Genomic DNA, 56546 nt, shown 5'->3' on the forward strand with positions numbered 1-56546 from the left:
CGTGTCGCGTGCATCGACATCAGAATGATCGCCATGCGAGCCTGCTGAGAAAAGTCATTGGAACTTCTGCCGCCTTGCAACTCATCGAGTGGCCTCTGCCGGGCGAGCGGAAGCCTTGTTTTGAATGACCATATTCAGGCGCATTGCATCCGCGTCGCTCCGAGGTTCCAACTGAGCCGCTACGAGACCGCCTGCTTCTGGTTGCCGATCTTCCAAAGCCGACGTTTGAGCGCAATAGGTTTCACCCCCCACAATCAATCGGTCGAGCAAGCTTGAGATGTCCTAGAATAGCGAACCACTCCTCCGCGAGACACCCGCTCGCAAATCGAGAACGAAAGCCAGTGATCCAATTCCGAGATTGGATTTGCCAAGACATCAGTGTTGTAGTTAATCGCAGCTAGGCTCGCGGACAGATTTTTTGTCGAGATTCGCGACACGTGAAAAGAATGTGCCGGAGAATTGCTCCTGCGGTACGTATCGGGCAATCCCTGAGGGACTTCGCCTGCGAAGGAGTGTCCGCGAGCCATCATGACCGTCAGCCCATTCAAGCGCATTGACCATCTCAAGCTTGCATCAAGCCTTTCAGATTTGGCACTCCTGCTCGGCTTCCAACCGAAGCCTTTCGCATGGGTGGTCTACAAGCAGCCCAGCAAATATACTTCGTTCACCGTTCCAAAGAAGCGTGGCGGACATCGGCTTATAAAAGCCCCCGAACCAAAGCTCAAAAATGTTCAGAAGCGTCTATGTGAACTTCTTCAAGACTGCATTGCCGACATAAATAACCAACGGGGTCAAACGGAAAAGTTATCACACGGATTTCGACGTAAGCATTCAATTATGTCAAATGCATATCAGCACCGAGGACGGCGATATGTTCTCAACATTGACCTGAAGGATTTTTTTGACACGATCAATTTCGGACGAGTTCGCGGGTTTTTTATGACCAATAAGCATTTTGCGCTGCACGAGCGTACGGCGACGGCAATTGCGCAGATCGCTTGTCACGACAACAGCCTTCCCCAGGGCGCTCCCACGTCTCCGGTGGTTTCTAATCTGATTGCCCATATTTTAGATGTTCGGCTAGCCAAACTGTCCCGACGATATGGAGTTCACTACACGCGCTACGCTGATGACCTCACCTTCTCCACCAATCGGCGTGCATTTCCCGAGCAGATCGCAAAGTGCGACGCCACTGGAACTTGGGTTGTCGGCGAAGCACTCGAGGGCGCGATTGAGCGCGCCGGTTTTCTTCTCAACCCTTCAAAGACAAGGATGCAATTTCGACAATCTCGACAGGACGTCACCGGGCTCGTGGTGAATGATAAAATCAATGTCCGCACAGAGTATTATCGTGATGCGCGTGCAAAGTGCCATTCCCTATTTCGAACTGGAAAATTTTTCACCAAATCCCAAGTTAGAAAAGATGATGGTTCCATCGAAACTAAAGATATACCTGGAGAAATCGAACAGCTTTTCGGTCAGATGAGCTTCATCGACAGCGTCAAGAGGTATCAGAAAATCTTTGACCCGGACTACCAATTATCCGGCCAGGAAAAGGTATATCGAAATCTTCTGTTCTACCGACATTGCTATGCCTCAACCCTTCCGACAATTTTTTGCGAAGGAAAGACTGATAATGTTTACCTCCGGTGCGCAATTTTGGCACTCGCTGCTGACTTTGACAGATTAGCGGAAGTGAAGGACGGGACAGTCGATTTCAAGGTCAAGCTTTTTAACTACAATGAACATAGCAAGCGACTCATCGGCGTCGCTGGAGGTTCAGGACAGTTACACAGCTTCATCACGGATTATCGCAAGAACATGAAGCCGTTCAGCGCACCAGTTACCCGCCAGCCGGTCATTCTCTTGGTCGATAACGATAGCGGCGCAGATGGGATTTTTAAGTGCGTAAAATCGATTACGAAAAACGCCTGCGACGGCAAGGAAAACTTCTATTTTGTGACCGATAACTTGTACGTTGTGCCGACCCCCCTAACAATGGATGGTAACCAGACAATGATTGAGGACTTCCTACCTTTAAAATGGCGAGACGAAAAACTTGGAGGAAAGGTCCTAAATCTCGGAAAAAATCTCAATACAGAGCGAGAATACGGAAAGTCGCTTTTTGCCGAGCATGTAATAAAGAAAAATCGCAAGGATGTAGATTTCGATGGATTCAGGCCAATATTGGATCGCATCGTGATGGTGATGGACGATTTTGCTAACCGAAATTCGCCGACGCTCACTTAGCTTGAAAACTGAACAGGTAAATAGAAGGCAAAACTATCCCCACCGACTGACGTTTGTTACTTCCTGAGCCATGTCTACCCCAGCCTCGCGCATAAATCCGCACAGGCTTTGATATTTTTCCCAAAACTTGGGCGAGGCAACATTCTTTGGGCGAAATGCCAAACCGAGCTCGCTCACCTTCTCGTTATTTTCCTCTCTGAAAAACAACGGATTTATCAGCCGGAGGACATTGATCGCGCTGCCCCTTGTCTTTTCGACATTTCGGGTATGTGTGTTGATCGCAAAGCGAAGAGAACCAATGAGAATGTCGCACAAGCTCGTGAAGTGAGCTTGACCGATCGTTGAATAGTGAAATCCTACAATATTCTCCAGACGCATCTGCTTGGAGTACGGCATCCCCTTCACGCCAACGGCAAATTTTTCTCGCAGAAGATCATCTACCTCGTTTCCGGGATTATTGACACGGTCGATAAGCACCAATCCGGGGCCGCCTATATGCTTCAACACCCAGTTGAAGTGGGTACAAACAGTGTTGATGCCGAATAGCCTCGCTTGATCTGGATCTTTAGCGAGGTCATGCAAAACCAAATAAGCGAGCAATTTGGCGCCGCGCTTTATTGCGGCTTCGATAATCGCCTGCTTCACCGCGATATAGTCGTGGTGATCACAGGGAGGCGCAGGCGGCAGAAACTTCACCCGCTCAGTGGCGGTAATGCCCGCCGATTGCCGGATGATTCTGATGTCTTCCGATAGCGCTTTGGCATTTTCGGCGGGAACGACCACACCGCCGTACACGACAAAATCGCCCGATCGCTGCTCCATGTTGCTTTCATCGCAGTACAGAAGCTTCACAAGACCATCTCATCAAGGTGTGAAAATACGCGCGTTTGGTCTGTACCGGCACGCGCTGCAACCGACGGGCGCCGCCAATTTTTGCAGAGATATTATCCTCGTCGACCGGAATGTCGATGGAACTTTCAACTCGTCGCCGCATGAATTCATTGGTGGGCCCTAGAAAGAGGCCATTCGCTCGTGGGAGCAGGCGTCGGGAATCGGATGCTGAGATGCGTCGCCAGTAACTTGGCTTTTGTAGAACAAATTTACATGTCAATTCTATTTCGGTAGCTGTCTGAGCTTGAGAGGGCGTCGGGGCGCCCGACCGACGGGGGAAGTTTTGAATTCATGACGCCGTTCTCATTCGAACTGATCGCGGGGGGGTCGGGAACTTTTGACGTCATCTTCATCCACGGCCTTTCGGGCGATCCCAAAGAAACGTGGACCTCGCCTGTCGCAGTGGACCCATCGAACGCCTATTGGCCAGCCTGGGTGAGTCATGACATATCCGCTGCGAACGTTTATGCACTGGGCTATCCGGCTGATGCTTTCGCGAGCTGGCTCGTCGAGAGCATGTCGCTCTACGAACGTGCAAAAGCGGTGCTTGAACATCTAGCCGGCTTGGGACTTGGAAGCAGACCCATCGCGATAGTGGCGCACAGCCTTGGCGGGTTGCTAGCGAAGCAGATTTTACGCACCGGGCTAGAGGCTGATGACGAGGATTGGTTCGGTGTCGCTTCCTCCATCAAGCTCATACTTTTTCTTTCGACACCGCACTCCGGCTCAAGCGTTGCATCCGCTCTCACCTTCGTCATGCCGAAACTGGCATCAAAATACTCCGTGGCACTTCAGGCCGGCAGCGCGCTGCTTGACGAACTGAACGCCTCCTACAAATCCGCTGCCCAGAAGCAGCAGATCCAGACCGTCGCCTACTATGAGACATTCAAGACGAAAGCCGTTTTGGTCGTTTCCAAGGAAAGTGCCAATCCAGGCGTTTCTGGAGTGAATCCAATTCCGATCGACGCCGACCATTCATCGATCTGCAAGCCAGTAAATCGTGAATCACCGATCTACATCAGCGTCCTGCGCAAACTTAGGAAGTTCGCAGAATCCTGCCCGGCGGCCGCCTCAACGCCCTCGATCGGGAATGACAAACCATTTGTCTTCGACTCTGCGGACTACTTGGAGAAAACGAAAGACCGGCGGGATCTCTTGGCTAAGTTAGAGGCGGCTAATAGGGAACATGAATACCGCTTCGCCAACGAAGCCCAGAATAAATTTGCTCAGTCATACATGCGGCTCGGCCTTCATGCCGCGGCTAAGGAAGCCAATGACAGTCTTCTCAATGATATCCAGCAGCGGTTTGAAACGCACATTTATCTTCCGCTGATTTGCAAAGGCGCGTCGGACGCCGAAATACAGGGCGCGTTGCAGATCACCTTGATCGATCCGATCGTTGAAAAGTATGCCGCATCACACAAGGTTCAGGCCCGGACCGTCATTGAAGGCATGTATTTCCTCACCGAACAGTGCCATATTCGATGGGATCCCGCATGAGCCTTCGCCTTTGGTATCCGCAACTAGACGTCTATGACACCATTCGGCGCATGCTCGGGCTGCTCGTCGCTTGGCCCGACGAAGCAATGACGCCTGAACGACTTTACATCTCAGATTTCTATTTGGCGAACCCGGCTTTGCTGCACAAGACGCACATGCTTAGCGATGTGCGTCGCGATTTCCGCGAGCTGTCGTTGCCCAAGCCCGAGAAGGCGTTTCTTAGCTATCCCTCGCCGCAGATGCTTTTTGCCAAGATGGAACCAGTTCAAAAGGAAGCATTGAGAACGTTGGTAGGCAAGGGTTTCGTCGCGCTCGATTCGCTCCGGCTTGGTAAAGTCGAAGGTGGAGAAAAACTCTCCGAAGTGGCAGCTTCGCTCGTGCTGACCACAGCGGAGCGCCGCCTAATCAGATTTCTCTCGACGAGCTTTTCGCAGATTGGAGCTGGTGTGCCGGGAGAGCTACGCTTGGCAACCGGCCTACGGCGGCCAGGGGCGTGAAAATGAGCCTCCTTGCGCTTCGCCGCCTTGTCGTCTTCTCTCACGGGAAGGCTGTGTACGATGAGGAATTTCACCTCGGCGTCAATATTATTAGCGGTGAAAACGGGTCTGGAAAATCGACGATCGCGGACTTTATTTTCTATGTTCTGGGTGGAGAGTTCGACGAGTGGAAGGAAAAGGCCAAACTTTGTGACGAGGTTCGTGCGGAAATCTCCACACCCTCCGGTCCACTAACGCTTCGGCGTCGCATCGATGGCCGACAAGAACCGATCATAGTTTTTTTCGGGCCGATGGAGGACGCTCTCGCCAGCCCGATTGAAGGTTGGGAACGATATCCAATTCGCCGCCAGACGGAGAAGCAGCTGGGATTCTCTCAAATGATATTCCGCGCCTGCGGAATACCTGAGGCGCCCACCGGCGAAGGCGCTAATGTCACTGTACACCAAATACTGCGCCTCCTTTACGCGGATCAGCGCACGCCCGCGCCGCGGCTGTTTCGCTTTGAACGTTTCGACACTCGCGACATTCGAGCCGCGGTGGGCGACCTTTTGCTCGGGGCCAACACCTATGAACTCTATGAAGCACAGCTAGAATTCCGGAGCGCTAACAAAACGCTGGCTGACCGCCAGCAACGATTGCGATCACTCTTGGAGGCGATCCCCGCCGAATATGGATCAATGAACGTTCGCGAGTTGGCGGAACGGATGACCGCATTGGAGAGGGAATCTGCTGCGCTGATTCAGGAAATCGACGCACTTGACGACGCGGAGCCGGCCGCTGACGATAAGGAGTTTGAAGAAAATCGCGGCGCTGCCTTCAAAGAAATACGACGGGAGCGAACGAGGCTGCGGCAGATTGAGGAGCTGATCGAGCGCCTCGAACTCGAGATTTCAGATCTCGATACATTCGTCGATTATCTCGAAGAAGCTGCTGCCAAGGCGAACGCAGCTTCGTCGCTCGCAGATGCGCTCGGCACAATCGACTTCGCCTATTGTCCGGCCTGTTTAGCGCCAATTGACGTTGGCGAGCCCGCAGCATGCGTATTATGCGCGAAGCCGGTCGATCCTGAACGAGAGTCCGCGCGGTATCTAGAAATTAAACTGGACCTTAGCCTTCAACTGCGCGAATCTCGCCAGATCCTGGAGGCCAAAGAGACCGAGCTTCAAAAGTCTACGCAAGAACTGAAGGCGATACGTCAAGACTTGCGGAAGCGCTCCCTCGAGTTCCAGTCTGCATACGAACTCTCGGCCTCGCCGCGCGAGGCAAAGCTTGCCGTGCTTAATAATCGCATCGGCCAGATTGGCCAACAGATTAGCTATCTCGGTTCCGTTCGAGAGTTGGCCGAGAAGGTGGCGGCCCTAATCGCCGAACGGGATTCAGCGCAGAGCGAGGTGGACCGGTTCACTGCGCTGATCAACCGCTTGCAACACGCCACCTCGGGTCGCGTTCTAGACGCTATGCGCCTAGTTAGCGGCACTGCGAAAGCTCTGCTAATGCAGGATTTGAAGCGTCAGGAAGAGTTCGAGAATCCCGGGCAAGTGACAATAGATTTTGCGGACGATGCGATACTTGTAGATGGCAAAATGAACTTCGCAGAGAGCAGCAATGTTGTTTTGAAGAACGCCGCTCTTCTGGCGTTGCTCGGCGCGGCAGCTCAGGATGAGAAGTTTTATCATCCTCGGTTCGTGCTAATGGACAATGTCGAAGACAAAGGAATGGAGCAAATCCGAAGCCACAATTTTCAGGAGATAATCGTCAATCTCTCGCGAAGCGTGGCAACTCCACATCAGATCATTTTCACGACGTCCATGCTTAACCCCGAACTGGATCTCGACCAATTCACGATCGGCCGTCATTATACGAAGGAGTTCCGAACGTTAGATTTTGGCGCGCTCCCGACCAAAGACATCGATACTGCCACCTAGCGACATTCACTAATTGAGGAAATCAACGTCCGCTTTCAGATGCGGCACGGTGATGCCCAGAATGACGGTGTTCAGGCGCTGAGCCGCCGGTCGCCGGAATTGCAATCAGCCCACAAAAAAAGGCGGCCGGAAAGGCCGCCAAGTTTTTGTGATGAAGGAGCCCCTTCATCGGGTCGCGGGTGGCACATACTTCAACGCAAGGAAGAGGCCATAGAAATTGCCGCACCGGCTCGCCGATTCTCTCCCGCTGATGCCACTGGGCAACACTTTGTTTCGTGTGCAACTAATCCAGGCGAGATGCCGATGCTCCGATTAGGATGCGGCCAATACTCGGGTCAGGCGTATATTTTGAATGACCAACGCGATCGAAGCACTTCGAAAGAGAATGCAAGCCGCTGTCGATACGCTCGACTTCGAAGAGGCGCGCCGCTGCCGAGACCAGATCAATCTTTTGCGCGGCGGCGCGGCCCCCGACGAGGCAGAGCAAGCGGACCTGTCCGGCATCGAGCGGCAGCAGCCTGGCGCGATGGGACTCGGCACGCGCCAGCAACGCATGACACCGCCTCCGGGATGGAAGCCGCCACCGAAACCCGACCCTATGACCAAAGGACGATCGTCGCGTGGTGCAGGCAAGCGTGGACAATGAAGCACAAGAGGCTGTTCTTGCGCTTCTGGCCGCGCGGGCGCCCGATGGATCAGTATGTCCGAGCGAGGTCGCTCGGGCGATAACCCGCGGGCCAAACTGGCGCAGCGCCATGCCCACCGTCCATGCGACAGTCGACGGCATGCTCGCCGAGAACTTGGTGCAGCTTAGCTGGAAGGGTGAGCCCCTTGCCCGACGCAATGGACCGTATCGCATCGGTACGGCGATCAAAAACTAAGTTCGCCGACTTAACCTGTGTTTATTGCAACAAACCAGCAGAACCTTATTGTCGTCGTTCTAATGCTTCCGTGCGACCCCGGGAGCAAAAGGGGCATCTTTCGGTTGGAGACCCCTCCACGCCGAAAGAAGAGAGGGCTCTGCCACGGCAGGGCCCTTTGCTTTTGGAGCCTCAGCCAGCGTCGCGCGCCGTTGCTTCCAGGAGCGCAATCCGTTCGCGGCACACCAGTTCGACGATGTCCGCCAGATTGGCGACCCGCTCACCCAGCCAGGCCAGTTCCTCGGTCGTGATGCTGTAGTGCTTCGAGTATCGCGCCTTGATGTACGCTTCCTTCAGCTTCTCAAATCGAGACCGGTCAGACTTCGTCTCGCGAGGCCAGGCTTCGATCAAACGATCATCCACTCGTTCAGCCTGCGTGCGCAGGAACGCGAGGTTGTGTACATGAGGCGAATAGAATTTGGTGACGAGTAAGACGCAGTTGTAATAGCTCTCGACCGCCTGATGCAGGAGGAAAGCCGCCTTCTTGGTCCAGCCACGCTGGCGCGCGAACTGCGAAGTCTCGTAAAACTCAACGCCGCTAGATTGCCACTCCTCCAAATATTCCCGCGCCATATCCAGCGCCGCATGCGGCGTCTTCGGCTGCGGCTCGGCTAATTCGTCATCGACGGCCTGGTAGATCGCGATCCCGTCGCGCGCGACGTCCATGAAGAAATAGCGGCCCTGCGACAGCCCGGAGTTCACCTCATCGAGACTGTGCACAATGAAGTTCACCGGCGTCCGCAGCGTCTTCGTCACCGACAGTTCGCGAATGAGCCGGTCGTCGAGCTTCGACCAATAGTCGGCGCGATCGGTCAGCCGCTTGTCGTTGACGATGATCAGCAGGTCATAGTCGGACTGATAGCCCTTGGCGGTGTGCGGCTCGTCGACCCACCCTCCCCGCGCATAGCTGCCGTAGAGAATGATTTTCGAGATGCGCCCCTTCTTCTTCCAGCCCTGCGTTGCGAGCGCCAGTGCATCCTCGAATTCCTCGAAGATAATCTCGACGACGCGCTCGAGTTCGCGCTGCTTGTGCGGGGGAAGATGGTCGATACCGCTTTTCATCGTCGTCACCCTATCAAGGCGGGGGCTCCCGCGCACCAGCTATTGCAGCCAGTGCGAGGATACACCGCCTGTTTTTCGAACGCCGTCAGTCGGCGGGGTTCCAGAGCAGCGCATAAGCGTCGGGATTGTCCTGCCCCGCCGCGCGGGCAAGGTTTGCATAGAGGCGCCGCTGCCCGAACTCGGGGGCTTCGAGCGCGAGCGACACGTAGCGCCGCTCGGACACTGCTGCGAGGCGCACCCATCCCGCGCCGATCTCGACGTCGTCCGAATAGACGCGGTAGTCGGGCTGCACGTCGCTCCCCTTGCCGCGATTGATGCGAATTTCGATCGGCACCCGGATCGAGAGGGTGCGAAGTTCGCCGACAAAGCCCTTCTCGATCGTGCCGCTGACGAAGCCGATGGCTCCCATGATGTGTCTCCTGCCCTTGCCCGCGAGCCCGTCCCGCGGCGCAGAAAGGCAGCCGGGGCGCCGCCAGGCGCCGGCGCACCCAGAGGGCCGCAACGGCAGTGGAGGACGGGCGAAGCCCGTTGCGCCGGGGCCGCGCCCCGGCAGACGCCTCAAGCGCGGGTCGGGATCGCGGCTGGCCGCGGGGAAACGGCGACGCCCGGTGCCCCTGGCCGTAAGAAGGTGCCGATCAAACGATCGACCCTGGAAAAGTTCGAAATCAAACCGCCTGCGGCGAAGACGCTCAAGCGTCCCCGAGACAGAATTACGATCTCGAACCGGACCAATGGTGCGCGCCGCCGTCGCGCCAGCCCAGCGAAATTCCGATCAGCACGAGGATCGCCGCGATCGCTGCCGCCACCGCGACGGCAGCCGCCTCCTGTCCGCCGGCTGCAAAGATTGCTGCCAGCGCCCAGAGGAAGACGAGTGCGAAGGGCGGATTAGCCTTGCCCCGCGCCAGGGCCGCGGCCGCGATCAGACCGCCGACGACGATAATCGCGGCGGAGATGAGCGGCGCGACATCGGGCGCAGCGTCGACGCCATAGTAGCGCAAAGTGGCGGCGACATTGACGATCGACGCCGCCGTCAACCAGGAAGCGAGCGCCGACAGCGGCAGGATGGCGCCCCAGCGCTCGGCCGCCGAAAAGGGCGCCGTCCAGGCAGCGATACGGCGATAGGCGATGAGGATCGAGACAAGCGAGCCGAAAATGATGAGGGTCGATACCGCGTCGATGTCGCCTAGCTGCACCCAAGTGGCCCAGAGCGCGTTGCCGAGAAAAGCACCGGCTGCCGGCCAGCGCAGCGCGGCGAACAAGGTGCTATCGCGCCCGGCCGACGTAAATTGGAGAAGCGAGAAAACCAGCGATCCCAGATAAAGCGCGCCCCAGATCGAGAAGGCCCAGCCCGCGGGCGTTATCAGCGTCTGCACGGCGTCCGAACGCTCGCCGACCGGCGTGCCGATCCCCATCGCCGGCAAGAGGGCAGCTCCGATCTGCGCCAGCGCACAGAGAAGGACGACGATATGCGCCGGATCGGCGGCGGGTGCGGGGGTTGCGATGGTCTGGGTCATGCAAGCTTCAACCGGCGCCGCGGCACTTTGTTCCGCGGCTCGAGACCGTCAAAAATGAGAGGCATCCGGACCGCCTGCGGACATCCGGCTTTGCAATCGCGCCCCCAGGCAGCTTCGGCCGGAAGCGGCGCGGCTATGCCTCGATCGGCGAGCCGCTGTCCGGAAGAGCACCACCCGCCGCGGTAGCGCCTTCCGGGGCGACGCCGTCGACCTCGACAAGATCGTCGCCGACGAGCGTGCCCGTAATGCGCACGCGCTTCTCGACATGGTCGACGGGGGTGCGGCGAAGGTCGAGCCGCCAGCGGCCGCCGAGGTCGCGGCGAAGCGCAAAGCCGCCTGCCACCCGCAGCAGCATTCCCGACTCGTCGATGCGTGATCCGATTCCCGCCATGGCTACGCCTTAACCGAGCCGCGCCCGACTCGCCAGCCACGAGCAAGGTTTGTGACGCCCACCTGCGACCCGCTCCCTTCGACCATCGACCTTCGGCCCGCACCTTCGATGCTCGACCCACGAACCGCGCGAGCCTCGCGCGCTCCCGCCGCGCCCAAGATGCTTCTCATGCGGGAAGCTCGACGGTGCAGCAAACACCCTCGGGCCGGAATTCGATCGCGGCGCTGCCGCCCTGCCCGCGGAGCGCCCGTTCGAGCATTCGCGTGCCGAAACCCGTGCGCGCGGGAGGCGCGACGGGGGGACCGCCCTGCTCGCTCCAGCGCAGGCGGAGCCGATCCCGGCCGCTCTCGTTCACCATGTCCCACTCGACCGCGACCGTGCCGGCGTCGCCCGACAATGCTCCATATTTGACCGCATTGGTCCCGAGTTCGTGCAGCGCCATCGCCGCGAGCAGCGCCCTCGACGCCGGCACCTCGGCGTCCGGCCCCGCGAGGCTGATGCGGCCCGGCTTCATCTTGTCGAAGGCGTGCAGCGCGCGCTCGATCATTTCGCCGGCCGATACGGTGCCCCAGTGGCGTTCGGTGAGGAGGTCGTGCGCGTCGGAGAGGGCGCGGACGCGCGCCTCGAACGACTGGCGCTCGGCGGCCGGCGTCTCGCGAAACGTCTGCGCGGCGATCGCCTGGACCATCGCGAGCGTGTTCTTCACCCGGTGGCGCATTTCGGCGAGGGTGAGCTGGAGCTCCTCTTTGGCCCTCACACGCGCCGCGATCTCGACGCGCGCCGCCTCGTGAAGATGGGCGTTGTCCATCGCCACCGCCGCCTGCGCAGCCACGGCCTCGACAAGCTCCTCGACCTCGGCATTGAACATGGCGGGCTCGTCATGGCCAAAGAAAAGACCGCCGAGCACCGCGCCCGAGCGCGAGATGACGGGAACCGCGAGATAGCTCACGACGGGCAGATGCCCCTCCGGCATGCCGTGGTGCGGCGCGCTCAGGCCGTAGCGCGGATCCTTGCGGATATCGTCCGACCGGATCGTCCCCGCTCCGCGGAACGTCGGGTTGAAGACGGCGGTAATGCGCGGCATGCCGAGGCGCTCGAACGCCTCGCGCGGGGCGCCGGATAGCGAGAAGAGCAGATAGCTTTCTCCCTCGTCGCCCAGCACATTGTAAAAGAAGGCGCCGAAGCGCGCACCGCTGAGCTCGGTCGCGATATCGGTCACCGCCTGGACGATCCGTTCGAGGTCGAGATCCTGCGAGACGAGGAGGGCGGCGCGATTGAGGTGGGTCAGCCGCTCGGCTTGGCGGGCGAGCTGCGCCTCGACCGCCTTTCGTTCCGAGATGTCGCGCGCGATCTTCGAAGCGCCGATGATCGTGCCGTCGGCGCGGCGCACCGGCGACACGGTGATCGAGAGGTCGACGAGGCTGCCGTCCTTGCGCCGACGGACCGTCTCGAAAGGCGGAACGCGCTCGCCGGCGCGCACACGCTCGATGATCGCGGTTTCTTCGCTGCGGCGTTCCTCGGGGATGAGGGTGAGGATCGAGCGGCCGACGATCTCGTCGGCACAATAACCGAACAGGCGTTCGGCCGCGGGATTCCAGCTGGTGATGATACCATCGAGCGTTTTACTGATGATCGCATCGTCCGAGCCCTCGACGAGCGCCGCGAGGTGCGCGGCACTTTCGCGAACGGCTAAGCCCCCTTGCGCCGCTTCGTCCTCGACCAGCGTCTCACGCATATGTCATGGTCCCTGCCCCTCCGATGGCCCCTGCGTTCCCGAAACGGGAATTCGCTATGGCAAAGAAACCCTTGAGTGGTTGATGCGTTCCGCCGAGACTGCCATGCGCCCAGCCGTGACGCCGAGCGACCTCTCAACTTCGATCCATGTTTCAGGGCGAAAGTCATCAGCGTGCCAAACCCGTCCCCCGCCCCTCTCTGCACGGCGATCGTCGCCGAAGACGAATGGCTCGTCCGCATCGACATCGTCGAGGCGCTCGAGGCAGCCGGGTTCGCGGTTCGCGAGGTGGAAAGCGCCGAGGATGCGCTCCTCCTGATCGGCGAGGAGCAACCGCATATCCTCGTGACCGATATCCGGCTTGCCGGCGCTCTCGACGGTTGGAGCCTCGCGGAAGCCTATCGCGCCGCTCATCCGGGCGGCGGCGTCGTCTATGCCTCGGCCAATGTGCCGCTTGCCGATCGACAGGTCGAGGGCAGCTTCTTCTTCTCGAAGCCCGTGCTGATGAGCGCGCTCGTCGATGCATGCCTCGGGCTCTGCGCCGGGCAAGACGGCCGGCCCGCCTGAGGCGGGCAAGCGGGCATTATCCACCTGCCCCGCATCCATCGCGCCCGTCACCTCCGCAGCGCGAGTCAGGCGGCGGCGGCCCCCGGCTGAGCAGAGGGCCCCGCGGTGCCTTGGGATGGGGGGAGGCCGTGCAGCTTCCAGAGATTGGCCTCGGTCTTGCTCATGCGAACGAGAAGCTGCTCGCCGTCCCATAGTTCGACCTCGGCACTGCCGCGATCGTTGAGCGCGAACTGGAACGCCTGATAGGCGTCGGGCGCGCGAAATTCGACGCGGCGCGGCTCGCGCGCATCCTCGCCATGAAAAAGAAGATGAAAGAGGCGCATGACATGCTCCGTTCCTGTTCCGGAGCAAGCGCGGCCCTGCTCTCAGCACCCGATGATCGGCAGACCTCATGCAAAGGACGGACTGCAAAATAAGGCAGCCGCAAGAGACGCCGACGAGGGTGGGACTCAGCCAGTTCTGCATAGCAGATTTCAGGGCCCAAGGCGCGAAAATCGTGATGATCGAGATCAATCCTGCACGCGGTGCGGCGGGCTGGGCCCCATCCGCCCGTCGCGTCGCCAGGTCCATCGAGGCAGGTTTTGCCCAACGACTTTGTGGGCCGAACGCGCCCGGCCGAGCAGCTTTCGTGCATCCGTCGAAGCGATAGCCTGACCCTTGTCCTTCAGTGCTGGTCCGCCATGACATGCCCTTCGACACGGCGCAGCCAGTTGTGAAGCCGCGTCGCAGCCGCCGCGCCATGGCCCGTCGCGGTGCTGATCTGGTCGAGCCCGGCGAGAACATCGCCGGCGCCATAGACGCCGGGCATCAAAGGCTCGGCAAAGGCATCGGCGGGCAGGCAGCGATTGGCGTCGCCTTGGAGACCGAGCCCCGCCAGCAATTCGCTGCGCGGTTCGGACCCGAGCGCCGGATAGAGGGTGTCGAAGAGAAGCGCGTCCTCTGCACCCTCCAGCTGCACCGCGATGCGTCTGTCCCGGTGCGCGAGGCGAAGCAGCTGCCGCTCCTCGACCCGCACGTCGCTGGCCGCGAGTTCGGCGCGCTGCGCCGGCGTGAGCTCGACCTGCCACTTGGGGATGAGGGTCACATCGTCGGTATATTGCCTCAGGAACATCGCCTCGGCGGCGCCATGAAGGTCCGACCCGAGTACGGCGATCTTGCGCCCGCGATGCTCAAATCCGTCGCAGATCGGGCAGTAGCGCAGCGCGCCGCTCCGGACGGCGGCGTCATGGTCGCCGCTGGCAAGCACCGCCTCGTTGGTGATGACGCCCGTCGCGAGAATGAGCCCGCGCGCCGACAGGCGGCGGCCGTCCTCGAGCCGCGCCGCGAAGGGGGCACCGCCGGCGCCTGCGGACAGACGGTCGACACGCGCCAATTCGATTTCGGCACCGTATCTCTCTGCCTGATCGGTGAGCCGCGCGACGAGATCGGCTCCCGATATTCCGTCGGGAAATCCGGGCACGTTCCAGGCCATCGGCGCGCCAAGCGCGCGCGAGCGTCCGTCGTGGAGCACGAGGGTGCGGCGGCGATAGCGCGCAAGATAGAGAGCGGCGGTGAGCCCTGCGGGTCCCGCGCCGATGACGAGCGCATCATAAGCGGGCTCGCCCGAAGGGTCGCGGCCAGCGGGCATGCGCGCTCCCGTTCCGGCCCCACCCTTCATCCCTGCTGCGGCCTGATGTCGAAGGCGGCGATGCGATCGTCCCCGCTGAGCGCCGCCGCCAGCGCATCGGCACATTCCTCGCCATAGCCTGCGGCGATCGCGGTAAAGCCGGGTGCGCCGCCGGCGCGGCGCTGTTCGACGGTGATCGCCTTGAGGCCATGTTCCCCGAGCAAGGCGATGACCTCGGCCGAGGCGATGCTCGTGCCCGCCCGATAATCGAGCGTGACATGCGCGATACGCCGCTGCGGCGCGTGGCGCTCGGTCCAGGTGACGGCAGCGAGCACGAGGAAGGTCGCGACGCCGCCGAAGATGGCGAGTTCGTAGAAGCCTACGCCGAACAGGATGCCGAGCGTCGCGGTCATCCAGAGCGACGCGGCGGTGGTGAGCCCGCGGACATTGAGCCCCTCGCGAAAGATCACGCCGCCGCACAGGAAACCGATGCCGGTGAGCACGCCATGCGCCATGCGCACGGGATCGATGCGCACGACCTCGGTCGGCGTGTCGGTGAGCCATTCCATCTGGTGAACGGCCGACAGCATGAGGAGACAGCAGGACAGCGCGACGAGGATATGGGTGCGCAGGCCGGCCGGGCTCGCGCGATATTCGCGCTCGCCGCCGATAATCGCGCCGGCGATGACCGCGCCCGCGATCGGCAGCAGGAGATCGGGGTCGAGGAGATCGAGCTCAGACACCGCGCATCAGCCCCGGGACGAGCGGCAGCAGCTCGCGCGCAAGATAGCCGAGCGGCCCCATGGTTTCGCCGAGCCGCCGCCCCGCTTCGCCGTGAAGCCAGATGCCCCAGGCGGACGCCTGCAGGGGCGAGAGGCCTTGCGCGCCGAGCCCGGCGATGAGGCCCGCCAGCACGTCGCCCGAGCCGCTGACGGCAAGGCCGAGCCCGCCGCCCGCATAAGCCAGGCAGCTCCCCTCGGCGATGAGATGGCTCGTCGCGCCCTTGACCATCACCGCCGCGCCGAAGCGGTCGGCGGCCTTGCCGAGCGACGCGAGCGGGTCGCGCGCGACCTCCTCCTTCGCTACATCGAGCATCGCGGCAAGTTCGCCTTCGTGCGGGGTGAGGATGGTGTGCGCGGCGCGCGCCCGGATCGCATCCGAATGTGCGGCCGCTGCGCGCAGCGCGACGGCGTCGAGGAGGAGGAAGATGTCCTCGGGCAGCGCCGGCAGCAGGGCTTCGAGCAAGGTCCGGACGATGTCGGCGTCGATCATCGCGGGCCCGAAGACGATGGCGTCGTGCAGCGCCACCTCGGCGAGCAGCAGTTCGGCCGCCTCAGGCGCAATCTCGCCCGCTTCGGTTTCGGGGAGCGCGACGACGGCGCAGGCCGGAAACGCGATGCCGATCGGGATCGCCGCCGAGGCGATCGTCGCGATCGTCACCTTGCCCGCCCCGGCGCGGAACGCCGCCTCGGCGGTGAGCAGCATGCCGCCGGGCACCCGGCGGCAACCGCCGATCACGAGCACCCGGCCGCGGCCGTTCTTGTCGACATTGTCATGATGATCGGGAAGCGGATGCGCCTTGAGCCAGGCGGTGTCGAGCGGGGTTGCCTCAGCCACGCGCGGCCACCATCGCATCGGGTTCGCGGGTGACCGGGACTTCGCCCTCCATTGGCGCAGTCACATTGTAGCGCGACAGGACGAGGTTGCCGTCGCGGCCCACGTCAGCGTCGAAGCGATATTCGGTGATCGCGCAATTGGCGACGTCGCCTTCGCTGTCGATTGCCAATATCTCGGCCTCTCCCAGATTTTCGATGATGGTGCGCAGGCAAAGGACGACCACCTGGTGCGCGACGATCATCACGCGCCGCCCGCCATAATGGAGCGAGACGGTGTCGAGGAGCGAGCGGAGGCGCAGAATCACGTCGCACCAGCTTTCGCCGCCCGGCGGGCGGTGATAGAATTTACCGAGCGCCAGCCGGAATTCGGCCTGATCGGGATGCGCCGCCTCGATGCCGCGGCGCGTGAGGCCGTCGAGGATGCCGAACTCCTTCTCGCGCAGCCGCTCGTCGATGCAGATTTTCTCGTCGGCCGCGCAGCCTCCCGCGCTGCGGAAGATTTCGGCGGTCTGCACGGCCCTCACATAGGGCGAGGCGAGCATGATCTCGGGGCGACCGTCTTCCTCGCCCGCCGCGAACCAGCCGCCTAGCGCCTGCGCCTGTTGCTCGCCCAGCGCCGAGAGGGGCACATCGACATCGCGGTGGTCGAGCGCGATGCGCAGGTCACCCGCCGCGTCGGCGGCATCGCGCGCGACATTGCCCGCGCTTTGGCCGTGGCGAACCACCCAGAGCACCGAAGGCCAGCGCGGGGTCATCGAATGGCTTTCCTCGTCATCGAGACGCTAACGCCTCCAAAGCCGAACTCGTTGCGTTAGGCTCGCGGGTCGCCCAGCGAGCGGCCCCGACCTTGCCGCGGCCGCGGCATGCCGACAACGACGGCCCGCCATCCTTCCCCGCCACGCCCGCTCCCGCCGTGCTCGTCGCCCCGCCTTTGACATTTTGCCCGCGAGGTAGGTCGGGGCGAGTTGCCCGCAGGAACTTCAAGAGGCCTCAGGCGATTGGGATGCTTTGTCGGCTCAGCGTCGGCGACAGCGAACAGAGGAGACAATCATGAAGAAACTCGTCGCCTTCGATCTCGATGGAACCCTAGCGGAAAGCAAGCAGCCGCTCGCCCCCGAGATGGGCACGGCGATCGCGAAGCTCCTGGGCGTCGCCGAGGTCGCGGTGATTTCGGGCGGCGACTGGCCGCAGTTCGACAAGCAGGTCGCGAGCCGGCTTCCGGCAGACGCCGATCGGGGTCGGCTCTGGCTGATGCCGACGACGGGCACGAAGCTTTTCGTCCACCGCGGCGGCGGCTGGACGCCGCTTTATGCCGAGCTGTTCAGCGACGAGGAAAAGGCGCGCATCCTCGCCGCCTTCGACGCGTCGCTCGAGGCGACGGGGTTCGTTCCCGAGGAAGTCTGGGGCGATCGCATCGAGGACCGCGGCAGCCAGATCACTTTCTCGGCGCTCGGCCAGCAGGCGCCGATCGCCGCCAAGGAAGTCTGGGATCCCGACTTCGCGAAGCGGCGGATCATCCAGGCGGATCTCGGCGAGCGGCTCCCGGGCCTGTCGATCAACATGGGCGGCGCGACCTCGATCGACGTCACGCGCGAGGGCGTCGACAAGGGCTATGGGCTCAAAAAGCTGAGCGCCGAGAGCGGAATCGCGCTCGGCGACATGATCTTCATCGGCGACGCGATCTTTCCGGGCGGCAACGACTATCCGGCGAAGTTGCTAGGACTCGACACGGTGCGCGTGCGCGACCCCAGGGAGACGATCGCGGTGATCGAGGCGATCGTCGCCTGCCTCGGTTGAAGGTGCGTCAGGCGACTGCGAGCCGCGCCGCGCGCCGAGCCCTTTTTGGCCGCACCGGCGCCGCGCCGCCGCCCTCCCGCACGCATGATAAGTCTGGCGAAGCGCCGAACGCGCCTGCCCGCCTCGCCCCACCGCCACGCGGCCGCGCCGTCGCGAAAGGCGGCCGGAACACGCACGGCGTCCCGGACCGTTGCCGCACGCCAAAAGCGTATAACTTCGATCAACCCGGCTCCTCTTTCACGCAACAAGCCGGACAAGCGCGGGGTTTCCATATTGGCCCGCCTCGGGCCGCATGGAAAGGATGCGTCATGGCACAGAATGAGAAGAAAGACGGCAAGCAGCAGGGTAGCTCGTCCGGCAAGGGCAGCCAGCAGCAGCAGGACGGCAGCAAGAGCCAGTCGGGAGCCGACAAGCAGTCGGGAAGCAAGGACCAGGGCAAACAGCGCAGCTGACCTCCGCCCCCGCTTTCCGGGTGAAAGACCGGGCCGCGCGCGCTGCGACCCGGTCTTGCATGCGGAAAAGCCGAGAGGCCAAGGCGCAGAAGATCATTTGAGGAGAGACGAGATGAAGACATGGATTGGAGCCGCGGCGGTCGCCGCGATCGTCGCGGGATGCGGCGGACCCGATACGCGCGACGAGGAGCAAGCCGCCGCGTCTGCTGACACGGCCGTTGTGGCATCCGAGCCCGGTCCGGCCGCCGCAACGCCGGCGCAAGCAGTCAGCACGGCCGATTATGTCGCGCAGGCGGGTGCCGGCGACCTCTGGGAGGTCGAATCGTCGAAAGCCCTGCTCGCCAAATCGAAAGATGCAAAGGTCAGGGCCTTTGCCGAGATGATGATCGACAATCACGGAAAATCGACCGCGAAAGTGAAGGCGGCCGCCGCGAGCGCCGGGGTCGAGGCGCCGGCACCGACACTTGCTCCCGACCAGGAGAAGATGCTGGCGGACATCAAGGCCGCCGATGCCGCGGGTATCGACAAAATCTATCTCGACCACCAGAAGACCGCGCATGGTGCGGCACTGGCGCTGCACCAAGGCTATGCTGCCTCGGGCGAGGCGGTCGCACTCAAGCAGGCGGCAGCAGAGATTGTGCCGGTGGTGGAAGCGCACCGCGCCGAACTCGGCAAGCTGGCCCCCTGACAGAGGCTCGGAACCGGCGTCTCAAAGCCGCCGCGCGATTAGCGCGGCGGCTTTCGCTCGCCGCATTTCGTCCTCCTCCCGGCAACCGCTTCATGACATCTTAGTTCATTCCCGCCGCACCTTCTCAGTTCAGGAGCATTCATGACCGACCGGATCGCGCCCCGCAGCGGCGTCGCCTTCACGCTTCCCAAGGACAAGATTCTCTGCGTGACCGACCCCGATGGCGGCCAGGTCGGCGACCTTCTTGCGTTTCGTGCGGCGGATCCCCGCGAAGCGATCTCGAACGGGCGAACGTTCGACTATGAAGAGACGATCCGGCTGACGACCGGCAACCGCTTGTGGTCGAACCGGTCAAACGCATTGCTCGAGATCGTCGAGGACAGCTGCGGGGTGCATGATTTTCTGCTGACGCCATGCAGCGAGGCGACCTTTCGCCATTTCTACGCCGACAAGCCCGTTCATCGCGGCTGCTTCGGCAATCTGGCCGAAGCGCTCGAGCCATATGGGATTGCTGCCGACGCCATTCCCGTCGCGTTCAACCTGTTCATGAATGTGCCGGTCGGCAGCGAAGGCAAGATCCGCGTCCTTCCGCCGACGACGAAGGCCGGTGACTTCATACGGCTTCGCGCGCTCGACGACCTGATCGTCGGGCTCACCGCCTGCTCGGCCTACGACAGCTGCGGCGGCAGCTTCAAGCCGATCGACTACCGGATCGAGTGAACGGCCGGGTACGGCGCTGCCAGAGCGATTGCGCCGCGCCGCCCGACCACCGCGAGGGCCTAACGGCTCCCGCCAACCGGCGCGTCCGCCCCCTTGCCGGGCGGGGGCGTATCGGGTTCGGCGGCGCGCCCGCCGCCGCCTTGCGGGTCGCTGTCATAATCCTCCGCATTGCCTTTGCCGCCGGCACCCGCGCCGCTTCCGCTGACAGGACCGCTGCCGGTGCTGCGCCGACGGCCGCGGTTGGCGGCGCCCGATACGTCGCCGGCCTCGCGCTCCCCGGCGGGATAGCGGTCGGGCGTCGTCTTTCCGACATTCTCCCGGCATTCCATGGGCTCTTGCGGCAGCGACCCGTCCCCGGCGGAGCCCCCATCCCTGCTGTCATTGCGATTGTTCATGATCGTCTCCTCTTCACCAAATGATGCCGGATCGGCCAGATCAGCCTTGCGTCCCCGACCCCGGCTCGGCCAGTTTCCGGTGCATCTCGGCTGTCGCCGCTTCGCTGAGAACGCCCGATACGAGGACCTGCGCCTTGTTCTTGAGCCCGTGAACGACCGCATGCTCTCCTGCGAGGAGCGCGTCCCATCCGGTTTTCGCCACATCGGCGGGATCGTCTTTTTCCGATTGCCCGACCTTGGTGTCGAGCATGCCGGCCCGCTCGAAAAAGCGCGTCTCGGTCGCGCCGGGTTTGAGACAGGTGATGGTGACGCCGCTGTCCTTCAATTCATTGCCAATCGCCGCGGCGAAACTGTCGACGAAGGCCTTGGTGCCGTTGTACACCGCCTGGAAGGAGCCGGCGAGATGCCCGGCGATCGAGCCGGTGATCAGTACCTTGCCTTCGCCGCGCGCGACCATCGCCTTCAGGACCGGCTGAAGCAGCAACAGCGTGCCGGTGATATTTGTGTCGATGACGTGACGCCACGCGTCGACGGGCTGGTCGAGAAAACCGTGGCCGAGGCCATGACCCGCGTTGGCGACGAGAATGTCGATCGGCCTGCCGCCCGCAGCGGCAAGAAGACGTTCGACCCCGGCAGCAGTCGCGAGGTCGGCTTCCACCGCCTCGACCTCGACGCCCTTGGCAAGGAGGCCCGCGGCAGCATCGACGAGCGGCTCGTCGGCCGCGACGATGAGGTCGTAACCATCCTTCGCGGCGAGTAGGGCGATCTCGCGGCCGATACCGCTCGAGGCGCCGGTGACGACAGCGAGTTTGCGATCAGGCATGTTGCAGCTCCTGCCGGGCCGAGATGTCCCCTTTCTTGAGGCCGGGTTTCAGGACGATCTTCGTGTAGAGGTCCTGGTCATCGTGCCAATGCCGGTACATGTCGGCCGCGTCTTCAAGCGGCGCGTGATGCGAGATGAGCGAAATGGTGTCGAACTTGCCTTCGCGGATCATGTCAAGAAGCTCGCCCGAATAGCGCTGGACATGCGTCTGTCCGCTCTTGACGGAAAGGCCCTTCTCCATGAGCTGGCCGAGCGGGAATTTGTCCGCAAAGCCGCCGTAAACCCCGGGGATCGACAGGCGGCCGCCCTTGCGGCACGCAAGGATCGCCTGGCGCAAGGCGTGGATACGTTCCGTGGACGACAGCATCTTGACCTTGACCTGGTCGAGAATGTTGTCGGCCGTAAACCCGTGGCTCTCCATTCCGACGCAGTCGATGCAGGCGTCCGGCCCGACGCCGCCGGTCATTTCATCGAGCGCCTCGCGAACGTCGACCTGTGTATAATCGAGGATCTCGGCACCATATTTGCGCGCGAGCGCGAGCCGCGTCGGAAAATGATCGATCGCAATCACGCGCCCGGCGCCCAAGAGCAGCGCCGACTGTATCGTGAACAGGCCGACGGGGCCGCAGCCCCAGACGGCAACGGTGTCGCCGGGCTCGATATCGGCGTTGACCGCCGCCTGCCAGCCGGTCGGGAGGATGTCCGAGAGGAAGAGCACGTCGTCGTCGGGAAGGTCGTCGGGAATGACCACCGGCCCGACATCCGAATAGGGAATGCGGACATATTCGGCCTGTCCGCCGGCATATCCGCCGGTAAGGTGCGCATAGCCGAACGCCCCGCCCATCGCATGACCCATCATCAGCTCGGATGCATCGCGCGTCTCGGACGGATTGCTGTTGTCGCAGGCGCTATATTGCTGCTTCTCGCAGAAGAAGCATTGCCCGCAGCTGATCGTGAAGGGAATGACGACGCGCTGGCCGCGCTGCAGCGTCGAGGCGGCGCCGGTCTCGATGACTTCGCCCATGAATTCGTGGCCGACGATATCGCCCGCGCGCATGCCCGGAATATAGCCGTCGTAAAGATGAAGGTCCGAGCCGCAGATCGCGGTCGAGGTCACGCGAATGATCGCATCGCGCGGGTTGACGATTTCGGGATCGGGAACGGTTTCGACACTGATCTTGTGGCGTCCCTGCCAGGTAACGGCGCGCATGGCCTTCTCCTTGATGTGATTGTGCTGCGGTTAGGGCGTTCAGATGTGCGGCTCGGCAGGGCTCTCGGCGCCTCGCGCGGAGGGCGAGGCATTGGTCGTCACTTCGCCGGTTTCCATAAGCTGCTTGAAACGGTGAAGGTCGCGCCGCGCCTGCACTTCGGGCTCGCGCTGAAGGAGCTTGGCGGCGAGGCGCCCGACCTTCCCGGCGGGCGGGTCATAGGCGAGGATCAGGCTGACATAGGTGCCTCGACCCGCCGGCGCGTCGATGAAGCGAACCTCGCCGCTGTTCGCGATGTCGGAGGCCGGCGTGCTCTGCCAATAGATAGATTCATCCTCGACGCGCTCGGTGATGCGGTTGACCAGTGTCACCTCGCGCCCGGCGGGCGCCTTGATCGTCCATTGCGAGACATCGTCGCCGAGGTCGTCGACCGCGACCACATTCTCCATGAACTCGGGAAAGCGTTCGGGCATCCATGCCGCGTAGAGCTCGGCGCGGGGGCGATTGATCAGCACCGACTTGCCGAACAACGCGCGGGAGGAGATTTTGTCGAGCGTCCAATGCGGCGCGTCGGTCGCAATTGTTTCTTCTTGCCCTCGGCTCTCGCGGTGCCGACGGCGCTGCCAGAGCGCCGCGCCGGTTGCGAGCACGGCGATGCCCGCGCCCGCGGCGGCGAGAATCAACGGATCGGGAAGGTCATTCTTGGATCTGGACATGGATCATCTCCCGCCCGGGCAGAGGCCGGGCGTCATCTGGGGAGCGTCGGCGGGGCCGGCGCCGGTCGGGGGAAGCGGCCCCGGCTTCGGGGCGATGAACGACTGACGCCCGTCCGCTGCGATCGTTCCGCGGTTCGAGGATTAAATCGGCGCTCCGAGCGCCCAGCGAGACAGGCACCGGGGCAGCGGAGCAGTAACACGCACGCCGGTTCGCTCGGCCATTCGCCGTCACGATCCCGTCTCCGCGTGCGGAGCGGCGACAGGCTTTGATTCGGGCGACTCTTTCTGACGAAGGAAGATCGACAAGAGCACGAGAACGGCGGTCGACAGAAATTCGCTCTGCCAGTTCTGGAAGGATTCGAACCAGAGGCCGGGGTCGCCGAGATAGGCGAAGGTGGAAAGGGCGATTTCGCCATGCTCGCGCGCGTCCTCGGCGGCCGCGCGCGCGCTCTGCGTCCAGTGGAGGATGAAGGAGGCAAGAAACAGCATCGCGAGCACCAGCCCCAGCGAGCGGGCATAAAGAGCGCGCGCGAGACGCCCCTTGCGCAGCACCGCAGGGGCACCGGGCTTGCGCGCCTGCGCGGCAAGATCGGCGTCGCGCAGCGGCGCGTCGGGACCCCGCGATTCCGACGAGCCACGCTGAACGAGCATCGCCGTCAGCACGACATAGGCAGACATCTGGAGAAACTCGCTCTCCCAGTTTTCGAACACCGAGGACAGGAATTGCGGACTGCCGCCATAGGCCCAGAGCGAGAGACCGGGCTGATGGTGCCGCGCAGCGTCCGCGAGCGCGACGTGCCACCCCGTTAGCCAGTGGCCGACGATCGACGCTGCGAACAGCAGCAGCAGCACGATGGTGAGACCATTATCCTTGAGCCGCGTCATGGGCCACTTCCTTTCCGGCGCCCCGCGGCCCCTCGCCCGCCGCCGCCGCGGGGGCGAGCAACGCCTCCGTGGCTACCTGTCCGCGTGGGGGCCGCGCAGGCCAAGCGGCGCCGTCGAGCGTATCGCGCTTCTCATATTCCGCCGCGCTCATCAGCAGCACGAGCCCGTCGGCATGACAGTCGAGCATCGCCGCCGGTACCGCGCGCAGCGTCTCGTCGATGCCGCCGAGCCCGCCGCTCGCGACGACGACATAAGAGAGGCATCCGCTTTCGCATTCGATCATCGCATCGACCGCCTGGCCGACAACTTCGCCGCGGATATCGCTCACCGGAAGACCGCCTAGCGCACTCGCGGCGAAGAGCGAGGGCGAGGCCGCGATCCGGCTTCGCTTCGCGGCACGCCGCGCGCCATCCTCATAGCCGCGCTGGCGGCCGAGCCATCGCCATATTCCGACGAGATTGACGAGCGTCAGGAACAGGTTCGTCGCAAGAAGATTGGTCTGGCCCGATGTGAACCCGACGACCGACCAGGCGAGCGAGCCCAAAGTGAACACGACGAAGCCCGAGCCGGTCACGCGCGCGCCGAGATTGGCTGCCGTCATCATCGCCGCGATCATCGTCGCGGCAGGCGCAATCAGTCCGGCGGCCTCTTCCACGTGCGGCTTCTCCTCGGTCGGCAGCGCCCGCTGGCGTCGCTCCCGGCAGAACCCGCCGCCGTATCACCGCGTTCCCCCGGACGGCGGCGATACAACATCGATCAATGCGTTTATCGGCGCCGCGCGCTGTGCGTCGGCGCCCTGGCGCCAAATCGGCGACGGCCCCGTCGCCCCCGTACGGGAGCGATCAGGCGATCCTTCAGGACCGCTTGGCCGCGAGCTGTTCTTCCGCTCGCTTCGCCGCCTCGATGAGGCTTTCGCCCGTACTGCGCGCCGCCGCCGCGGTCATCGTCACCGCGACGCCGTCGGGACCATCGAGGAGAACCAGGCCATCTTCCGCGGTGGCGACCCCCGCTTCCGTCTCGGGCGGCTGGGGCGAAGACAAATCATCGGTCATCGGCGGGCCCTCTGGTCTGGCTGCGGCGAAGATGCCGGATCGTCGATATAAAGATAGGCGGGGTCGAACTGGCCGCGACGCGCGAGCTTCGCGGCATCGAGAATCTCGACCTTGCCGTTGCGGAAAGTGCAAAGCCCTTCCTCGCGAAGATGACGCACCACCCGGTTCACATGCACTGTCGTGAGGCCGCAGATCTCGGCGACGTCGGCCTGCGTCAGCCCGAGCGTGAACTGGCGCCCATCGCTCAGCCCCGCCGACTGGAGACGCACATTGGTCTCGCAGAAGAAATGCGCGACGCGGCCGATGGCGTCGAGGCGGCCGAGCCGGAAGAGCCAGGCGCGGTGGATCGCGGCATCGAGCAGCGTCGCGAACCAAAGCTTGCGCGTCAGCTCGGGCATTTCCTCGGTTATGGCGTCGAGTTCGACATGCGGGACGATCGCGATCGTCGCCGGGGTCATCGTGCCGACATCATGGTCGAGCCGCTTGAGGGGGTAGGCGTGGAGGTCGACGAAGTCACCCGGCAAGTGGATCGCGACAAGCTGGCGAAGACCGTTCCGGTCGTCGAGATAGCGCGACATGATACCCTCGACGAGGAGCGTGCTCTGGTCGAGCCACTCGCCGGCGCGCGCGATGATCTTGCGGGCCTCGACGGTCGACGTGGTGCTGATGGCGGCTTCGAGGCGCGCGCGCTCGCCGGCCTCGAGGCTTACCCCGCGACGGTCTCTCAAGAAGCGATCGGTTAACATCACTGACGTTCCCTGGTTCGTCCGAAATGCGTGAGCGGGCCTGCTCAACTGCGATCATCCGAAAGCCCGGCAACCGCCAACAAGGGAAGCGGAATCGTCATGATCGAGGTTAATCGCATGCCCGGTGCAGCAACTTTCAAAGCGCAAACTCGTTCCATCGCCGGGTCCGGAGGGCGTGCTTGCACGCCCGCGGGCCGCGATCCGACTCCCTGCCGCGCCCTTCAATAAAAGCGAGATCCGCCATGGCCAAATCCCCCACCGCCCCCTCTTCCACCCGCGCGGACGCCGCGAAGCCGAAGCCGCGCCGTGGGCAGAGCGCCGCTGCGATTGCAGGAAAGGACATAGGCGGAGAGTCCCCGCGCAAGGCACCGCTCTTTCCGGCCGATGCGCCGATCATGCAGAGCTACGGCGAGGATCGCGGCACCGGCGGCGAGACGCATCAGGCGGGCGCCGGCCATGCGCCGCTCACCACCCAGCATGGCGTGCCGGTCGCCGACGACCAGAACAGCCTCAAGCAGGGCGCGCGCGGCCCGACGCTGCTCGAGGATTTCCATTTCCGCGAGAAGATCTTCCACTTCGACCATGAGCGCATCCCCGAGCGCGTCGTTCATGCACGCGGCTATGGCGCGCACGGCTATTTCGAGCTCACCGACAGCCTCGCCGACGTCAGCCGCGCCGACATCTTCCTGCGCGTCGGCGAGCGCACACCCGCCTTCGTGCGCTTCTCGACCGTCGCGGGTTCCAAAGGCTCGTTCGACCTCGCGCGCGACGTGCGCGGTTTCGCGGTGAAGCTCTACACCAAGGAAGGCAATTGGGATCTTGTCGGCAACAATATCCCGGTCTTCTTCATCCAGGACGCGATGAAATTCCCCGACCTCGTCCATTCGGTGAAGCCCGAGCCCGACCGAGCCTTCCCGCAGGCGCAATCGGCCCACGACAATTTCTGGGATTTCGTGAGCCTGATGCCCGAGAGCTTCCACATGATCATGTGGGTGATGTCTGACCGCGCAATCCCCCGCTCCTTCCGCACGATGGAAGGCTTCGGCGTCCACACCTTCCGCCTCGTCGACGCCAAGGGCAAATCGACCTTCGTCAAATTTCATTGGAAGCCCAAGCAGGGCCTCCAGTCTGTGGTGTGGAACGAGGCGGTCAAGATCAACGGCGCCGACCCCGATTTCCATCGCCGCGACCTCTGGGATGCGATCAACAGCGGCGACTTTCCCGAATGGGAACTCGGCGTCCAGCTTTTCGACGACGCCTTCGCGGACAAGTTCGAATTCGACGTCCTCGATGCGACCAAGCTCATCCCCGAGGAGCAGGTGCCGATCCGCACCGTCGGCCGCCTCGTTCTCGACCGCGTCGTCGACAATTTCTTCGCCGAGACCGAGCAGGTCGCCTTCTGCACCCAGAACATCGTCCCGGGCATCGATTTCTCGAACGATCCGCTGCTCCAGGGCCGCAATTTCTCCTATCTCGACACGCAGATCAAAAGGCTCGGCGGCCCGAACTTCACCCATATCCCGATCAATGCGCCGAAATGCCCGATGGCGCATTTCCAGCAGGACGGTCATATGACGATGCGAAACCCCGTCGGCCGCGCCAATTACGAGCCGAACAGCTGGGGATCGACGGACGGCGGCCCGCGCGAGGATTCCGCGCGCGGCTTTGCGAGCTTTCCCGAAGAGGCCGAAGGCGCCAAGCGCCGCATCCGCCCCGAGAGCTTCGCCGACCACTATAGCCAGGCGCGGCAATTCTTCGTGAGCCAGACCCCGATCGAGCAGAAGCATATCGGCGACGCGCTTGTTTTCGAGCTGTCCAAGGTCGAACGCCCCGACATTCGCGCCCGCACCGTATCGCATCTCCTTCATATCGACCGCGGCCTCGCAGCCACGGTGGCCGATGGCCTGGGGCTGCCGCTTCCGGCGCCCGCCAAGGCTGCAACAAAGCCGCTCGCCGACCTTCCCCCTTCCCGGCCGCTCAGTATCCTGCTCAACGGCCCGGCGAGCTTCGCCGGACGCAAGCTCGGAATCCTTGCGACCGACGGCGCGGATGCGCGGCTCTTCAAGGCGCTGACCAAGGCGGTCGACGCCGCCGGCGCTGTCTGGGAACTGGTTGCACCGAAGATCGGCGGGATCACGCTCTCGGACGGCACGAGCGTCGCGGGCCGGCACAAGATCGACGGCGGGCCGTCGGTGCTGTTCGACGCGGTCGCGCTTCTCCCGAGCGACGACGGGGCGGCGCTGCTCGCAGGCGATGCGGCGGCCAAGGACTTCGTCAGCGACGCCTTCGCGCATTGCAAATTTATCGGACATGGCGCCGAAGCGGCGCCGCTCTTCGCGGCCGCCGGCCTCTCCGACAAGCTCGACGACGCCTGCATCGCGCTGGCCAAACCTGGCGATGTCACCGCCTTCCTCGATGCCTGCGTAACGCTTCGGCACTGGCCGCGTGAAGCCGGCGTCGACCTCGACGCAAAAGGCGGAACGAAGGAGGCGGCCGAGACATCGGCATCGCGCAAGGCGGTATCCGCTCCGGCAGCGAAACCGGCTTCCAAGCCGGCGCGCTGACCGGCCTGGGCGAAGGAGCGGTACTCATGCAATTCGCGACCGATCGGCTGGTCTTCGGCCCCGACGATGTCGATCTGTCGCGCTCGCCGCTCGCGGGTCAGCTCGGCCGCGAGACCTATGTGCTCGGGGCCTTCAACCCGGGCCTGCTCCGCCTCGCCTCGGGCAATCTCCTGATGATGGTGCGCGTCGCCGAGGCGCTCCGGGCCCCGATCGAGGACGGTCATGTCCATTCGATCCGGTGGGAGGCTGGGCGCTACAAGGTCGATAGCTGGCCGCTCGAGCTTTGCGATACGTCGGATCCCAGAAAGTTCATGGTGCACGGCGGTAGCTGGCGGGTCATGGCACTAACCTCGCTTTCGTGGCTGCTTCCCGTCGAGCTCTCGCCCGACGGGCTCGAGATCGTTGCCGTCCATTACGACAAGGCTGTCGATCCGGGCGCGGATTTTCAATGCTATGGCGTCGAGGACGCGCGCATCAGCCGGGTCGGAAGACGCTGGCTGATGACCACCTGTTCGGTGAGCCCGGAGCGCCACTCGACGACGCTCTACAGTTCGGCGAACGGCCTCGACTGGGTCTTCGAGGGGATCGTTCTCGATCATCAGAACAAGGACATGCTGATCTTCGAGGGCCTGATCGACGGCCGCTACTGGGCGCAGACGCGGCCGCTCGGCGATCTTTATTTCGCCTACCCGCCGGGATCGAAGTGGCGGGCGGGGCCCTCGATCAACCTCGCGACCTCGCCCGATGCGCTGCACTGGAAGCCTCATGAGGCGCCCGGCATCCGTCCGCATGCCGACACGGTGGCGACCGCGCGCATCGGCGGCGGCACCCCGCCGATCCGTACCGACGCGGGATGGCTCACGCTCTGGCATGGGGTCGAGCCGAAAGAAATCGTCGGCATTTACCGCACCTACTGGTCGCTCCTCGATCTCGACGATCCCTCGGTCGTCCTCCGCACCGATCACCGGCCGCTCCTCGAGGCGAACCCCGAGCTTACGCGTCCGCTCGAAGACAAGCTCTATATACGCGATGTCGTCTTCACGACGGGCATCGCCGACGGCGGCGATCATTATATCGTCGCGTCGGGGGAAGCCGATCTTGCCTGTCGGATCACCCATGTCCCCAAGGCCTGTTTCGGTGACTGACCAGCGCGTGGAGACGCGCCGCGACACGCCGCTGACGCCCGATCTCGTTCGCGTTCGCGGCGAGCTCGCGGCCGCTACTCCGATCGTCTCGCAGAGGATCGACGACCTCTCCGTCGAACTTGCTGCGGGCGGCGAAGCGCTCTGGCTGTTCGTCCGGCGCGCCGACAGCGGCGGCGTCGCCCTGCGCGCGGCCTCGTGGCCCGGCGCGGCGAAGGTCCGCCGCGTCAAGCGCGCGGGCGGCGAGCTCGCCCGCGTGCATGTCGAAAGTGCGATCGGCGCGCATGAGGTCGCGCTCGAGGCGCGACCCGGGCCGCTCCCCTGCCTCCGCCTTGTCTCGACACTCCGCCCCTCGGCGCCGCTGCTCCTTCCGCCCGGAGCGCGCGATCTCTTTCCTTTCGACGCCCAGGACAATCCGATGGGGACTCGCGGCACCGTCGAGGCGGTGCAACGCGGTCTCAACGCCGGGCTCCTCTACGGCGAACTAACCGACCCCGCCTTCGGTACCTTTTTCTATTTTCAGGATTTCACCGCGCTCAATCCCTATTTCCAGGCGACTGGCACCAATCCGGATGCCGCGGTGGGAGGCATCTGGCCGGGGCTGGGCTTCCGCCTTCCCGGCCAGACACTCCACACTGCCGACGAAGCCGCGCCGCTGGCGCCCGGGATCACTTATACGCTGAGCGATGCGAGGCTCGTCGTCCGCGACGGCTCTCCGGCAGACGAGCGCGACAGCGCACGGCGATTTCTCCAGATGCTGGGCGCCGTCTATCGCTCGCTGTCCCTGCCGCCGACCGAATATCGCGACTGGCGGCAGAGGGCCGCGCGGACGGCGCGGCATCTCGGCGCCGCGCCGGAGGCGACCGTGCGCCATTATGGTCATCGGTACGTGCACCCTTATACGGATGCCGAATATCCGGACGCCATGGTCCAGATGTCGATCGTGCAGGCGCTGCACGACTGGGGGAAATGGCGCGGCGAGGCTCATCCCCTCGAGGAAGAGTTCAAGGCCGGCCTCGGCAAATTTTACGATCCGAAGCTCGAGACGCTGCGGCGCTATCTGCCCAATGTCGGTGACGACAAGGATGCCGACGCCGTAGACAGCTGGTATCTCTACCACCCGCTGCTGAACCTCGGAAAACTGGCGCTCGATGGCGACGCGAAGGCGCGGCAGCTGTTTGTAAAATCGCTTCCTTATGCGATCCGCGCAGCGCGGCATTTCGCTTACAAATGGCCGATCCAGTACAAGGTCACCGATTTCTCGGTCATCACCGAGACCGCCGGAGCCGACGGGCGCGGCCAGACCGATGTCGGCGGCATCTATGCCTGGGTGATGCTCGAGGCGTTCGAGCTCACCGACGAGAAGCTGTATCTCGACGAGGCGTGCGCCGCGATCGACACCGCGGTCGGTCTGGGTTTCGACATCAATTATCAAGCCAACCTCACGGCCTGGGGGGCTGCCGCCTGCATGCGCTTGTGGCGGGTCACCGGCCGCGACGTCTACCGCGAGCAGAGCTATGTCTATCTCGCGAGCTTCTTTCATCACACCGAGATCTGGGAAAGCGAGATCGGCCTCGCCGTTCATCACCGCAACTTTCTGGGCGCCACCTGTCTGCAGGACGCACCCTATATGGCGATCTACGAATGTTTCGACAGCTTCGCCGCTTTCGAACATTATCTTGCCGACAGCGGACCCGACCTCGAGCCTGCGGCGCGCATGCTGATTTCGGAATATTGCCGCTATGCGCTCGATCGGGCCTGGTTTTATTATCCCGACGCCCTGCCCGCCGAGGCCGTCTCGGACGAACAGCGCCCCGGTAACGGGCGCATGGACCCCACCCTCTCCTTCCCGGTCGAGGATCTTTATGCCGACGGTCAGCCCGCGGGCCAGGTGGGGCAGGAAGTCTATGGCGCCGGGGCCGCATTCATCTTCGCGACCCGCGCCTTTCACCGCGTCGACGGCGCGCCGTTCGACCTTTATTGCGATCATTTCGTCCGTGCCCTCGAGCGCATGGCTCCCGCGCGGCTCTCGCTTCGCCTCGACGGCGGCGAAGGCTGCACGGCCCGGCTCAGCTTCGTCCGGAAGAGCCGGGGCGAGCTTCCCGCGGTTCGCGTCGCCGCAGCGGACGGCGATGCGATCCGGCCTGACGGGAACAGCGGCGACCGCCTCGACTTCCTCGTTCCGGCGAATGGCAGCCTCCTTCTCAGCTGGAACTGAGGCGTCCGCCACGCACGGCCGGTACAAACAGCGCAACATTTGTTAATCGGTGCGGCGCCGCGGCAACTTTGAGGCCGCCCCCCCGTTGCCCTTTCAGCCTCCCGGATTTTATCTCAAGCTGGAGACAGATATGGCACATGCAATGACGGCGCCCCGCCGCTCGTCGGGGTTCGGAAAAATTCTCGGTATCGGTGTCCTCGGGGCGCTGTTCTGGTTCACGCGCAAGCAGGCGCCGGCCGCCCCAAAGGACGATAGTCATTCGGCCGCATTCGCCGATGGCGAGACGCATCCCGAAAATTTCGATCAGACCCGCTCGGCGGGACCGGACGGCATGCGCGACGAGGTAAGGCGTAAGTGGGACCGCGTCGACCAGGCCGCCGACGAATCCTTCCCGAGCAGCGATCCGCCAGCTTACTGAGGGACTGACGATGAACGCTCCCGTCACCGGCCAAGTCGCGGCAGTAACATCGGACGGCCCGGCGCCCGCACGCAAGCCGACGCTCATGCTGCACTATGACGAGGATCATATCGGCCTCGAGAAGCGCCTCCTCTTCGAAGCGGCGAGCCCCGCAAGCGCGCTCGATATCGCTGCCGGCGAAGCGGCAGGCCGCTCCGCACGGCTGTTCGTCGACGGCGCGCCGCTCTGCAGCCTGCTCAAGGCCGACGATGACAATCCTTACTGGGTCGTCGCCGCGCCGACAGCGCGAACGAGAGCCGATCCCGTCTCCGCGACCTTCGAGGAAAAGCCATGATCGACGAAGCAGACGCGCATACCGAGGCTCCCGACATCAAGGGCCGGCGGGCGATCATAACCGGGGGTACGACCGGGATCGGCCGCGCGATCGCGGTCCTCCTCGCAAGCTACGGCGTGAAGGTGTTCGTCTGCGGCCGTACCCCCGAACATCTGGAGGATGCGCTGCAGCGCATCCGCGAAGTGGGCGAAGGCGACGGGGTCAACGTCGATCTTTCGGTGGCGGAAGATGTCGACCGGTTTTTCGAGGCTGCAAGAGATTATCTTGGCGGTATCGACATCGCGGTGATCAACGCCGCCGTCCCGGCGGCGGCGCTTGCCGACGCAGGCGAGAGTGAGGCGCGCTACCAGCTCGAGACCGACTTCACCGCCTATCTCGTCTGCGCCCAGGAAGCGGCGCGCTGCATGTCGGCGGGCAGCGACATCATCGTGATCGGATCGATGACCGCGGTGTCGCGCGGTCCGGGCAGCTCGATCTACGTCGCGGCGAAAAGCGGCATACAGGGCTTCGTCCAGTCGTTCCGCAAGGAGCTGGCGGAGCAGGATATCAAGGTCGGACTGATCGAGCCCGGGTTTACCGGTGCCGACTTCCAATATCCCGAATTCCCGCCCGAGAAGCAGAAGGAACTGATCGGCAAGCATCAGATGCTTCGCGCCGAGGACATCGCGGTCGCGGCCCACTTCATGCTCGTTCAGCCGCGACGCACCGCGGTATCGCTCATCCGCGTCGAGACCCGCCTCGACCATCCCTGACCTTCCGAAGGAGCCTTCCCATGTCCCTCAACATTTTCGCCAACGCGCGCCAGCCGCTGGGCAACCCGGCCCTCCTGCTCGGTGCGGCCGCGGCGGGATTTGCCGTCGGCCTCGTCGCCAACCTCGGCCGAAAGGCCGCGGTGCAGAGCCTCACCGCGCTCAAGGGACAATGGGACGAGGGCCTCAAGGCCGAACACCGGTTAACGATGACGCTGTTCGACGCACTCGAGGCGACCGACGAAAGCGACGTCAAAAAGCGAAAGGCGCTGCTCGTCCAGCTCCAGCACGCGCTCGCCAAACATGCGTTCGAAGAGGAGAATGTCGTTTATCCGGCGATGCGCGACCATGGCCAGATCGAGGACGCCGACAAGCTCGTTCACGACCATGGCTATGTGAAGCAATATCTTTTCGACCTCTCGGAAATGGACGCCGCCGACCCCGCCTGGATCGCCAAGGTCCGCGAATTTCGCTCCGAGATCGAAGCGCATGTCGAGGAGGAGGAGCAGCGCCTCTTCCCCCGCCTCAAGGCGGCGCTCGGCGCCGATGGCAACAAACATGTGACCGCGGTGATGAACAAGGCTGGATTTGCCGCCGCCTGAGCGCCATAGGCGGGCATGAGACCCGCCCGATCGGCATGTGTCGTGGTGCAGTGACGAAGGGGCGGTGGCCGGATCGAAACCCTAGGCAGACTTGTGAGTTGCCGAAGGTGGGAGAAGTTGGATGCCCCGTTATTATTTCCACAGCAGCAGCGGCCAGCGCGAGCTCGACGATGAAGGCGTCGATCTGCCCGACACGGCCGCAGCAAGGGTCGAGGCGGCCCGCTATGCGGGGCACCTCCTCGGCGACAATCCCGAACTCATCAACGATGTCGATACGCTCCGGATCGAGGTGACCGACGAGGATGGCTGCCTTTGCTGCGCCGTGCTCGTCGCGTCGGTCGACGCCAGGCGGAAGATCGAGCGCCCCGCGCCCTTCAAATAAGGCGCCCGGCCTCTAACGCATGCTCGCGAGCAGCCGCTCGATCGGCGTCGTCGCAAAACCGATCGCGCTGTCCGAAATCCCGTAAGGTATGAACAGGTCCCCGCCGACGCGCATCGCGCCGCAGGTATACACCACATTCGGAACATAACCTTCGCGGTCGCTCTCGGCGGCCGATAGGATCGGGCACTCGGTGCGCGCGATGAGTTTGGTCGGATCGTCGCGGTCGAGCAAGGCCGCGCCAAGGCTGTATTTGCGCATCGCACCGACGCCGTGCGTGAGAAGGATCCAGCCCTCGTCGCATTCGATCGGGCTGCCACAATTGCCCATCTGGATGAGCTCCCACGCATAGGCGGGACGCATGAGGATCTGTCCCTCGTCGTCCCAGTCGGTGAGACTGTCCGAAGCGATGATGGTGATGTTCTTGCCGTCCTGCCGCGCGATCATGAGATAGCGGCCGCCGACCTTGCGCGGAAACAGCGCCATGCCCTTGTGGCGCGCGGCGCGGCCCGACAGAGGCTCGAGCGAGAAGCCCGAGAAATCGGTCGTGCGCAGGAGCTCCGAGCGGATCGCCTGCCCCGAATAGGCCGTGTAAGTGCCGATATATTCGGTGCGGCCATCGTCGTGCACGAAGGGCACCAGACGCAGATCCTCGATGCCGCCGCGCTGTGCCTCGGTCATAGGAAAAAGAACGCTGTTCGAGATCGCACTGTCGGGCTGACGGTGGACATTCACCTTGCCGTCATCGCCAAGCCGATGGCGGTCGTCGGCAACCGCCGCCATCGCGGGTCCCGACTGGGGCCAAAGCGTGAAGTCGCCGCCCTCGCCGATGATCCCCTCGCGGAAGGCGACCGAGCTGATATGGCCCTCGCCGACCGCGCGCATCGACATGAGAAAGCGTTGCTGGTCGGCGGCAAGCCCGCTCTGGTCGGGATGCGGGACGACGCTCGGGTTCATGAGCGCGGCGGCGGCATAGCTATATTCGTGGCAGAAATAGGCGCCGATCAGCCGCCGCTTGACCGGCGAGACGATGGCGGGATCGAGCTCCAGATCTTCCGCGACCTCGGCGAAGCGTTCGTCGAAGATCCGCCCGATCTGCCAGTGGCGCTCGGAAAAATCCTTCCACACGAGGCCGAGCTGTGCCTCGGCCTCCTCCTCGTCCATCGCCAATATGTCGGCGGCGAGCTGCGCCGCCCGCGATGGTTCGGACACATTGGACTGCCAGGCGAGGTGGAAGGGCCTGAGCACGACCCGCGCGGGGTCGGCCGCAAGCTTCTCATGAAGAATGTGCAGCGGCGTGTGGTTCGGATTGCAGATCAACATCGCTGGCGCTGGTGTCCTTCGCTATCCCCCGCGTCCAGAATGTATCGGCCATCGCGCGGTGCGCAAGGTGAAAAGCCAGCGCGGACTCGGCCCCGACATTCGAATTGACCCCGTGACGGGTCAGCCCGTCGCAGCAGCGCCCCGTTGCCGAGCTCGCGATCACCACGCCGCGGTCGTTCGCGCCGAGAAACCAGCCATAGGCCCGCTCGGCCCGGTCATGCCAGCGCAGCTTGCCCGTCAAGCGGTAGGCGGTCGCGGCGGCATCGACCGTCGCCCAGGCTTCGAGCGGCTGTTGATCGAACGGAAAAAGCTCACCCTCGGCGCCGAAGCCTTCGCAGCCCATCGGACGGAAATGCCCCTCATTGCTCGTCTGGATGTCGCAGAGCCAGTCGAGCGCCCCGATGCCAGCCTCTTCCATCGGAACGGAATCCGTCCGCCGCCCGGCGCGCAGGAGCGCCTCGGCGAGACGCGCATTGTCATATGCGAGAGCGGGTTCGAACCACTCCCAGCCGCTCCGCCGCGCGCTGCGCCAGAGGGCGTGCAAAAAGGCGCCGCCGCGCTCGACGATCGCGCCTGCCGCGGCATGCCCCGGCTCGCGCGCCAGGAGTTCGTCGGCTCCGAGAAGTGCGAACGCGATCGCGCGCGGACTTTTGAGGTCGGCCGCCAAGGGGGCGGTGCGCGCAAATAGTCCCGCGCACCAGGCGCGGAGTTCCGGCGTGCGCGCGTGCGCTGCGCCATGGCCGAGCGCCCAGAGCGTGCGCCCGTTGCTGTCTTCGGACCCTTCATCCTCGAGCCAGCGCCGGTCATAGGCCATGAAGTTGCGGAAGCGCCCGCGATCGGGGTTCCAGCCATGGTGAAGGAAGGCGGCGTAGCGCGCGAAGAGCAGGCCATATTCCTCCTCGCCGAGCGACGGGCTCGAATTGACGAGCATCAGCGCGCGCGCATTGTCGTCGATGCAATAGCCGTGATTCCGGTCGGGAATGAGCCCCGTCCCGTGCTGCAATATGCCGACATCGTCCGAGAGCGCGCGGATCGCGGCGAAGGAGGGGAACATCCGCCGGGGCTCGCGCAGCGCCGGCACGGCCGCGACGTTTTCGATCAGCGATGCAAAGCGCGCCGCGATGACCGGCCAGGCGGTGGACCGGCCGCGAGCATAGGCGCGCTCCTGGAGCGCGCGCCGTTCGCCGGGGTGCGCGAGCAACAGCAACACCGCCTCGGCGATCGCGTCGCTGTCGGCCCCGCCGAGCAGGATGCCCACGTCATCGGCGAGCAATTCGCGCGCATGCACGAAGGGCGTCGATACGACCGCGCGTCCGAGCGCCACCGCATAGGCGAGCGTACCCGAGGTGATCTGCGCGAGATTGGGATAGGGCGCGAGATAGATATCGCATAGCTCGATCTGTTCGAGGAGTTCGGGCAGGTCGAGAAAGCGGTTCTCCCAGGCGATATTGTCCGCGACGCCGAGCTCCCCGGCGAGGTGGGCAAGGCTCTGCCGATAGGCTTCGCCCTCGGCAGCGACGAGATTGGGATGGGTGGCGCCGACGATCCGATAGAGAATGTCGGGATATTGGGCGGCAATCGCCGGCAGCGCGCGGATGGCCGCTTCCAGCCCCTTGCCCGGCCCGAGGAGGCCGAAGGTCGAGACGACCGGACGGCCCGCAAGGCCGAGCCGCTCGCGAAGCGGCGAACAGGCCTCGAAGGCCCGGTCGGGGGTGCCATGCTCGATCAGCTCGATACGCTCTGCCTTCGCGCCATAGACGCGGATCAGCGTGTCGCGGCCGAAGGCGCTCATCACGACGAGCTTCGCCGCCTTCGCGACGAGATGCTCCATCACGCGCCGCTGGTCGGCGCTCGGCTCGGCGAGGATGGTATGGAAGGTGACGATCAGCGGCGCCGCAACGCGGTCGACGAGCCCCAGTATCATGTCGCCTGCGGGACCCCCGAAAATCCCGAATTCATGCTGGAGCCAGACCGCGTCGGCACCGCTTGCGTTGATCGCCTCCGCGGCAGCGCGATATCCATCGGCATCTTTCTCATCGATGCCAGCAACGGCTGCGGAATCGCTCGCATCGCCCGGCCTGGCTGCCATTGCATAGACATCGACCGCCATATCGGGACGCGCGGTCGTCAGATGATCGTAAATGTCGGCGGTGAAGGTCGCGATCCCGCACTGGCGCGGCCGGAAACAGCCGATGAGCGCGAGGCGCCGGGCGCGCGCGGCAATACCGGCAACGGGCCCGCCGTGGCGGCTCTCTTCATTGTCGAATGCGGTAAGGAAGCTGGTCTCGCTGTCGAATTTCATCGTTGTGCCTTCTGTCCGGTCCCCCCGAATGAAGAACAGGCGCGCTCATCGACCTTGCCCTTCTTCCCCTCGAGACGGGATTCAGTAGAGAACGGTCGAGCCCGAAGGGCGCGCCCCGCTCTGGCAGGAGATGCGTCATCGCCTGCTTCCCCAACGCGCCCCCGCGCGTGCAGTTGCCGACCCGCCGGCAACAATCGCCATGATCCAGGTTAACTCCGGCAACCGGGCCCAGCCGCTCGCGTTGGCAGCTGCAGGACCCAACCCAAGGACAAGCATGCCGCGCTTCCCCCTCTCCCCTCCCGGCCCCATCTTTTCGCGCGCCCCGGCTCGAACCGCGCCCCTCGACCGCGGCAACCGGTCGCTGCCCCCTGCAAGGCCGGCGCATTGAGTTCCGCCCAGCTGCGCGTGCTCGAACGCTCGGTCTATAACGGCCCCAACCTCTACAGCCGGCGTCCGATGATCCGGATCCGCGTCGATCTCGGGATCCTCGACGATTATCCGAGCGACCGCCTCCCGGGTTTCGACAATGCCCTGCAATCGCTACTTCCCGGCCTCGTGGACCATGGCTGCAGCTATGGCGCGCCTGGCGGCTTTCTCCGCCGGCTCGCCGACGGAACCCGCCTCGGCCATATCATCGAACATGTGGCGATCGAGCTGCAGACCAGCGCCGGGGCCGCGGTCACGAGGGGCAAGACGCGCAGGGTGCGCGGCAAGCCGGGCCAATATGATATTCTCTACTGCTACGCCGATGCGCCGAGCGGCTTAGCCGCCGGGCGGGCAGCCATCGAACTCGTGAACGCGCTGCTTCCGACTGCGATGCAGGGTGCCGAAGGGCTCGATCGTATCTCCCCGGAGCTCGACGGCAGAGCGACCGATACAGACACGAGGGTGAGCGCGCTTCGAGCGATCGTCCGCAAGAACGGGCTCGGCCCCAGCACCGCGGCGCTTGTCGCCGAAGCGCGGCGCCGGCATATCCCCGTCCTGCGGCTCGACAAGGCAAGCCTCATCCAGCTCGGCACCGGCCACCGCCAGCGCCGCATTCGGGCGAGCGTGACCGGCGCGACATCGCTGATCGGCGCCGAACTCGCCGCGAACAAGCAGGCGGCGAAAGAGATGCTCGCGAGCATCGGTATCCCCGTACCGCGCGGCGAACTCGTGCGGACGGTGTCGGAGGCGGAACGCGCTGCCGCGAAGCTCGGCTGGCCGGTCGTTGTAAAACCGCTCGACGGCAATCAGGGCCGCGGTGTCACCACGAGCGTCGCCGACGATGGAACTCTTTGCGACGCCTTCGAGCGAGCGCAAGCCATCGCACCGCGTGTCATCGTCGAGCAGCAGCTCGTCGGAGCCGATCACCGCATTCTCGTCGTCGGCACAGCCATGGTCGCGGTCGCCGAGCGCGTCGCCGCGCATGTGGCCGGCGATGGCAGGAACAGCATCGCGGATCTGATCGAGGCGGTTAACAACGATCCACGCCGCGGTGTCGGGCATGAGGCCGTTCTCACCCGGATCCGCATCGACGCCGCGCTCGAGGCCTTTCTCGCCGAGGCGAACTTCACTCTCGCGAGCGTGCCCAAGGCAGGCGAGATCGTGACGCTCCGCGGCGCCGCCAACCTCTCGACCGGCGGGAGCGCGATCGACCGGACCGATGTCATTCATCCCGAAAATGCGGCGATCGCGATCGACGCCGCCGCCGCGCTCGGACTCGACGTCGCCGGCATCGACATGATCGTCCCCGATATCGCGCAAAGCGTCCGTGCGTCGGGGGGCGGCATCGTCGAAGTCAATGCCGCACCCGGGCTTCGCATGCATCTTGCTCCATCGGAAGGGACGCCGCGCGACGTTGCGCGGCCGATCATCGCCTCGCTCTTTCCGAAAGGCCAAAAGAGCCGTATCCCCATCTTCGCGGTGACCGGAACGAACGGCAAGACGACGACGGTGCGCATGCTCGCGCGAATCCTCGAACACCATGGCCTCACGACCGGCTTCACCTGTACCTCGGGCGTCTATGTCGGCGAGACCCGCAGCGCCGGGGGCGACGCGAGCGGTCCCAAGAGCGCGCGCATGCTGCTGCGCCACCCCCGCGTCGAAGCGGCGGTTCTCGAGACCGCGCGCGGCGGGATGTTGCGCGAGGGGCTCGCCTTCGACGCGTGCGACGTGGGGGCAGTCCTCAACGTCACGCCCGACCATCTCGGCCTCAAGGGCGTCGAGACGCTCGCCGACCTGGGGCGCGTCAAAGCGATCGTTGCCCGCAACGTCAAAAAGAGCGGCGCCTGCGTTCTCAACGGCGCCGACCCGCTCACCGTGCGGATGGCACGCCGAGCCCGCGGACGGATCGTCTGGTTCACCGGCGGAGCGGTAGCGGACGCGTTGGCACCGATCCAAGCGCATCTCGATAGTGGCGGACTGGCGGTAAGCGGCGAGCGCGGAACGCTCATGCTGCACCGGGGCAGCGAATCCATGCCGATCATTCCTATCGCGAATATTCCGGTGACGCTGAACGGCGCAGCCCGGTTCAATGTCGAGAATGCCGCCGCGGCCGCGGCGATGGCCGCCGCCTACGGGATTGCTCCGGGTATGATCGCCTCGGGCCTCGCATCCTTTCGCCCGAGCTTCGAGGATTCGCCTGGGCGTCTCAGCCTTGCCGAGGCGCACGGGGTGCGGATCGTCGTCGATTATGCCCATAACCGCGCCGCGCTCACCGCGCTCGCCGAGTTGCTCGGCTCGATGCGCGGCGACAGCGATGCCCGTGTGATCGGAATGATCGGCATTCCGGGGGACCGGCGCGATTGCGATCTCGTCGATATCGGCGCTCTCTCGGGCGGGATGTTCGATGTCCTGATGCTGCGCGAGAATGTCGACCTCAGGGGACGCCCACCCGGCGAAGCCAATGCCTTGATGCGCAAGGGCGCCCTCGCCGCGGGGCTCCATGCGGCCGCGATCGGCATGCACGATGGTGAGTATGACGCTGCCTCGGCTTGCCTTGCGGCCGCGCGCCCCGGCGATATCGTGGTGCTCACGCCGACCGACGTCGACGGAATATGGAGGATCGTCGAAGCCTGGGCGGCGGGCGCCGGTCCTGAGGACGCCCGGTTGCTGGAGGCGGCGCATGGCTGACGGTCGTTGGGCGATCGCGGTCCACGGCGGAGCGTGCCGGATCCCGCCAGCGCTGCAGGCACCGCGCCGCGAGGGGTGCGCGGCAGCCTTGGAAGCCGGCAGGATGATATTGGAGCGCGGCGGCAGCGCGCTCGAGGCGGTCAAGACCGCGGTCTGCCTGCTCGAGGATGATCCGCTGTTCAACGCGGGCCGGGGATCGGTGGCGAATGCCGACGGCGAGGTCGAGATGGACGCGGGTATCATGGATGGCGCCACGCTCGACGTCGGGGCGGTCGCTTGCGTGCGGCTCCTCTACAATCCCGTCGAAGCGGCGCATGCCATGCTTAGGAAGCCGCCCGTGCTCCTCGTCGGTGCCGGCGCCGAGGCGTTCGCACGATCGAGCGGTATCGCGGAATCCATGGAAGCCATGCGCCCGGCGACAGCGGGCGAGAGCGACCATGATACGGTCGGCTGCGTTGCGCGCGACCGGGCGGGACATGTTGCCGCGGCGACATCGACCGGCGGACTGGCGGGCACGCTCGCCGGGCGCGTCGGCGACGCACCGCTTCCCGGCTGCGGCTTCTATGCCGAGGACGGCATCGGCGCGGTGTCGCTTTCGGGTGACGGTGAGGCGATCGCACGGACGCTGCTTGCCGCGCGCGTGATGCGCACGCTCGAGACAACGGGCGCCAGCGCGGCGGTTACAACGATTTTCGAGCCGATGGCGCGCCTCCGAGCCGAGGCGGGCGTCATCCTTCTCGACCGCGACGGCGCGATCGGCATCGCGCACAACAGTCCGCATTTCGCCGCCGCCTACGCCCGCGAGGGAATGCCCGCGGTTTCCGACATCGTCTGGAAGGATCACCATGCCCATTAATCGCGGCCCCCTTTTCGTGATCGGCGGCCATGAAGACAAGGATGGCAGCCGCAAGATACTCGGTGCCATCGCTGCTGAGTTGGGCCAAGGCACGCTCGTCATTGCCACTATCGCCAGCGCGAAGCGCGATGGATATTTCGAGGCCTATTGCGAGGGCTTTGCGCCGCTTGGGATCGGCCGGCTCGTCGAGCTTTACCTCGACGATCGGGATCAAGCACGGGATCCCGCGCGTGCACGGATGATCGACCAGGCCAAAGGTATCTTCTTCACCGGCGGCGACCAGTCGCGCCTCATGAGCCTGACCGGAGATACGCCGATTGAGGTGGCCATTCACGCGCTCCACGATCGCGGGGGACTAATCGCGGGAACGTCGGCGGGAGCCTCGGCGCAGGGCGAAACGATGCTCGTCGGCGGACGCGGTGAAGAGACGCCGCGCATCGACGATATCGAACTGGCGCCGGGGCTTGGCCTCATCCCCGATTGCATCATCGACCAGCATTTCGCGGAGCGCGGGCGCATCGGGCGGCTTCTCGGCGCGGTCAGCCGTCGTCCCGACTGTCTCGGAATCGGGATCGACGAGGACACCGCGCTCCGGGTCGAGGCCGGCACCGCGCAGGTGATCGGAAGCGGCGGCGTCACGATCGTCGACGCGTCGCGGGCGAGCCATTCCACTGCGGCGGGCGCGTCGTCCGGCGGCATCGTGTCGCTTCATGGCGCGACGCTTCACGCGCTTCGCGATGGGGAGAGTTTCGACTTGGCGCCGCGCCGCCCGGCAAAATAGGCTGCGCAGAGGCGCTCAGGGCGCCGCGTTACGTCCGGAGAAGGGACACCGCCAATCGGGTCCGACAGCCCGCCCCGAATATTGCCGTGCCTCCGACACATCGCCGTGACGGGCAAGCATGGGGTTCGCATTGCCGGCGAGGGCGACGTCGCGTGCGATGATCTTGCTGCGCATCGTCTCATAGACGTCGTTCTCGCGGAGCTTCTCGAACTGGTCGTGGAGATTGAACACCAGCGCGGGGCGTTCGAAGCGGCGAGCGGGACGGCTTGCTTGGGGGTGGAGACCGACGACGAAAAAGGCCTCGCCGCCGAAGCTGAGCGAGAAGTGCGGGTCATCAGGGCTGTGGCTGACGCGCGGATCGGGCGGCTGGCCCGCCCAGTCGTCCTTCCGGCTCAGCGAGTCGATACGCTCCCACAGGCATGTCTCGAACGCTTGCTCGTCGAGCCCACCATCCTCCTCGAAGATCACCACGAGCGAATGGAATAGGCTCGGCGAGCGCGCATAACTCCAGGCGAGATCGAGGAGATTGGGGTAGATGCGCAAATCGTCCCAAGCCGAGCGCATGTCGCGGCCGACGACGAAGCGGATCTGGCTTCGCGCAAGCGCGGACTTCGCTCCGACACAGGGAAAATCCGTGGCGCGGATGAAGTCCCGGAAGCGTTGAGCCAGAGGATGGGAGCTGTCGTCGGTTGGCGGTAGCATGCTGCTGAAACCGACCTCTCTTGCCGCGGTTGCAGCAAGTTAACCTGGGTTGCGTCGATTCCGCCGTCATCGCCTCGCCGGCGCGCACGCTGTCTTCAAGCGGCTGGCATGGAGATGGATTCATATTGGACGAAGTTGCGCGACACTGACTTGCCCTGCCGCTACGGCGAGCTATGCTTGCCCTGCATCGGGCAAGAAGGCGCACGGTGCCGAGACGTAAGAATCTCGTTCGGAAGCCTTATGATATTCCCATCCGCTGCCGGGTGGCCGACGCGTATGTCCAGGCCCTCGGGCTAAAGGCGGCGGCGCATATTTCCGAATATGTTCTTACCTCCCGGCACACCCGCCTCTCGGCTCGACCGGTAGGCGATGGCAAATGGATTTCGAAGACGACCCCTCAAATCGGCGCGCGCTGTCGTCGGGCGATCCGCTGCCGCCGGGCGATTGGGAAAGCGCTGGCGCGGCTGGTCGCGCGGAAGCGATCTATGCGGCCGAACGGCCTTATGTGACTGCGATCTTCCGGCGCAGCGTACCGCCGCACGAGGTGCCCGACCTCGTGCAGGAGACATTCCGCCGCCTCTTCAGCGCAAAGGGAACGGGAACAGGGCTCCTCCAGGCGTCGCGGGCCTATGTCGCGACTGCCGCACGAGCGATCCTCAAGAACCGGGCTCGTTCCGGGGTTCGCAACCAGACCCACGCCCACCATAGTTTCGAGGACCATGACGTCGCGGGTCCCGATCCCCATGCCGCGCTCGAACACCGCGACACGCTGCGCCGCGTCGAGGACGCCATCGCAAGGCTGAATCCAACCACTCGGGATGTATTCCTGATGCAAACTTTCGACGATCTCAGCTATTCCGAGATCGCACGAATCAAAGGCATAAGCGAAAAAGCCGTGGAAAATCATCTCGTCAAAGCCCGGATGGCCATTCGCAAGGCGCGAGACACGCAATCGTGAGGTCCGTCGAGCGCGAAGCGGCCGAATGGGCCGTGCGGATGCGCGGAACACCGTCCGAGGCCGACCGCGAGGCCTTCGAGCAATGGTATGCGAAGCCCGGCAATGCCGAGGCCTTTGCTATGTCCGAGGATGATGTCGCGGTGGCTCGTACGGCATCGCGCGCCCGTATCGATGCGAAGGCGCGGACCGAACGCAGATCGACCGGCGGTTTCCGCTGGGCCGTCGCGACGATCGCCGCGGTCGGCATCGCCCTCGGCTTCGCCTGGCACATGGCGCGGCAAAGCGACACGCCCCAGATAGCAGCTGGTCCCATGCTGCCCGGCCAGCTTCGTCTCGCCGATGGCTCCACCGTGACCCTGATGGACGGTGCCTGGGCCGAGCCGCAATTCTCCGAGACCGAGCGCCGGATCCGCTTGCACGGCGGCCGCGCACGCTTCGATGTTGCGCACGACAGCGCCCGCCCTTTCATCGTCGTCGCCGGCATCTCCGAGACGAAAGCCCTCGGCACGGTGTTCGAGGTCGACGCGCGTTCGAACGCCCCCAAGGTCAAACTCGTGCGCGGCTCGGTGGAGGTTCGCCTCGGCGGAACGGCAAAGACTGTCCGCCTCGTCCCCGGCGAGAGTGCCGAAGTCTCGGAAAGCGGTCCACGCCTCATCCCGGCGATGACAAGTCCGCTCCCGACAGCGGAACCGACGACGATGCTGGCGGCCGACGGACTTCCGCTCGGCGCGGTGATCGAAGCGGCGAATAAAGTGAACTCGAGACCGATCCGCCTCGCCGATCCCGCCCTGACCTCGCTCCCGGTGACAGGCCGTTTTGATGTAACCAACAGCGCAAGCCTTGCCCGCAAGCTCGCCGCGGCATTGGGACTCCAAGCGACCGACGGATCGGACGCGATCACGCTCAGCAAAAAATAATTCCCATCGGAGAGGGGGGAAATCTCCTTCCCGGTGTTTTGCACCCCCAGACGGTCATCGGTGGCCGCTTGGGGAGGTAGAATGAAGTACAAGTTTCTGGCGGCGATGCTCTCGGTGAGCACCGCGGCAATCGCGATTCAGGTTCCGGCCGCGCACGCGCAGTCAACGTTGACTCAGCAGAGCTACAACATTGCCGCGCAGGATCTCGGCGCGGCACTGCAACGCTACTCGCAGATTTCGGGCCGCGAAGTGATCGCCTCGACGAGCCTCGTGGAAGGGAAACGGAGTGCCCGTGTTCAGGGTCGCCTGAACCCCGATACCGCCCTCTCGCGTCTACTTGCCGGTACCGGCCTCAATGTCGAACTGGTCGAAGGGGCCTGGGTGCTTCGCTCGGGAAACGATTCTGCCGAGGAAACTGGATCGACTGACGGCGGCGGCGAAGCGATCCTCGTCACGGGCTCGCGCATCCGCGGGGCAGGCCCGACAGGTTCGCCGGTGGTGACGATCGACCGCGAGGCCATCGAGAAGAGCGGTTACGGTACCGTCCAGCAAATGCTCCAGTCGCTGCCGCAGGCCTTTGGTGGCGGTTCGAACGAAACCACCACCGGCGCGACGACGCGCAACGGCACCGGCAACGACGCAACACTCGGTTCGAGCATCAACCTGCGTGGCCTCGGCACCAACTCTACCCTCGTCCTGATCGACGGCGCGCGCCCGGCGCTCGGCGGCGTCGGCGGCCTCTTCGCCGACATCTCGCTCATCCCGACGACCGCCGTCGAGAGAATAGAAGTGCTGACAGACGGCGCTTCGGCCATCTACGGCGCCGATGCGGTTGCCGGCGTCATCAATCTCCGTCTCCGCAACCGCTTCGAGGGGGCCGAGACGATCCTGCGCGCCGGCACGGCGGACGGCGACATGACCGAAGTCCAGTTCAGCCAGCTTCTCGGAAAGAAGTGGAGCGGCGGACATCTCGTCCTCGCCTATCAATATTCGGATCGCGGCGCACTCGCGGCAGCCGAACGCGATTTCGCGCGCGAGGATCTCCGCCCCTTCGGCGGCCCCGACTATCGCTCGATCTATGCCAGTCCCGGCACGATCCGCGCCGCGAATGGCCAGCTCTTCGGCATTCCCACCGGACAGAATGGCCGCAATCTGACCGCCGCGCAGCTTCTCCCCGGCGTCCAGAACCGCCGCGACAATCGCGCCGAGACGGACCTCCTGCCGCGCCAGCGCGTGCATAGCCTTTATGCTGCGGGCGAGTTCGAGATCAACGACGGGCTGACCTTCCGTGCCTCGATCCTCGGGGCGCAGCGCAAATATCGCAAGGAAAGCAATGTCACCGCGCTGCGCACGGCGCGCGTTCCGGTGACGAACCCCTTCTATGTCGATCCGATCGGCACCCGCCAGCCCGTGCAGGTCACCTATAATTTCGTGAACGACGTCGGGCCGCAGATCAACGAAGGCCGCGTGCGGGCACTGTCGACCTCGGCAGGCCTCGAACAGACGATCGGCGAATGGCGGATCCAGCTTGGCGGAGCCTATGGCGTCCAGAAGGGCAAGGCTCGGACGCGCAACCAGGTCAACAGCGCCCGCCTCGCGGTCGCGCTCGCCGACACCAATCCCGCAACCGCGTTCAACGTCTTCGGCGACGGGACTGCGAACAATCCTGCGACAAGCGCCTATATCCGAGGCGGCGTCGAGACGATCGACGACTTCAAGACATGGTCCGCCGCGCTGCGCGCCGATGGTCCGATCTTCCGCTTACCCGCAGGGGACGTCCGACTCGCGGCAGGCGCCGAGTATCGCCGCGAGGCCTATGACTATTATCGTATCCTCGACACGAGCACGCTCACGCCCTCGGCGGGATTCTATCCGGGCTTTCCGGGGCCGCGCCACGTCAAATCGATCTACGCCGAGCTGCTGGTGCCCATCTTCGGCCGCGACAATGCAATGCCGGGCTTCCACAAGCTCGACCTGACGCTTGCGGGCCGCGTCGAGGACTACAACCAGTTCGGGCGCACCGAGAATCCGAAGGTCAGCGCACGCTGGGAGCCCGTCGAGGGCATCGCGCTGCGCGGTTCCTACGGTACATCGTTCCGCGCCCCGCAGTTCGACGAGCTGATCGGCCCGGCGCTTTCGCTCTACACGACGGCGACCGTCCCCGACCCGCGCTCGCCCACCGGCACGTCGAATGTTCTCGCTCTGTTCGGCTATGCGCCGAACATCCAGCCCGAGCAGGCGACGACATGGACGGCGGGCGTGGACATCGCGCCGCCTTCGATGCCGGGCTTCCGGGCAGCGCTCACCTATTTCGATGTCGATTACCGCGATCGAATCGGGACGCTCACCGAGGATTATCTTCGCTTCCTCACCAACCGCGACGTGTTCGGCGGGGTGGTGACAGACAATCCGTCCCTCGACCTTGTGCAATTCTACTATAATCAGCCGACCTTCACGAACCCGATCAATATCGCGCCGGGACAAGTCGTCGCGATCCTCGACGGGCAGACGCGCAACCTCGCGCGCGAGCATCAGAAGGGCATCGACTTCGACATCGGCTACGCGCCCGAGTTCGCAGGCGGAACGCTCGACGTCGGGGTCAGCGGCACCCAAATCTTCTCGATCATCAAGCAGCTTTCACCGGGATCGGCGAGCAGCGACTTCGTCGGCCTCTACGCAAGCCCGGTCAAATGGCGCATGCGCGGACGACTCGGCTGGTCGAGGGATGGCTTCGCGGTCAGCACGTTCGTCAACTACACCGATGGCTATCGCAACCAGGTCGTCGTTCCAAATGAGCGGGTGTCGTCGTGGACGACCGTCGACCTCACCCTGTCGCAGCGGATCGGCGGCAATGCCGACGATGCCACTGGGCGCGGCTTGCAGCTCGGCCTCGCGATCCAGAATTTGTTCGATCGCGACCCGCCCTATGTCCACAACAAGAGCCAGACCTCGGCGCTCGGCTACGATCCCGAGAAGGCCAGCCCGCTTGGCCGCATGATCTCGGTCCAGGCCGTCATCCGGTGGTAAGCCGAACGGCTCTGCTGATCACCCTGCTGGCCGCGGCTTCGCCCGCGGCCAGCCAGGTCACCTCGCGCGAGATCGCCGAGACGGCGGATATCTCCGGTCTAAACACTTCACCCGACGGAACGTGGGTCGCCTATCGCATCGAACGCCCCTCGACGCTCACCAACCGGATCGACGTCGACTGGTATATCGTCGCCGCCGACGGCAAATCGCCGCCGCGCGCGCTCGGGCGCACCGGGACCGCACTTTGGAACGATGCCGGCGTCGTCGAACCGGGAGAAGCCAAATGGTCGCCAGATAGCCAGCGGCTTATCGTTCGCGCGCTCGTCGATGGCCGGGCCGCGCTCTGGGCCAGTCCGATCGACGGGTCCGGCTTCACGCTAGCGGCGGGCGGCGATGGCGACATCGAGGCCTTCGCGCTCACCCGGGACGGCGCAATAGTCACGCGCGAAGGGCCATCACGCGACCTGATCGCACGCACCGAAGAGGCCGAGCGCGAGACCGGCATCCTGGTCGACGGCCAGACCGATCTTGCCCAGCCACTCTTCCGCGGCGCGCTGATCAACGGCCGCGTGGCGAGCCAGCGCTTTTCCAATGACTGGTTCGACCGTGCCCCGCTCCTCGCCTCGGCTCCGCGAACTCTTACTACGACCACGCCCGGCGGCAGCTCTCGCCGCGCCAGCGAGACCGAAGCCCTGTTGCTCGCCCCGCAGCCCGATCCGGTCGCGCTCCTGACGAGCGACTTGCCACCCACTCTACAGAAGGCGCTCGAGGACAGGGGCGTCTGCAAGACCAAGATTGGCTGCGCCGCCGACCTTCCCCGCCTCTCATGGGTGCTCCCGATGAATGGCGACACGGTCGTGGCGCTGCACGACGCCGATTACCGCCAGACGCTCCTGCGCTGGTCACCAAGGACGAAGCGCCTCGAGAAGCTGGCCGCGAGCGAAGGACAGCTCGCTGGCGGACAGAAATATTATCTCCCCTGCGCCGCCGCCGGGAGCGCGATCTTCTGCGTCGAAGCTGCCGCGGCGCTTCCGCCGCGCCTCGTCCGCATCGATCGCGGCGGCGCGAAGCGCATAATCGATTCCCCCAATTTCTATCCTGACCGCGACGGGCTCATTGCCGAAACGATCGTGTGGCAGGTGAGCGGCAGCCGTGCGTCGGGCGTATTGATCCGCCCGAAGATCCCCGGGCGGCTGCCGCTCTTCGTCACCTATTATACATGCGCAGGATATCTTCGCGGGGGCGTCGGCAATGAATGGCCGCTGCGGGCACTTGCCGCGCACGGCATCGCGGCGCTCTGCATCAATGCGGTGCCCGGCGATACCGACAAGGATGCCCGCTATAAACGCGGACTCGCCGCGATCGAGGCCGTCACGACGTTGCTCGCTGAGCGCGGCATCGTCGACCGAGCCCGTGTCGGCATGGGCGGGCTCAGCTTCGGCAGCGAGGTCACGATGTGGGCCGCGACGCACAGCGACCTGTTGAAGGCCGTCTCGATCGCCTCGGTCCAGATGGAGCCTGCCTATTACTGGTTCAATGCCCGTCCGGGCCGCGAGACCTTCGCCGACAATGTCCGGAAAGTGTGGGGCGCCGGGTCGCCCGACGAGACGCCAGAGGCGTGGAAGGAGCTCTCCCCCGCGCTCAATACCGATCGCATCACCGCGCCGATCCTGATGCAGTTTCCTGAACAGGAAGCACGTCTGTCGATCGAGTTGATTAGCAGGCTCGCCACGGCGCGAATGGGCGAGGCGCATATCTTTCCATACGCGCCGCACAACAAGGTCGAGCCCCGGCAAAAGCTTGCCGCCTATGAGCGCAACCTCGACTGGTTTCGCTTCTGGCTGAAGGACGAGATCGATCCCGACCCCGCCAAGGCCTTCCAATATCAGCGCTGGTCCAAATTCGCGCCGGCGGAAGCGCGCGCTTCAACCGAGCGCACCCAGCGTTCGACGTCGCCGATCTCGATCAACCGGAAATAATCGAAGTCGCCCTCGGCAAGATCGAGGGTGAGATAGGTCTCGATCCTGTCGACATCGAGCAGGCCGCGCTCGGCCAGTCTGCCGCCGAGCAGCAGGTCGCGGAGCTGCGCCCGCTGCCTGAGATAGGCGGCGGCGCAGAGCGCTTCCATCCGGCCCTTGCCTTTGCGCCACACGACCTCGGCCGGAAGCCGATCGGCGAAAGCTGCGCGCGCCACGGCGCGGTTACGCCCGCCGACAAACCAGCTCCCGCTCGGGATCGAGAGGCAAAGTTCAACCACGGGCTGCGAGAGCAATGGCGAGACGACGTCGCGGCCCTCCCAGCGCAACGGTCGGTCGAGGAAGTCGATTATGCGCCGGATGGATTCCGCATGGTTCCGCTTGGCCTGCGACACCGCGCCAGCGCCGTCATCCCAAGGATGCGGAAATGGTTTGTCCGGAAGGGCCTTGGCATCGAGGTAATCGACGTCGCGGCGCCAGCCGCGACGCGGACCCGCGCGATGCGCTCGCCAGCTGAGGCGCAACGCCTCCCAGATCGTCGCGTCACTCGCACGCGCGACGTCGCGCAAGGTCGCAAGGGTCCGGCGCGACAAGCCCCAGCGCGCCCAACTATCGAGGACCGGCGCGACCGTGCTGTCGAAATGAAAGACGCTATCGCCGCCTATTCCGCCGAAGATCGGACGCTCGTGGTCTGGCACTGCCTCGGCGAACGCACGATCGAGACCGCCGAGGACGCTGTAGGCGCCCGGCCTTGCCGTGAAGAGGGTCGGCAGCGAGACGAGATCGATGCCGACATCGTTATGCTCGATCTCCACAAGATCGATCGCGCATCGGTCTGCGACAGCCCGTGCGAAATAACGCTCATCGCCCTCCGCGTCGGGCGTGGCAAAGGTGATCGCCGAGACGTCGGCGCCGGCCGCTGCGAGCGCTGCGGTCACGATCGAGGAATCAAGGCCGCCCGACAGCTCGACGATGATGCCCTTCCGGGATCCGCTCCAGGCGGCCGTACAGTCGTTGATCCGCTTCTCGAGCTCTAACGGAAGTTCCTCCGGCCTAGTCGAGCGCGGCGGCGGGACATGGTCCCAAGGCGACCAGCTCGCCTCGACCGCAATCTTGAGACCATCGAACAGGATGCGTGTGCCGGCGAGGAGCTCATGCACGCCCGACAGCCCCGTCCGCTCGGTGCGAAGGTTGATATAGGCGAGCGCCCCGGCGACATAGTCCCAGTCGATGGCGATATCCTGTGGCCGGGCCCGGAGCATGGCCGGGTCGGACGCGCAGATGAGACCCGCGGGATGGCGGCTCCAGTATAGGGGCATGCCGGTGAGCGCCGCCCGCTCGATCCCAAGCGCGCCGCCATCGGCGGTGAAGGCGATGAAGTTCCCCCAGCAGAAGCGGGGTGGCCGCCCCGAGGCGGGGTAGCGCGTGAAGCAATCACCGATGATGACGGTGCCGCCGGGCGCGCGCTGGACCGGCAGCGAACTGTTCGCAAAAATCACCCTGCCGGGCTGGATGTCCACCGCGACAAGACCGGTCCGTTCCGCCGCGGCCACGACGTCAGCGGCTCGCTCGGCATCGCCCACGAAGGCGAGGATCGCCCCTCTCACCGGATCACCAGGATCGGCACGAAGTTGCGGGCTTCGGCAGCCGTCCCGGTCAGTATCGCCGACGGGGACTGCAGCCAGCAATGCGCCTTGAAGGGTGACATCCGAATGCCGAACACCATCGTCGAGGCAAGCCCGCGCGCTAGTAGTATGTGGTCGAGCGCAAGCGCGTCGATCAGACAGCGCTGCGGAACGGGATTGAGCCATCGAGCGGCAGCATATCGGGCGGAAACAATCTCAATCTCGCCATCGGCAGCAGAGGGGCCCACTCCCGCCTTCCGCGCGCGGACGGCCTCGATCGTGAACCCAATCTGCTCGGGCCGCATGGCGCGACGTGCCCATCGGAGTGCAAACGCGGTCGACAAGGCCATGCGCGGGCTGAAGCTCTCGTGACTTACCGCCGCGAGGTCTCGCGTGGGCACATCGATCGCCGCGGGTTCGACCGATCCCGGGCCATTGGTCGAGACAAAGAGGCCAGTCGCAACAAGCCTCGCGATTGCGCCGCCGTCATTGGGTTCGCCACGGCGCAGGCGGTCGAACGCGGCACGGTCCTGGCCGCGGAGCGATAGATATTTGTCGCGAGCGAGATCGAGGAAGACGAGTTCCTCCGCTGTCTCGCAGAAGCCCGTTCCGGGCGCGAGCGTCAATCCCATGGCATTTTTATCCGGCAGATCGGGAGACCGACCGCGAGGGCCGGCTCCCGAAGTGGCGATCAGTCCTGGGTCAGTCCGGCCCAGTCTTCGCGGCCGCCCATTTCGAGGGGCAGACCATGCTCGCCGGCAGTGTCGGCGCACACGGTGCCGAGTTCGACGAGCGTGTCGGTGTCGATATCCATCGTTTTGACCTTTCGACGGAGGTTGAAGTGGAAGCCGGAGGCCGGGAAGCCGGCCCCCGACCGACCGGCTCAGTCCTGGCTCAGACCCTGAACCAGTTCCTTGCCGCCCGCTTCGATGCCGAAGCGTTCTTCGCCGGCGGTATCGGCGCTGACGGTGCCGAGCTCGACGATGTCGTTGGTTTCGCGATCCATGATCGTTTCCTCCATGATGCCGCGGAATTGCGGCTCGATCGAAGCTAGGGCGGCGGCGCCGTATAGGAATTTTATACGACTCATATCGTCCGAATATTATCGGAGCGGCTCCGAGCGTTTGCGGATCTCGGCAGCAACGCGCCCCGCGAACCCTGCCCGGCGGCGATGGAAGCGCGTGATTTTGCTGCGCAAAGCGCTCCAGCGCCCGAAGCGGTAGTCCTCCGCCATCGCCTTGAGCGCTTCGCCAGCGTCGGCATCAACGCGGACCTCCAGCGAGCGAATTGTCATGCTGCGCTCGACAATATTGACGATCGCCGCGCGAAGTTCGCCGTTGGAGCTTCCGATCGCGATGGTCCTGAAGAGACTTTCGATCGCCTCGGGATATGAGTCGTGCGTCGCGAGATCGATGAGGCCGCCGGGCAAGTCAGGCCGCGGGGACCGCCCCTTGAGCGCCATCGACAGGAGCGCGCCAGCCCAGCCGTATAGGTCAACTAGGTCGGCCTCACTCAGGAGGGGCTGCCGAAACCCCTCCTGATGCCAGCTCTCGATGATCCGCTCGCCCGAGAGACGATAGAGCGCATCGCGGACCGGAGTGGCGCTCGAGGCGAGCGATTTCGAGAGATGCGCGGCCTCGAGCCGGGTGCCCGGCGGATAGGCGCCCGACAGGATGCGCGCCTTCAGGTCCAGATAGACCCGCTCCATCGTGGCGCCCGGGCTCATGCCGCCAACGCCCCGCGCTCGCCTTCTCCTTCCGGCCGCTGCGCGGCGACATAGTCGGCGAGGAGTGCCTGTTGATCAGGCCGCAGCGCATCGATCGCGGCTATCGGGTCCTCGGGATAGCCGCCGAACAGCACCGACGGGCATTGTCCCTCGAAGTTCCCGAGATTGGGGCGATGTTGCGCGTAACCCGCAAGCGCCGCAAGCTCGGGCGAGAATGTCCGCGCAATTTCGGGCGGATAGGCCAGCCACTGATTTTCATAGGGTTTCAGCCAGCCGAGACAGTAGCTGACGATTATCCCGCGGCGAACGTCCCCGCTCCGATTTGCGCCGGCACCGTGCAGCGTCGAGCCGAGGAAGACGATGGCGTCGCCGGGCTGCGCCTCGGCAACGATCGGGGCTTCTTTGGGCTCCTCGACCAAGGCCTCGACACCGTGGCTGCCCGGCCAGATGATCGTCGCGCCATTAGCCTCGGTAAATGGCGTGAGCGGCCACATGACATTGACGAGATATTCGACCTCGCCCAGCGCGCCTTGCCACATGTCCTGGTCGCGGTGCGGGAATTGCGCGAGCGCGCCCGGATGCAGCTCGATTGCTTGGGAAAGGTTGAGTTGGATCCGCTCGCACCAGTTGCCGAGCGCAGTCTCAGCCATTTCGAGGATCGCCGGGTTCATCACGAGATCGGCCATATGCGGCGAGCGGATCAGGAGGCGGCCGAACCGCTTGGTCCGCTCGCCATAGAAACCGCCCTCGCAGAAGGGCGTCGCCTCGTAGCGTGGTTCGAGATCCGCAGCGATCGCTTCGATGAGCGATTCTGGGGCGGCGCCTCGCAGGATAGAATAGCCATTTTCCATCAGCGCCTGAGCGGCAGAGGATTGATGGGATCGCGCGTCGAGCGCGGCGTGGTTGATCAGCATCGTCCTCTCCTCACGCTGCACAGGCGGCCGACGCCGCAACTGCATGGCTGACAATCCCCGCGCCAGCGAGTTTTGCGACGGTCGAGGCATCGATATCGATGCGAAGCCCAACGAGCGCTTGCCCGCGGTGGAGGACGGGCTCGCCGAGCGAGCAGCAATCCCAGCCGAAGGTCTGGATCTGGCGGAACCAGGGCAGCTCGGCGACGCCGGTATAGGTGCGGATCTCGTTGGCGAGCGCGAACTCGGCAAGCCCGACAAGCAGCGAGTCGCGGGCGATCCGCCGCTGCCGCGCGCCAATTCCGGGCGACAGACAGAAGCGGGTGATTTCGAGGACGTTGGGGCCCTGCGGCACGTCCCCTGCGACCAGCCCCGAGAAGAGGCTGTCGAGGAGCGCAGGCTGGGTGGTGAGCAGCAGGCGCGCCGAGGCGAGATGCTCGCCGTCCGGATCGGTCACGATCAGATAGGTGGCATCGACGTCGTCGAACTGGTCCAGCTCGAAGCGATCGGCCAGCGCAGGAATATCCCATTTCAGAAGATCGATGAAGACGCGCTTGCGCGCCTCGAACATCGCGCGCATCGCCTTATGCTCGAGAGCCCGGTTGGTGGAATCGACAATAAGCAGCATGGATTTGCCTCCGTTTGAAAAGAGGCGTTCCAATTGAAGGGCTTTTCGCCGCTGCACCATAGCATGATCGGGGGGTGTCCCCGATTTTTCTCAGCGTTTGGCGATGTCCTCGAAACTTATGTCGCCATCGTACAGCGCGCGCACGGTGAGCGTGATACCGCCATTCGCCTCGTAGCGCTGGCGGGCATTGCGCAGATGTTCGCGCACCGTGTCCGGACTGAGACCAAGTCTTAGCCCTATTCTGGGGACGGACTCGCCCTTGGCCGCCCAGACCAGCACCTCGCGCTGCCGACGGGTCAGGCGTGGCCCGATGTGCGCGAGATCCGGATAGGCGATAAGGCGCGCCGCATCGAAAGCGGGACCGCCAATCATCCGCGCAAATTGCAGCGCGTCGGCACTCGCAGAGCTACCCGGCTTCCACGCAAACGAAACCGAGCCATGCGCATGGCCGGGAAGATGCGCCGGCACGGTGAGACCATCACCGATGCCGTGCCGCCGCGCCTCGGCAAGAATGACTTCGTCTTCAGGCCGCTCGGTCCTCATATCGTGCCAGAGGAAACCCGACATGTTGCGCTGGCTCTCGCGGTGGACGGGATCGGTGACCCCGAGCCGCCGCTCGTCGAACCACAGTGCCCACTCTTCCGGGTAATTGTGGACGCGAACGCCTCGGTCCGGATCGGCCATGAAGTCGATGTGGTGACTGAGCGCGAACCAGGAGCACCCCATTCGCGAGCAGGCTTCCTGCAGCAGGTCGGCAAGACCTGCCTTGTCCTTCACATGACTGACGTCGAGCGCAAATGCATGCGCGGCGTCCATCGTCGGCATTATGACCCTTGGCGCGCCGACCGGCGTTTCCGACCTGCCGGGTCCGCGAGCCCCTCGTCAGTGCGAGCGGCCTTGCCCTCTTACAAGGCTGGCCGGCTCGCGACGGCCGATCACCGCTGGTCCAGGCGATCTTCGGAGAATCTGAAAGTGCGGGCTAAGCCCATATTATTCAAATATATTCCAGAGATAGAACCAGATTGAGGCAATTTCCGCAAAGCCGCGGAATTCCGCGGCTCAGCCGGAACCCTTGCGGAAGTCCCAGAGCGGGATGCCCATTTTTGAAGCCTTGTCGGCGAGATTGTCCTGAATTCCAGTTCCCGGAAAGACGATGAGACCAACGGGAAGTGCCTCGAGCATCCGGTCGTTGCGCTTGAACGGTGCCGCCTTCCCATGCCGGTTCCAGTCGGGCCGGAAGGCGACCTGTGCCACGCCGCGGCTGTCGGCCCAGCAGGCGGCGGCGCGTTCGGCGCCGGTGGGCGTCGCTCCATGGAGAAGGATCATGTCGGTATGCCGGGC

The 56546-nt window shown here is 64.4% G+C and carries 56 protein-coding genes and 1 pseudogene (1 of these 57 only partly in view); 26 read left to right on the forward strand and 31 right to left on the reverse strand.

Going from position 1 to position 56546, the window contains the following annotated elements; all coding sequences use genetic code 11:
* Window positions 1-528 precede the first annotated feature (528 nt).
* A complete protein-coding gene (locus tag KEC45_RS11290) occupies window positions 529-2250 on the forward strand; it encodes a retron Ec67 family RNA-directed DNA polymerase/endonuclease (RefSeq protein WP_252171024.1) in 1722 nt (573 codons plus the stop codon).
* 33 nt (window positions 2251-2283) lie between these two features.
* Here the strand turns inward: KEC45_RS11290 and KEC45_RS11295 are convergent, their stop codons facing one another.
* Window positions 2284-3102, reverse strand: a complete 819-nt coding sequence (locus tag KEC45_RS11295; protein ID WP_252171025.1) for a hypothetical protein — start codon at window positions 3100-3102, stop codon at window positions 2284-2286.
* A gap of 330 nt (window positions 3103-3432) precedes the next feature.
* Between KEC45_RS11295 and KEC45_RS11300 the strand changes: the two genes are divergently transcribed.
* The 5 genes from KEC45_RS11300 (at window position 3433) to KEC45_RS11320 (ending at window position 7944) form a co-directional block, all read left to right on the forward strand.
* Entirely contained in the window at window positions 3433-4641 is a 1209-nt protein-coding gene (locus KEC45_RS11300; RefSeq protein ID WP_252171026.1) for an ABC-three component system protein, read from the forward strand.
* Window positions 4638-5138 (forward strand): ABC-three component system middle component 5, encoded by a 501-nt coding sequence (locus tag KEC45_RS11305; protein WP_252171027.1) that lies wholly within the window; start codon window positions 4638-4640, stop codon window positions 5136-5138. The genes KEC45_RS11300 and KEC45_RS11305 overlap by 4 nt, the downstream gene beginning before the upstream one ends.
* Window positions 5139-5140: 2 nt before the next feature.
* On the forward strand, window positions 5141-7063 hold the full coding sequence (locus tag KEC45_RS11310) for an AAA family ATPase (protein WP_252171028.1): 1923 nt from the start codon (window positions 5141-5143) through the stop codon (window positions 7061-7063).
* 352 nt (window positions 7064-7415) lie between these two features.
* Complete coding sequence (locus KEC45_RS11315) at window positions 7416-7709, forward strand: UvrB/UvrC motif-containing protein (RefSeq protein ID WP_252171029.1); 294 nt, start codon at window positions 7416-7418, stop codon at window positions 7707-7709.
* Complete coding sequence (locus KEC45_RS11320) at window positions 7699-7944, forward strand: DUF3253 domain-containing protein (protein ID WP_252171030.1); 246 nt, start codon at window positions 7699-7701, stop codon at window positions 7942-7944. The genes KEC45_RS11315 and KEC45_RS11320 overlap by 11 nt, the downstream gene beginning before the upstream one ends.
* Before the next feature lie 171 nt (window positions 7945-8115).
* Here KEC45_RS11320 and KEC45_RS11325 read toward each other — a convergent pair whose 3' ends face one another.
* The 5 genes from KEC45_RS11325 to KEC45_RS11345 form a co-directional block, all read right to left on the reverse strand.
* Entirely contained in the window at window positions 8116-9045 is a 930-nt protein-coding gene (locus KEC45_RS11325) for a HEPN domain-containing protein (RefSeq protein ID WP_252171031.1), read from the reverse strand.
* An 85-nt stretch (window positions 9046-9130) separates the two neighbouring features.
* Window positions 9131-9454, reverse strand: coding sequence for a DUF736 family protein (locus KEC45_RS11330; RefSeq protein ID WP_187140795.1), 324 nt, complete (start codon window positions 9452-9454; stop codon window positions 9131-9133).
* Between the two features lie 301 nt (window positions 9455-9755).
* Complete coding sequence (locus KEC45_RS11335) at window positions 9756-10559, reverse strand: hypothetical protein (protein ID WP_252171032.1); 804 nt, start codon at window positions 10557-10559, stop codon at window positions 9756-9758.
* A 133-nt stretch (window positions 10560-10692) separates the two neighbouring features.
* Complete coding sequence (locus KEC45_RS11340) at window positions 10693-10950, reverse strand: DUF5818 domain-containing protein (RefSeq protein ID WP_137892546.1); 258 nt, start codon at window positions 10948-10950, stop codon at window positions 10693-10695.
* A 166-nt stretch (window positions 10951-11116) separates the two neighbouring features.
* Window positions 11117-12685, reverse strand: a complete 1569-nt coding sequence (locus KEC45_RS11345) for a sensor histidine kinase (RefSeq protein WP_252171033.1) — start codon at window positions 12683-12685, stop codon at window positions 11117-11119.
* Window positions 12686-12856: 171 nt separating this feature from the next.
* Here KEC45_RS11345 and KEC45_RS11350 point away from each other — a divergent pair, with 171 nt between their 5' ends.
* Window positions 12857-13249, forward strand: a complete 393-nt coding sequence (locus tag KEC45_RS11350) for a response regulator (protein WP_252171034.1) — start codon at window positions 12857-12859, stop codon at window positions 13247-13249.
* A 65-nt stretch (window positions 13250-13314) separates the two neighbouring features.
* Here KEC45_RS11350 and KEC45_RS11355 read toward each other — a convergent pair whose 3' ends face one another.
* The 5 genes from KEC45_RS11355 to KEC45_RS11375 form a co-directional block, all read right to left on the reverse strand.
* Entirely contained in the window at window positions 13315-13572 is a 258-nt protein-coding gene (locus KEC45_RS11355) for a hypothetical protein (RefSeq protein ID WP_137892540.1), read from the reverse strand.
* Window positions 13573-13913: 341 nt separating this feature from the next.
* Window positions 13914-14876 carry an NAD(P)/FAD-dependent oxidoreductase gene (locus tag KEC45_RS11360; RefSeq protein ID WP_252171035.1) on the reverse strand — a complete coding sequence of 321 codons (963 nt, stop codon included), beginning with the start codon at window positions 14874-14876 and terminating at the stop codon, window positions 13914-13916.
* 26 nt (window positions 14877-14902) lie between these two features.
* Window positions 14903-15598, reverse strand: coding sequence for an MgtC/SapB family protein (locus tag KEC45_RS11365; protein WP_054728014.1), 696 nt, complete (start codon window positions 15596-15598; stop codon window positions 14903-14905).
* Window positions 15591-16472: an NAD(P)H-hydrate dehydratase gene (locus KEC45_RS11370; RefSeq protein WP_252171036.1), complete on the reverse strand. Its 882-nt coding sequence runs from the start codon at window positions 16470-16472 to the stop codon at window positions 15591-15593. Before KEC45_RS11370 ends, KEC45_RS11365 begins: the two co-directional genes overlap by 8 nt.
* Complete coding sequence (locus KEC45_RS11375; protein ID WP_252171037.1) at window positions 16465-17226, reverse strand: histidine phosphatase family protein; 762 nt, start codon at window positions 17224-17226, stop codon at window positions 16465-16467. Before KEC45_RS11375 ends, KEC45_RS11370 begins: the two co-directional genes overlap by 8 nt.
* A gap of 295 nt (window positions 17227-17521) precedes the next feature.
* On the opposite strand from KEC45_RS11375, the gene KEC45_RS11380 reads away from it, so the two are divergent.
* The 4 genes from KEC45_RS11380 to KEC45_RS11395 all read left to right on the forward strand — a co-directional run bounded on the left by KEC45_RS11380 (window position 17522) and on the right by KEC45_RS11395 (window position 20128).
* The gene (locus KEC45_RS11380) at window positions 17522-18268 is read left to right on the forward strand and encodes an HAD-IIB family hydrolase (protein ID WP_054728021.1); all 747 of its coding nucleotides are present in this window, start codon (window positions 17522-17524) and stop codon (window positions 18266-18268) included.
* A 308-nt stretch (window positions 18269-18576) separates the two neighbouring features.
* Window positions 18577-18720 carry a hypothetical protein gene (locus KEC45_RS11385; RefSeq protein ID WP_193749121.1) on the forward strand — a complete coding sequence of 48 codons (144 nt, stop codon included), beginning with the start codon at window positions 18577-18579 and terminating at the stop codon, window positions 18718-18720.
* 112 nt (window positions 18721-18832) lie between these two features.
* Entirely contained in the window at window positions 18833-19408 is a 576-nt protein-coding gene (locus KEC45_RS11390; RefSeq protein WP_083435716.1) for a DUF4142 domain-containing protein, read from the forward strand.
* Window positions 19409-19549: 141 nt separating this feature from the next.
* Window positions 19550-20128 (forward strand): DUF1989 domain-containing protein, encoded by a 579-nt coding sequence (locus KEC45_RS11395; protein WP_062179326.1) that lies wholly within the window; start codon window positions 19550-19552, stop codon window positions 20126-20128.
* 59 nt (window positions 20129-20187) lie between these two features.
* Here KEC45_RS11395 and KEC45_RS11400 read toward each other — a convergent pair whose 3' ends face one another.
* The 8 genes from KEC45_RS11400 to KEC45_RS11435 form a co-directional block, all read right to left on the reverse strand.
* Window positions 20188-20523 (reverse strand): hypothetical protein, encoded by a 336-nt coding sequence (locus KEC45_RS11400; RefSeq protein ID WP_252171038.1) that lies wholly within the window; start codon window positions 20521-20523, stop codon window positions 20188-20190.
* A 40-nt stretch (window positions 20524-20563) separates the two neighbouring features.
* A complete protein-coding gene (locus KEC45_RS11405) occupies window positions 20564-21346 on the reverse strand; it encodes an SDR family oxidoreductase (protein WP_054728027.1) in 783 nt (260 codons plus the stop codon).
* Window positions 21339-22556: a zinc-dependent alcohol dehydrogenase gene (locus tag KEC45_RS11410; RefSeq protein ID WP_252171039.1), complete on the reverse strand. Its 1218-nt coding sequence runs from the start codon at window positions 22554-22556 to the stop codon at window positions 21339-21341. Before KEC45_RS11410 ends, KEC45_RS11405 begins: the two co-directional genes overlap by 8 nt.
* A gap of 39 nt (window positions 22557-22595) precedes the next feature.
* Complete coding sequence (locus KEC45_RS11415; RefSeq protein ID WP_252171040.1) at window positions 22596-23270, reverse strand: SRPBCC family protein; 675 nt, start codon at window positions 23268-23270, stop codon at window positions 22596-22598.
* 228 nt (window positions 23271-23498) lie between these two features.
* The gene (locus KEC45_RS11420) at window positions 23499-24155 is read right to left on the reverse strand and encodes a DUF6766 family protein (protein WP_077029063.1); all 657 of its coding nucleotides are present in this window, start codon (window positions 24153-24155) and stop codon (window positions 23499-23501) included.
* The gene (locus KEC45_RS11425; protein ID WP_322787410.1) at window positions 24136-24810 is read right to left on the reverse strand and encodes a PRC-barrel domain-containing protein; all 675 of its coding nucleotides are present in this window, start codon (window positions 24808-24810) and stop codon (window positions 24136-24138) included. Before KEC45_RS11425 ends, KEC45_RS11420 begins: the two co-directional genes overlap by 20 nt.
* A gap of 199 nt (window positions 24811-25009) precedes the next feature.
* On the reverse strand, window positions 25010-25207 hold the full coding sequence (locus KEC45_RS11430) for a hypothetical protein (RefSeq protein WP_077029061.1): 198 nt from the start codon (window positions 25205-25207) through the stop codon (window positions 25010-25012).
* Entirely contained in the window at window positions 25204-25953 is a 750-nt protein-coding gene (locus tag KEC45_RS11435) for a Crp/Fnr family transcriptional regulator (RefSeq protein ID WP_252171041.1), read from the reverse strand. The genes KEC45_RS11430 and KEC45_RS11435 overlap by 4 nt, the downstream gene beginning before the upstream one ends.
* A 395-nt stretch (window positions 25954-26348) precedes the next feature.
* Between KEC45_RS11435 and KEC45_RS11440 the strand changes: the two are divergent.
* The 8 genes and pseudogenes from KEC45_RS11440 to KEC45_RS11475 form a co-directional block, all read left to right on the forward strand.
* Window positions 26349-28424: pseudogene (locus KEC45_RS11440) on the forward strand (catalase); the annotation flags it as partial.
* A gap of 119 nt (window positions 28425-28543) precedes the next feature.
* Window positions 28544-29662, forward strand: coding sequence for a glycosidase (locus KEC45_RS11445; protein ID WP_252171042.1), 1119 nt, complete (start codon window positions 28544-28546; stop codon window positions 29660-29662).
* Window positions 29655-31877 (forward strand): hypothetical protein, encoded by a 2223-nt coding sequence (locus KEC45_RS11450; RefSeq protein ID WP_252171043.1) that lies wholly within the window; start codon window positions 29655-29657, stop codon window positions 31875-31877. The genes KEC45_RS11445 and KEC45_RS11450 overlap by 8 nt, the downstream gene beginning before the upstream one ends.
* Window positions 31878-32007: 130 nt before the next feature.
* Complete coding sequence (locus KEC45_RS11455) at window positions 32008-32295, forward strand: hypothetical protein (protein ID WP_252171044.1); 288 nt, start codon at window positions 32008-32010, stop codon at window positions 32293-32295.
* Window positions 32296-32305: 10 nt separating this feature from the next.
* The gene (locus tag KEC45_RS11460; RefSeq protein ID WP_156878093.1) at window positions 32306-32629 is read left to right on the forward strand and encodes a hypothetical protein; all 324 of its coding nucleotides are present in this window, start codon (window positions 32306-32308) and stop codon (window positions 32627-32629) included.
* The gene (locus KEC45_RS11465) at window positions 32626-33381 is read left to right on the forward strand and encodes an SDR family oxidoreductase (RefSeq protein WP_252171045.1); all 756 of its coding nucleotides are present in this window, start codon (window positions 32626-32628) and stop codon (window positions 33379-33381) included. Before KEC45_RS11460 ends, KEC45_RS11465 begins: the two co-directional genes overlap by 4 nt.
* Window positions 33382-33401: 20 nt before the next feature.
* On the forward strand, window positions 33402-33980 hold the full coding sequence (locus tag KEC45_RS11470; protein WP_252171046.1) for a hemerythrin domain-containing protein: 579 nt from the start codon (window positions 33402-33404) through the stop codon (window positions 33978-33980).
* A 121-nt stretch (window positions 33981-34101) separates the two neighbouring features.
* Window positions 34102-34362: a hypothetical protein gene (locus KEC45_RS11475; protein ID WP_054728047.1), complete on the forward strand. Its 261-nt coding sequence runs from the start codon at window positions 34102-34104 to the stop codon at window positions 34360-34362.
* A gap of 12 nt (window positions 34363-34374) precedes the next feature.
* On the opposite strand, the gene KEC45_RS11480 is transcribed toward KEC45_RS11475, so the two are convergent.
* Together KEC45_RS11480 and KEC45_RS11485 are read right to left on the reverse strand one after the other, a co-directional pair.
* Window positions 34375-35682 (reverse strand): glycoside hydrolase family 130 protein, encoded by a 1308-nt coding sequence (locus tag KEC45_RS11480; protein ID WP_252171047.1) that lies wholly within the window; start codon window positions 35680-35682, stop codon window positions 34375-34377.
* On the reverse strand, window positions 35636-37984 hold the full coding sequence (locus KEC45_RS11485) for a glycosyltransferase family 4 protein (RefSeq protein ID WP_252171048.1): 2349 nt from the start codon (window positions 37982-37984) through the stop codon (window positions 35636-35638). Before KEC45_RS11485 ends, KEC45_RS11480 begins: the two co-directional genes overlap by 47 nt.
* A 384-nt stretch (window positions 37985-38368) precedes the next feature.
* Here KEC45_RS11485 and cphA point away from each other — a divergent pair, with 384 nt between their 5' ends.
* From cphA to KEC45_RS11500, 3 genes are read left to right on the forward strand one after another with little or no spacing between them, the layout of a single operon-like run.
* Window positions 38369-41098 carry a cyanophycin synthetase gene (gene cphA / locus KEC45_RS11490; protein ID WP_252171049.1) on the forward strand — a complete coding sequence of 910 codons (2730 nt, stop codon included), beginning with the start codon at window positions 38369-38371 and terminating at the stop codon, window positions 41096-41098.
* The gene (locus KEC45_RS11495) at window positions 41091-41954 is read left to right on the forward strand and encodes an isoaspartyl peptidase/L-asparaginase family protein (protein WP_252171050.1); all 864 of its coding nucleotides are present in this window, start codon (window positions 41091-41093) and stop codon (window positions 41952-41954) included. The genes cphA and KEC45_RS11495 overlap by 8 nt, the downstream gene beginning before the upstream one ends.
* On the forward strand, window positions 41944-42735 hold the full coding sequence (locus KEC45_RS11500) for a cyanophycinase (RefSeq protein WP_252171051.1): 792 nt from the start codon (window positions 41944-41946) through the stop codon (window positions 42733-42735). Before KEC45_RS11495 ends, KEC45_RS11500 begins: the two co-directional genes overlap by 11 nt.
* 15 nt (window positions 42736-42750) lie before the next feature.
* Here KEC45_RS11500 and gntA read toward each other — a convergent pair whose 3' ends face one another.
* Window positions 42751-43437 carry a guanitoxin biosynthesis heme-dependent pre-guanitoxin N-hydroxylase GntA gene (gntA, locus tag KEC45_RS11505; RefSeq protein WP_252171052.1) on the reverse strand — a complete coding sequence of 229 codons (687 nt, stop codon included), beginning with the start codon at window positions 43435-43437 and terminating at the stop codon, window positions 42751-42753.
* A 376-nt stretch (window positions 43438-43813) separates the two neighbouring features.
* Between gntA and KEC45_RS11510 the strand changes: the two genes are divergently transcribed.
* The 4 genes from KEC45_RS11510 (at window position 43814) to KEC45_RS11525 (ending at window position 50318) form a co-directional block, all read left to right on the forward strand.
* On the forward strand, window positions 43814-44395 hold the full coding sequence (locus KEC45_RS11510) for an RNA polymerase sigma factor (RefSeq protein WP_252171053.1): 582 nt from the start codon (window positions 43814-43816) through the stop codon (window positions 44393-44395).
* Window positions 44392-45312, forward strand: coding sequence for a FecR domain-containing protein (locus KEC45_RS11515; RefSeq protein WP_252171054.1), 921 nt, complete (start codon window positions 44392-44394; stop codon window positions 45310-45312). Before KEC45_RS11510 ends, KEC45_RS11515 begins: the two co-directional genes overlap by 4 nt.
* A gap of 81 nt (window positions 45313-45393) precedes the next feature.
* Complete coding sequence (locus KEC45_RS11520) at window positions 45394-48339, forward strand: TonB-dependent receptor (protein ID WP_252171055.1); 2946 nt, start codon at window positions 45394-45396, stop codon at window positions 48337-48339.
* Window positions 48333-50318, forward strand: coding sequence for an Atxe2 family lasso peptide isopeptidase (locus tag KEC45_RS11525; RefSeq protein WP_252171056.1), 1986 nt, complete (start codon window positions 48333-48335; stop codon window positions 50316-50318). Before KEC45_RS11520 ends, KEC45_RS11525 begins: the two co-directional genes overlap by 7 nt.
* On the opposite strand, the gene KEC45_RS11530 is transcribed toward KEC45_RS11525, so the two are convergent.
* The 9 genes from KEC45_RS11530 to KEC45_RS11560 all read right to left on the reverse strand — a co-directional run.
* Window positions 50225-51922 (reverse strand): asparagine synthase C-terminal domain-containing protein, encoded by a 1698-nt coding sequence (locus tag KEC45_RS11530; RefSeq protein WP_252171057.1) that lies wholly within the window; start codon window positions 51920-51922, stop codon window positions 50225-50227. The genes KEC45_RS11525 and KEC45_RS11530 overlap by 94 nt on opposite strands.
* Window positions 51919-52572: a lasso peptide biosynthesis B2 protein gene (locus tag KEC45_RS11535; RefSeq protein ID WP_252171058.1), complete on the reverse strand. Its 654-nt coding sequence runs from the start codon at window positions 52570-52572 to the stop codon at window positions 51919-51921. The genes KEC45_RS11530 and KEC45_RS11535 overlap by 4 nt, the downstream gene beginning before the upstream one ends.
* 59 nt (window positions 52573-52631) lie before the next feature.
* The gene (locus tag KEC45_RS21885; protein WP_302851570.1) at window positions 52632-52754 is read right to left on the reverse strand and encodes a hypothetical protein; all 123 of its coding nucleotides are present in this window, start codon (window positions 52752-52754) and stop codon (window positions 52632-52634) included.
* 69 nt (window positions 52755-52823) lie between these two features.
* Window positions 52824-52946: a hypothetical protein gene (locus KEC45_RS21890; protein ID WP_302851571.1), complete on the reverse strand. Its 123-nt coding sequence runs from the start codon at window positions 52944-52946 to the stop codon at window positions 52824-52826.
* A gap of 96 nt (window positions 52947-53042) precedes the next feature.
* Complete coding sequence (locus KEC45_RS11540; RefSeq protein WP_252171059.1) at window positions 53043-53648, reverse strand: GntR family transcriptional regulator; 606 nt, start codon at window positions 53646-53648, stop codon at window positions 53043-53045.
* 14 nt (window positions 53649-53662) lie between these two features.
* Window positions 53663-54580, reverse strand: a complete 918-nt coding sequence (locus tag KEC45_RS11545; protein WP_252171060.1) for a phytanoyl-CoA dioxygenase family protein — start codon at window positions 54578-54580, stop codon at window positions 53663-53665.
* A 10-nt stretch (window positions 54581-54590) separates the two neighbouring features.
* Window positions 54591-55205 carry an acyl-homoserine-lactone synthase gene (locus tag KEC45_RS11550; RefSeq protein WP_252171062.1) on the reverse strand — a complete coding sequence of 205 codons (615 nt, stop codon included), beginning with the start codon at window positions 55203-55205 and terminating at the stop codon, window positions 54591-54593.
* Between the two features lie 90 nt (window positions 55206-55295).
* On the reverse strand, window positions 55296-56030 hold the full coding sequence (locus tag KEC45_RS11555; RefSeq protein ID WP_252171063.1) for a LuxR family transcriptional regulator: 735 nt from the start codon (window positions 56028-56030) through the stop codon (window positions 55296-55298).
* A 234-nt stretch (window positions 56031-56264) separates the two neighbouring features.
* A protein-coding gene (locus KEC45_RS11560; protein WP_252171064.1) for a DUF2493 domain-containing protein crosses the window boundary here: on the reverse strand, window positions 56265-56546 show its 3' end. 651 nt of this gene lie beyond the right edge of the window; only the last 282 of its 933 coding nucleotides appear in the window; the start codon falls outside the window, past its right edge — the gene reads right to left on this strand; its stop codon occupies window positions 56265-56267.

It is taken from the genome of Sphingopyxis sp. USTB-05 (assembly GCF_023822045.1).
GTDB lineage: Bacteria > Pseudomonadota > Alphaproteobacteria > Sphingomonadales > Sphingomonadaceae > Sphingopyxis.

Bases quoted from the DNA above. Each gene is read 5' to 3' on its own strand.
- KEC45_RS11290 (WP_252171024.1), top strand. From the start codon at position 529: ATGACCGTCAGCCCATTCAAGCGCATTGACCATCTCAAGCTTGCATCA.
- KEC45_RS11300 (WP_252171026.1), top strand. From the start codon at position 3,433: ATGACGCCGTTCTCATTCGAACTGATCGCGGGGGGGTCGGGAACTTTT.
- KEC45_RS11305 (WP_252171027.1), top strand. From the start codon at position 4,638: ATGAGCCTTCGCCTTTGGTATCCGCAACTAGACGTCTATGACACCATT.
- KEC45_RS11310 (WP_252171028.1), top strand. From the start codon at position 5,141: ATGAGCCTCCTTGCGCTTCGCCGCCTTGTCGTCTTCTCTCACGGGAAG.
- KEC45_RS11315 (WP_252171029.1), top strand. From the start codon at position 7,416: ATGACCAACGCGATCGAAGCACTTCGAAAGAGAATGCAAGCCGCTGTC.
- KEC45_RS11325 (WP_252171031.1), bottom strand. From the start codon at position 9,045: ATGAAAAGCGGTATCGACCATCTTCCCCCGCACAAGCAGCGCGAACTC.
- KEC45_RS11330 (WP_187140795.1), bottom strand. From the start codon at position 9,454: ATGGGAGCCATCGGCTTCGTCAGCGGCACGATCGAGAAGGGCTTTGTC.
- KEC45_RS11335 (WP_252171032.1), bottom strand. From the start codon at position 10,559: ATGACCCAGACCATCGCAACCCCCGCACCCGCCGCCGATCCGGCGCAT.
- KEC45_RS11340 (WP_137892546.1), bottom strand. From the start codon at position 10,950: ATGGCGGGAATCGGATCACGCATCGACGAGTCGGGAATGCTGCTGCGG.
- KEC45_RS11345 (WP_252171033.1), bottom strand. From the start codon at position 12,685: ATGCGTGAGACGCTGGTCGAGGACGAAGCGGCGCAAGGGGGCTTAGCC.
- KEC45_RS11355 (WP_137892540.1), bottom strand. From the start codon at position 13,572: ATGCGCCTCTTTCATCTTCTTTTTCATGGCGAGGATGCGCGCGAGCCG.
- KEC45_RS11360 (WP_252171035.1), bottom strand. From the start codon at position 14,876: ATGCCCGCTGGCCGCGACCCTTCGGGCGAGCCCGCTTATGATGCGCTC.
- KEC45_RS11375 (WP_252171037.1), bottom strand. From the start codon at position 17,226: ATGACCCCGCGCTGGCCTTCGGTGCTCTGGGTGGTTCGCCACGGCCAA.
- KEC45_RS11380 (WP_054728021.1), top strand. From the start codon at position 17,522: ATGAAGAAACTCGTCGCCTTCGATCTCGATGGAACCCTAGCGGAAAGC.
- KEC45_RS11385 (WP_193749121.1), top strand. From the start codon at position 18,577: ATGGCACAGAATGAGAAGAAAGACGGCAAGCAGCAGGGTAGCTCGTCC.
- KEC45_RS11390 (WP_083435716.1), top strand. From the start codon at position 18,833: ATGAAGACATGGATTGGAGCCGCGGCGGTCGCCGCGATCGTCGCGGGA.
- KEC45_RS11395 (WP_062179326.1), top strand. From the start codon at position 19,550: ATGACCGACCGGATCGCGCCCCGCAGCGGCGTCGCCTTCACGCTTCCC.
- KEC45_RS11400 (WP_252171038.1), bottom strand. From the start codon at position 20,523: ATGAACAATCGCAATGACAGCAGGGATGGGGGCTCCGCCGGGGACGGG.
- KEC45_RS11405 (WP_054728027.1), bottom strand. From the start codon at position 21,346: ATGCCTGATCGCAAACTCGCTGTCGTCACCGGCGCCTCGAGCGGTATC.
- KEC45_RS11410 (WP_252171039.1), bottom strand. From the start codon at position 22,556: ATGCGCGCCGTTACCTGGCAGGGACGCCACAAGATCAGTGTCGAAACC.
- KEC45_RS11415 (WP_252171040.1), bottom strand. From the start codon at position 23,270: ATGTCCAGATCCAAGAATGACCTTCCCGATCCGTTGATTCTCGCCGCC.
- KEC45_RS11420 (WP_077029063.1), bottom strand. From the start codon at position 24,155: ATGACGCGGCTCAAGGATAATGGTCTCACCATCGTGCTGCTGCTGCTG.
- KEC45_RS11430 (WP_077029061.1), bottom strand. From the start codon at position 25,207: ATGACCGATGATTTGTCTTCGCCCCAGCCGCCCGAGACGGAAGCGGGG.
- KEC45_RS11435 (WP_252171041.1), bottom strand. From the start codon at position 25,953: ATGTTAACCGATCGCTTCTTGAGAGACCGTCGCGGGGTAAGCCTCGAG.
- KEC45_RS11445 (WP_252171042.1), top strand. From the start codon at position 28,544: ATGCAATTCGCGACCGATCGGCTGGTCTTCGGCCCCGACGATGTCGAT.
- KEC45_RS11455 (WP_252171044.1), top strand. From the start codon at position 32,008: ATGGCACATGCAATGACGGCGCCCCGCCGCTCGTCGGGGTTCGGAAAA.
- KEC45_RS11460 (WP_156878093.1), top strand. From the start codon at position 32,306: ATGAACGCTCCCGTCACCGGCCAAGTCGCGGCAGTAACATCGGACGGC.
- KEC45_RS11465 (WP_252171045.1), top strand. From the start codon at position 32,626: ATGATCGACGAAGCAGACGCGCATACCGAGGCTCCCGACATCAAGGGC.
- KEC45_RS11470 (WP_252171046.1), top strand. From the start codon at position 33,402: ATGTCCCTCAACATTTTCGCCAACGCGCGCCAGCCGCTGGGCAACCCG.
- KEC45_RS11475 (WP_054728047.1), top strand. From the start codon at position 34,102: ATGCCCCGTTATTATTTCCACAGCAGCAGCGGCCAGCGCGAGCTCGAC.
- KEC45_RS11480 (WP_252171047.1), bottom strand. From the start codon at position 35,682: ATGTTGATCTGCAATCCGAACCACACGCCGCTGCACATTCTTCATGAG.
- KEC45_RS11485 (WP_252171048.1), bottom strand. From the start codon at position 37,984: ATGAAATTCGACAGCGAGACCAGCTTCCTTACCGCATTCGACAATGAA.
- KEC45_RS11495 (WP_252171050.1), top strand. From the start codon at position 41,091: ATGGCTGACGGTCGTTGGGCGATCGCGGTCCACGGCGGAGCGTGCCGG.
- KEC45_RS11500 (WP_252171051.1), top strand. From the start codon at position 41,944: ATGCCCATTAATCGCGGCCCCCTTTTCGTGATCGGCGGCCATGAAGAC.
- gntA (WP_252171052.1), bottom strand. From the start codon at position 43,437: ATGCTACCGCCAACCGACGACAGCTCCCATCCTCTGGCTCAACGCTTC.
- KEC45_RS11510 (WP_252171053.1), top strand. From the start codon at position 43,814: ATGGATTTCGAAGACGACCCCTCAAATCGGCGCGCGCTGTCGTCGGGC.
- KEC45_RS11520 (WP_252171055.1), top strand. From the start codon at position 45,394: ATGAAGTACAAGTTTCTGGCGGCGATGCTCTCGGTGAGCACCGCGGCA.
- KEC45_RS11535 (WP_252171058.1), bottom strand. From the start codon at position 52,572: ATGGGATTGACGCTCGCGCCCGGAACGGGCTTCTGCGAGACAGCGGAG.
- KEC45_RS21885 (WP_302851570.1), bottom strand. From the start codon at position 52,754: ATGGATATCGACACCGACACGCTCGTCGAACTCGGCACCGTGTGCGCC.
- KEC45_RS21890 (WP_302851571.1), bottom strand. From the start codon at position 52,946: ATGGATCGCGAAACCAACGACATCGTCGAGCTCGGCACCGTCAGCGCC.
- KEC45_RS11540 (WP_252171059.1), bottom strand. From the start codon at position 53,648: ATGGAGCGGGTCTATCTGGACCTGAAGGCGCGCATCCTGTCGGGCGCC.
- KEC45_RS11545 (WP_252171060.1), bottom strand. From the start codon at position 54,580: ATGCTGATCAACCACGCCGCGCTCGACGCGCGATCCCATCAATCCTCT.
- KEC45_RS11550 (WP_252171062.1), bottom strand. From the start codon at position 55,205: ATGCTGCTTATTGTCGATTCCACCAACCGGGCTCTCGAGCATAAGGCG.
- KEC45_RS11555 (WP_252171063.1), bottom strand. From the start codon at position 56,030: ATGCCGACGATGGACGCCGCGCATGCATTTGCGCTCGACGTCAGTCAT.